The organism is Sulfitobacter sp. F26204 (assembly GCF_026410305.1).
Taxonomy (GTDB): Bacteria; Pseudomonadota; Alphaproteobacteria; order Rhodobacterales; family Rhodobacteraceae; genus Sulfitobacter.
Map to the genome: position 1 here is coordinate 503,696 of NZ_JAPMLQ010000002.1, position 57,671 is coordinate 561,366.

At 55.9% G+C, this 57,671-nt stretch carries 47 protein-coding genes (1 of these 47 cut by a window edge); 34 read left to right on the forward strand and 13 right to left on the reverse strand.

Annotated features, from left to right (window positions below):
- The 3 genes in view from nthA to OS190_RS06450 are tightly spaced (at most 31 nt apart) and all read left to right on the forward strand, a layout consistent with a single transcriptional unit that may run on beyond the window.
- Positions 1–244, forward strand: partial view of a nitrile hydratase subunit alpha gene (gene nthA, locus OS190_RS06440; protein ID WP_267157837.1) — the 3' end only. The gene continues 374 nt to the left of window position 1, outside the view; 244 of the gene's 618 nt are visible here — the last part of the coding sequence; the start codon falls outside the window, past its left edge; it ends in the stop codon at positions 242–244.
- 31 nt (positions 245–275) lie between these two features.
- On the forward strand, positions 276–953 hold the full coding sequence (gene nthB, locus OS190_RS06445; RefSeq protein ID WP_267157838.1) for a nitrile hydratase subunit beta: 678 nt from the start codon (positions 276–278) through the stop codon (positions 951–953).
- Positions 950–1,255: a nitrile hydratase accessory protein gene (locus tag OS190_RS06450; protein ID WP_267157839.1), complete on the forward strand. Its 306-nt coding sequence runs from the start codon at positions 950–952 to the stop codon at positions 1,253–1,255. Before nthB ends, OS190_RS06450 begins: the two co-directional genes overlap by 4 nt.
- 39 nt (positions 1,256–1,294) lie before the next feature.
- Here the strand turns inward: OS190_RS06450 and OS190_RS06455 are convergent, their stop codons facing one another.
- Together OS190_RS06455 and OS190_RS06460 are read right to left on the reverse strand one after the other, a co-directional pair.
- Positions 1,295–1,588, reverse strand: a complete 294-nt coding sequence (locus tag OS190_RS06455; protein ID WP_267157840.1) for a hypothetical protein — start codon at positions 1,586–1,588, stop codon at positions 1,295–1,297.
- 38 nt (positions 1,589–1,626) lie between these two features.
- A complete protein-coding gene (locus tag OS190_RS06460; protein ID WP_267157841.1) occupies positions 1,627–2,022 on the reverse strand; it encodes a DUF6524 family protein in 396 nt (131 codons plus the stop codon).
- A gap of 187 nt (positions 2,023–2,209) precedes the next feature.
- Between OS190_RS06460 and OS190_RS06465 the strand changes: the two genes are divergently transcribed.
- Positions 2,210–3,502, forward strand: coding sequence for an adenylosuccinate synthase (locus OS190_RS06465; RefSeq protein WP_267157842.1), 1,293 nt, complete (start codon positions 2,210–2,212; stop codon positions 3,500–3,502).
- Positions 3,503–3,514: 12 nt separating this feature from the next.
- Positions 3,515–3,754 (forward strand): DUF2842 domain-containing protein, encoded by a 240-nt coding sequence (locus OS190_RS06470; RefSeq protein ID WP_267157843.1) that lies wholly within the window; start codon positions 3,515–3,517, stop codon positions 3,752–3,754.
- A 57-nt stretch (positions 3,755–3,811) separates the two neighbouring features.
- Here OS190_RS06470 and OS190_RS06475 read toward each other — a convergent pair whose 3' ends face one another.
- A complete protein-coding gene (locus tag OS190_RS06475; RefSeq protein ID WP_416237376.1) occupies positions 3,812–6,250 on the reverse strand; it encodes a PspC-like choline-binding domain-containing protein in 2,439 nt (812 codons plus the stop codon).
- A 132-nt stretch (positions 6,251–6,382) separates the two neighbouring features.
- On the opposite strand from OS190_RS06475, the gene OS190_RS06480 reads away from it, so the two are divergent.
- Positions 6,383–7,081, forward strand: coding sequence for a thiamine diphosphokinase (locus OS190_RS06480; RefSeq protein WP_267157845.1), 699 nt, complete (start codon positions 6,383–6,385; stop codon positions 7,079–7,081).
- Here OS190_RS06480 and OS190_RS06485 read toward each other — a convergent pair.
- Entirely contained in the window at positions 7,014–7,940 is a 927-nt protein-coding gene (locus OS190_RS06485; RefSeq protein ID WP_267157846.1) for a DMT family transporter, read from the reverse strand. The two genes, OS190_RS06480 and OS190_RS06485, sit on opposite strands and share 68 nt — an antisense overlap.
- A gap of 368 nt (positions 7,941–8,308) precedes the next feature.
- Positions 8,309–9,712 (reverse strand): diguanylate cyclase, encoded by a 1,404-nt coding sequence (locus OS190_RS06490; RefSeq protein ID WP_267157847.1) that lies wholly within the window; start codon positions 9,710–9,712, stop codon positions 8,309–8,311.
- 105 nt (positions 9,713–9,817) lie between these two features.
- Between OS190_RS06490 and OS190_RS06495 the strand changes: the two genes are divergently transcribed.
- The 7 genes from OS190_RS06495 (at position 9,818) to OS190_RS06525 (ending at position 16,322) form a co-directional block, all read left to right on the forward strand.
- The gene (locus tag OS190_RS06495) at positions 9,818–10,102 is read left to right on the forward strand and encodes a DUF3572 domain-containing protein (RefSeq protein ID WP_267157848.1); all 285 of its coding nucleotides are present in this window, start codon (positions 9,818–9,820) and stop codon (positions 10,100–10,102) included.
- The gene (locus tag OS190_RS06500) at positions 10,099–10,815 is read left to right on the forward strand and encodes an HAD family hydrolase (protein WP_267157849.1); all 717 of its coding nucleotides are present in this window, start codon (positions 10,099–10,101) and stop codon (positions 10,813–10,815) included. The genes OS190_RS06495 and OS190_RS06500 overlap by 4 nt, the downstream gene beginning before the upstream one ends.
- Before the next feature lie 81 nt (positions 10,816–10,896).
- Positions 10,897–12,459 (forward strand): trimethylamine methyltransferase family protein, encoded by a 1,563-nt coding sequence (locus tag OS190_RS06505; RefSeq protein WP_267157850.1) that lies wholly within the window; start codon positions 10,897–10,899, stop codon positions 12,457–12,459.
- 124 nt (positions 12,460–12,583) lie between these two features.
- The gene (locus OS190_RS06510) at positions 12,584–13,177 is read left to right on the forward strand and encodes a heme NO-binding domain-containing protein (protein ID WP_267157851.1); all 594 of its coding nucleotides are present in this window, start codon (positions 12,584–12,586) and stop codon (positions 13,175–13,177) included.
- Positions 13,174–14,208 carry a GGDEF domain-containing protein gene (locus OS190_RS06515; protein WP_267157852.1) on the forward strand — a complete coding sequence of 345 codons (1,035 nt, stop codon included), beginning with the start codon at positions 13,174–13,176 and terminating at the stop codon, positions 14,206–14,208. The genes OS190_RS06510 and OS190_RS06515 overlap by 4 nt, the downstream gene beginning before the upstream one ends.
- Positions 14,209–14,337: 129 nt before the next feature.
- Entirely contained in the window at positions 14,338–15,381 is a 1,044-nt protein-coding gene (locus OS190_RS06520) for a glycosyltransferase family 2 protein (protein WP_267157853.1), read from the forward strand.
- Entirely contained in the window at positions 15,378–16,322 is a 945-nt protein-coding gene (locus OS190_RS06525) for a glycosyltransferase family 2 protein (protein ID WP_267157854.1), read from the forward strand. Before OS190_RS06520 ends, OS190_RS06525 begins: the two co-directional genes overlap by 4 nt.
- Before the next feature lie 6 nt (positions 16,323–16,328).
- Here OS190_RS06525 and OS190_RS06530 read toward each other — a convergent pair whose 3' ends face one another.
- Positions 16,329–17,075: a WecB/TagA/CpsF family glycosyltransferase gene (locus tag OS190_RS06530; protein WP_267157855.1), complete on the reverse strand. Its 747-nt coding sequence runs from the start codon at positions 17,073–17,075 to the stop codon at positions 16,329–16,331.
- A 194-nt stretch (positions 17,076–17,269) separates the two neighbouring features.
- Here OS190_RS06530 and OS190_RS06535 point away from each other — a divergent pair, with 194 nt between their 5' ends.
- From OS190_RS06535 to OS190_RS06570, 8 genes are all read left to right on the forward strand, one after another.
- Positions 17,270–18,727, forward strand: coding sequence for a hypothetical protein (locus OS190_RS06535; RefSeq protein ID WP_267157856.1), 1,458 nt, complete (start codon positions 17,270–17,272; stop codon positions 18,725–18,727).
- A 259-nt stretch (positions 18,728–18,986) separates the two neighbouring features.
- Positions 18,987–25,427 carry a type I polyketide synthase gene (locus OS190_RS06540; protein WP_267157857.1) on the forward strand — a complete coding sequence of 2,147 codons (6,441 nt, stop codon included), beginning with the start codon at positions 18,987–18,989 and terminating at the stop codon, positions 25,425–25,427.
- Entirely contained in the window at positions 25,424–26,431 is a 1,008-nt protein-coding gene (locus OS190_RS06545; RefSeq protein WP_267157858.1) for a glycosyltransferase family 2 protein, read from the forward strand. The genes OS190_RS06540 and OS190_RS06545 overlap by 4 nt, the downstream gene beginning before the upstream one ends.
- Entirely contained in the window at positions 26,428–30,990 is a 4,563-nt protein-coding gene (locus tag OS190_RS06550) for a MupA/Atu3671 family FMN-dependent luciferase-like monooxygenase (RefSeq protein WP_267157859.1), read from the forward strand. The genes OS190_RS06545 and OS190_RS06550 overlap by 4 nt, the downstream gene beginning before the upstream one ends.
- A complete protein-coding gene (locus tag OS190_RS06555) occupies positions 30,990–31,682 on the forward strand; it encodes a 4'-phosphopantetheinyl transferase family protein (RefSeq protein WP_267157860.1) in 693 nt (230 codons plus the stop codon). Before OS190_RS06550 ends, OS190_RS06555 begins: the two co-directional genes overlap by 1 nt.
- Positions 31,683–31,686: 4 nt before the next feature.
- Positions 31,687–32,631 (forward strand): hypothetical protein, encoded by a 945-nt coding sequence (locus tag OS190_RS06560; RefSeq protein WP_267157861.1) that lies wholly within the window; start codon positions 31,687–31,689, stop codon positions 32,629–32,631.
- Complete coding sequence (locus tag OS190_RS06565; protein WP_267157862.1) at positions 32,628–35,150, forward strand: hypothetical protein; 2,523 nt, start codon at positions 32,628–32,630, stop codon at positions 35,148–35,150. The genes OS190_RS06560 and OS190_RS06565 overlap by 4 nt, the downstream gene beginning before the upstream one ends.
- Positions 35,147–35,980 (forward strand): glycosyltransferase family 2 protein, encoded by an 834-nt coding sequence (locus OS190_RS06570; protein ID WP_267157863.1) that lies wholly within the window; start codon positions 35,147–35,149, stop codon positions 35,978–35,980. The genes OS190_RS06565 and OS190_RS06570 overlap by 4 nt, the downstream gene beginning before the upstream one ends.
- Here the strand turns inward: OS190_RS06570 and OS190_RS06575 are convergent.
- Positions 35,977–37,164 (reverse strand): glycosyltransferase, encoded by a 1,188-nt coding sequence (locus OS190_RS06575; protein WP_267157864.1) that lies wholly within the window; start codon positions 37,162–37,164, stop codon positions 35,977–35,979. The two genes, OS190_RS06570 and OS190_RS06575, sit on opposite strands and share 4 nt — an antisense overlap.
- Before the next feature lie 154 nt (positions 37,165–37,318).
- Here OS190_RS06575 and OS190_RS06580 point away from each other — a divergent pair, with 154 nt between their 5' ends.
- The gene (locus OS190_RS06580) at positions 37,319–38,629 is read left to right on the forward strand and encodes an oligosaccharide flippase family protein (protein WP_267158314.1); all 1,311 of its coding nucleotides are present in this window, start codon (positions 37,319–37,321) and stop codon (positions 38,627–38,629) included.
- Here the strand turns inward: OS190_RS06580 and OS190_RS06585 are convergent.
- The 3 genes from OS190_RS06585 to OS190_RS06595 form a co-directional block, all read right to left on the reverse strand.
- Entirely contained in the window at positions 38,626–39,948 is a 1,323-nt protein-coding gene (locus tag OS190_RS06585; RefSeq protein ID WP_267157865.1) for a GumC family protein, read from the reverse strand. The two genes, OS190_RS06580 and OS190_RS06585, sit on opposite strands and share 4 nt — an antisense overlap.
- A gap of 156 nt (positions 39,949–40,104) precedes the next feature.
- Positions 40,105–41,049, reverse strand: coding sequence for a CpsD/CapB family tyrosine-protein kinase (locus OS190_RS06590; RefSeq protein WP_267157866.1), 945 nt, complete (start codon positions 41,047–41,049; stop codon positions 40,105–40,107).
- A 74-nt stretch (positions 41,050–41,123) separates the two neighbouring features.
- Positions 41,124–41,870 carry a sugar transferase gene (locus OS190_RS06595; RefSeq protein ID WP_267157867.1) on the reverse strand — a complete coding sequence of 249 codons (747 nt, stop codon included), beginning with the start codon at positions 41,868–41,870 and terminating at the stop codon, positions 41,124–41,126.
- Positions 41,871–42,500: 630 nt separating this feature from the next.
- Between OS190_RS06595 and OS190_RS06600 the strand changes: the two genes are divergently transcribed.
- Positions 42,501–43,424, forward strand: a complete 924-nt coding sequence (locus OS190_RS06600; protein WP_267157868.1) for a carbohydrate kinase family protein — start codon at positions 42,501–42,503, stop codon at positions 43,422–43,424.
- 547 nt (positions 43,425–43,971) lie between these two features.
- Here OS190_RS06600 and OS190_RS06605 read toward each other — a convergent pair.
- On the reverse strand, positions 43,972–44,730 hold the full coding sequence (locus OS190_RS06605) for a Crp/Fnr family transcriptional regulator (protein WP_267157869.1): 759 nt from the start codon (positions 44,728–44,730) through the stop codon (positions 43,972–43,974).
- A gap of 2 nt (positions 44,731–44,732) precedes the next feature.
- Here OS190_RS06605 and OS190_RS06610 point away from each other — a divergent pair, with 2 nt between their 5' ends.
- The 5 genes from OS190_RS06610 to OS190_RS06630 all read left to right on the forward strand — a co-directional run bounded on the left by OS190_RS06610 (position 44,733) and on the right by OS190_RS06630 (position 51,503).
- Entirely contained in the window at positions 44,733–47,750 is a 3,018-nt protein-coding gene (locus OS190_RS06610; protein WP_267157870.1) for an ATP-binding protein, read from the forward strand.
- Positions 47,734–48,873 carry a YcaO-like family protein gene (locus OS190_RS06615; RefSeq protein ID WP_267157871.1) on the forward strand — a complete coding sequence of 380 codons (1,140 nt, stop codon included), beginning with the start codon at positions 47,734–47,736 and terminating at the stop codon, positions 48,871–48,873. The genes OS190_RS06610 and OS190_RS06615 overlap by 17 nt, the downstream gene beginning before the upstream one ends.
- Positions 48,870–49,586, forward strand: a complete 717-nt coding sequence (locus OS190_RS06620) for a TfuA-like protein (protein ID WP_267157872.1) — start codon at positions 48,870–48,872, stop codon at positions 49,584–49,586. Before OS190_RS06615 ends, OS190_RS06620 begins: the two co-directional genes overlap by 4 nt.
- A gap of 105 nt (positions 49,587–49,691) precedes the next feature.
- Positions 49,692–50,921, forward strand: coding sequence for a gluzincin family metallopeptidase (locus OS190_RS06625; protein ID WP_267157873.1), 1,230 nt, complete (start codon positions 49,692–49,694; stop codon positions 50,919–50,921).
- A 15-nt stretch (positions 50,922–50,936) separates the two neighbouring features.
- A complete protein-coding gene (locus OS190_RS06630; protein WP_267157874.1) occupies positions 50,937–51,503 on the forward strand; it encodes a hypothetical protein in 567 nt (188 codons plus the stop codon).
- 62 nt (positions 51,504–51,565) lie between these two features.
- On the opposite strand, the gene OS190_RS06635 is transcribed toward OS190_RS06630, so the two are convergent.
- A complete protein-coding gene (locus OS190_RS06635) occupies positions 51,566–52,174 on the reverse strand; it encodes a TetR/AcrR family transcriptional regulator (RefSeq protein ID WP_267157875.1) in 609 nt (202 codons plus the stop codon).
- 472 nt (positions 52,175–52,646) lie between these two features.
- Here OS190_RS06635 and OS190_RS06640 point away from each other — a divergent pair, with 472 nt between their 5' ends.
- The 3 genes from OS190_RS06640 (at position 52,647) to OS190_RS06650 (ending at position 54,754) form a co-directional block, all read left to right on the forward strand.
- Positions 52,647–53,324 (forward strand): PspA/IM30 family protein, encoded by a 678-nt coding sequence (locus tag OS190_RS06640; RefSeq protein ID WP_267157876.1) that lies wholly within the window; start codon positions 52,647–52,649, stop codon positions 53,322–53,324.
- A gap of 67 nt (positions 53,325–53,391) precedes the next feature.
- Positions 53,392–53,673: a YiaA/YiaB family inner membrane protein gene (locus OS190_RS06645; RefSeq protein ID WP_267157877.1), complete on the forward strand. Its 282-nt coding sequence runs from the start codon at positions 53,392–53,394 to the stop codon at positions 53,671–53,673.
- A gap of 73 nt (positions 53,674–53,746) precedes the next feature.
- Positions 53,747–54,754 carry an Lnb N-terminal periplasmic domain-containing protein gene (locus tag OS190_RS06650; RefSeq protein WP_267157878.1) on the forward strand — a complete coding sequence of 336 codons (1,008 nt, stop codon included), beginning with the start codon at positions 53,747–53,749 and terminating at the stop codon, positions 54,752–54,754.
- Positions 54,755–54,869: 115 nt separating this feature from the next.
- Here OS190_RS06650 and OS190_RS06655 read toward each other — a convergent pair whose 3' ends face one another.
- Positions 54,870–55,175 (reverse strand): GbsR/MarR family transcriptional regulator, encoded by a 306-nt coding sequence (locus OS190_RS06655; RefSeq protein ID WP_267157879.1) that lies wholly within the window; start codon positions 55,173–55,175, stop codon positions 54,870–54,872.
- A 355-nt stretch (positions 55,176–55,530) separates the two neighbouring features.
- Between OS190_RS06655 and hemP the strand changes: the two genes are divergently transcribed.
- From hemP to OS190_RS06670, 3 genes are all read left to right on the forward strand, one after another.
- Positions 55,531–55,695, forward strand: a complete 165-nt coding sequence (hemP, locus tag OS190_RS06660) for a hemin uptake protein HemP (RefSeq protein WP_267157880.1) — start codon at positions 55,531–55,533, stop codon at positions 55,693–55,695.
- A 230-nt stretch (positions 55,696–55,925) separates the two neighbouring features.
- Positions 55,926–56,171, forward strand: a complete 246-nt coding sequence (locus tag OS190_RS20495) for a hypothetical protein (protein WP_323370621.1) — start codon at positions 55,926–55,928, stop codon at positions 56,169–56,171.
- Between the two features lie 12 nt (positions 56,172–56,183).
- Complete coding sequence (locus OS190_RS06670) at positions 56,184–57,446, forward strand: imelysin family protein (protein WP_267157882.1); 1,263 nt, start codon at positions 56,184–56,186, stop codon at positions 57,444–57,446.
- Positions 57,447–57,671 lie beyond the last annotated feature (225 nt).

A 57,671-nucleotide genomic window follows, 5' to 3' on the forward strand; every position in this document is an offset into this window, starting at 1 on the left:
CGGGTGGTATAAATCCGATGCCTATCGTGCGCGCGCGGTGCGTGAACCGCGCAAGGTTCTTGCTGATTTCGGTGTCGTTCTGCCTGAAAATACGGCCGTTCGGGTATGGGACAGTACCGCAGAAATGCGCTATCTGGTGATACCGATGCGTCCCGCTGGCACAGAAGGCATGGGGGAGGATGCGCTTATGGAGTTGGTCAGCCGTGATTCCATGATCGGAACAGGATTGGCGGTTCAGCCATGAAGGTATCCTTCTTTTCATCAGGAACCGCAGCATGAGCCGTCTTCACGATATGGGGGGGCGATTTGGTGACGGGCCGGTCCAGCCCGAACCGGAAAACGTAAGATTTCACGCCGATTGGCATCCGCGCGCATTGGCGCTGACGCTGGCTGCAGGCAGTCTTGGTCAATGGAATTTGGACGCATCACGGCATGCGCGCGAACGTCTTGCCCCGACAGATTATGCAACGTTTTCATACTATGAAAAGTGGCTGGGCGGTCTGGTGACGCTTCTACTTGAAACCGGTGTCGTGACAGAGGCGGAGTTGGCCGGTACGGTCGATCCGGCACCCAGCCCCTTGGCCGGGCGCAAGTTGCAGGCGCAACAGGTGGCTGAAGTCCTGGCCAAAGGCGGGCCGGTGGACCGGCCGTCTGATGTAGCACCAATTTTTGCACTGGGTGATGTCGTGGTCGCACGTAAATTTGCCGAGAATGCCAGGGTCAGCGGCGGACACACGCGATTACCGGCCTATGCCGCTGGCGCAAGGGGACGGATCCTGCGGCTGCACGGCAGTCATATTCTGCCCGACAGCAATGCGCATGATTTGGGCGAGGCGGCGGAGCCGCTTTATGCGGTGGCTTTTCCCGCTTCTGAACTTTGGGCGCACCCGGAACATCCTGACGATGAAGTGGTTCTGGATATGTGGCAAAGCTATCTGGGTGTGGCGCAATGAAGCCGGAACCGGTTTTTGATGCCCCGTGGCATGCACAGGTCTTTGCCCTGACAGTGCATCTGAACGAGGCAGGCCATTTTGAGTGGGGCGCTTGGGCCGAACGTTTTGGCGCAACCTTGAAGCGGCATGGGCTGACCAAAGACCTGAATGGCGGCGAAGATTATTTCGCCGCCTGGCTGGAAACGCTGGAGGGGCTTCTGTCCGAGGTTGGCATGGCACGCCCCGATGAGGTGGCGCAGCTGCGGGATGCCTGGGAAATGGCCTTTCTCAACACGCCTCACGGTGCGCCGGTCCAGTTATAAGCTCTGGCCAGTTTCCGTGTGCTGCGCGCAATGGAATGATCACTTCATTTCTTTGATGATCTTCTTGTTAATGTCTTCCTGCGCTTTCATAAGCTGTTTCATCACTTTCATCATGTCAGCCACTTTTTTCTGGTCTTGCTGCACTTTCATCATGTCGAGGCTGAGTTTTTTCTGCTTGTCGAGCAGTTTGGTTAATTCATCCATTTGTTTGCCGATGTTCATAGAATTGCTCCCAATCAATGTTTGAAAAGACAAATTCCCCAGGCACCAGCGGTACAAATGTCGCATGAATAGCTGCGATTCCTGCTGATGAAGGGCAGTTTCATAGAACATTGAGAAATGCATTGCGTCAATACACGCAAAAAGTGTGCCTAGACGTCGACATCATCCATATCAGCCTGACCCGACAAGGAGCGACGCACGTGGCTCCAGCTGAGGCCGATGCCCAGAACAAAGCTGAGCGCAACCAGGCCAAGCCAAAGATTGAAGCTGGCATTGTCCAACCGCAGGACGCCAAGATCATAAAGTACCCATAGACCGGCACCCACAACGGCCAGCACGAGCAACATGCCGACAGCTCCGATGGAACGCAGCGTGGCCCGCAAGTAGATGATGTAACCGATGCCGAGGATCAGACCGGCCAGCACTGCGATTGAAAGGTTCGCACGGCCATAATCAACAACCCAGTTGATGTAGTTATATTCGGTCGGATTGAAAGTGGCTGCCAGCAGGAGAAAGGCGCAAAGCCAGCGCAGGATAAAGCCCATGTGAAGGTCCTTTTGCGGTTTTTTGAAAACCTATCGCGGGTCGCCTGGGAAAGTCTACTGTCTGCGCAAGGCGCGGACCAGGGATCGGTATATAAGGCCAAAAAGAGGGCGTGCGTGCGTTTTGGTGTTTCACGGGACGTCTGCGGCGGCTATGAGGGGCGCGGATGTCTGAAAAGGAAGAATTGCCATGGCCAATGTTGTTGTTGTCGGTGCCCAATGGGGCGACGAGGGAAAAGGCAAGATCGTCGATTGGCTGTCGGAGCGCGCAGATGTGATTGCGCGGTTTCAGGGAGGACATAATGCGGGCCATACCCTGGTGATTGATGGCGAAGTCTTCAAGCTGGCCGCATTGCCGTCGGGGATTGTGCGCGGAGGCAAACTGTCGGTGATTGGCAATGGGGTGGTTCTGGATCCCTGGCATTTGATGAAAGAGATCGCGCAGATTCGCACACAGGGCGTGGTGGTGTCCGCCGAAACGCTGATGATCGCCGAGAATACGCCTTTGATCCTGCCGATCCATGGAGAGTTGGACCGGGCGCGCGAGGCGCAGAATTCCGTGGCCAAGATCGGCACAACCGGGCGTGGCATCGGACCGGCCTATGAGGATAAGGTCGGCCGTCGATCGGTGCGTGTGGCGGACCTGGGGGACGAGAAGACTCTGGCTCTGCGTGTGGATCGCGCGCTGGTGCATCATGACGCGCTGCGCCGCGGGCTTGGGCTTGAACCGGTGGACAGAGATGCCCTGCTGAATTCGCTACGCGAGATTGCACCGGCGGTTCTGGAGTATGCGGCACCTGTCTGGAAGGTGTTGAATGAAAAGCGCAAGGCGGGCAAACGCATCCTGTTCGAAGGGGCGCAGGGCGCGCTTTTGGACATTGATTTCGGTACCTATCCCTATGTCACATCGTCGAATGTGATTGCGGGGCAGGCGGCAACAGGCACCGGTGTCGGGCCGGGTACCATTGATTTCGTTCTGGGGATCGTCAAGGCCTATACCACGCGGGTTGGCGAGGGGCCTTTTCCGGCCGAGCTGAACGATGCGGATGGTCAGCGTCTGGGTGAGCGAGGCCATGAGTTTGGCACCAATACCGGCCGTAAACGCCGTTGTGGCTGGTTTGATGCGGTCCTCGTGCGCCAGACCTGCGCGACCTCTGGAGTGAACGGCATTGCCTTTACCAAGCTGGATGTGCTGGACGGCTTCGAGACACTGAAGATCTGTACCGGCTATGAACTCGACGGTGAGCGGCTTGAATATCTGCCGACTGCAGCAGACCAGCAATCCCGCTGTACACCGATATATGAGGAAATGCCCGGGTGGTCGCAATCCACCGAAGGTGCGCGCAGTTGGGCGGACCTGCCTGCCGAAGCGATCAAATATGTGCGCCGTGTGGAAGAGTTGATTGAGTGTCCCGTGGCGCTGCTTTCTACGTCGCCCGAACGGGAAGACACCATTCTGGTGACAGACCCTTTTGCGGATTAAGGAGAAACGACCATGGCGTTGAGTTACAAGGCCCGTCGTAGATGGGCATTGGTCGTTTTATTGGTTGCTTTGCCACTTTATATTGTTGTCGCGATCAACCTGGTGGCACTTTTCGAGCGGCCATCTGTCCTGTTGGAACTGTTTATCTATCTGGTGCTTGGCGTCGTTTGGATCTTGCCGTTGAAACCGATTTTCATGGGCGTGGGGCAGGCCGACCCGGATGCCGAGCGCGACACCGACAGCGAAACATGAAAAAGGGCCACTCCAAGCGGAGCGGCCCTGATACTCGTTACCAAAAAGTGTTCTGGCTTAACTCGCTGCCCGTTCGTCCGGACGGAAGCCGATGTCATCAGAAACCGTAAAGCGGCCGCCTTTGATTTTTTCGATCTTGCCGGTGCGCAACAATTGGCCGAAGGAGCGCAGTCCCTCTTCGCGGCTGAACCTGTCGGGGCCACCGGCCTGACGTACCTTTGTCATCAATTGCGGGCGCGAAAATTGTTCGCGGCCTTCGACAAACGACATATAGGCGGCGGCGGCTTCCAGAAGCTCCGGCAATGTCACGGCCCCCATATCCGCGGCAAAATCCGAGAAACTTTCACCGTCGGCTGTGGTTTCCGTGTCTTCCGCAACGGCTGCAGAAATGCGGCGTGGACGCACTGGGCCTGTAGCAACGGCCGGCTTTGCAACATCGATACGTTGTTCGGCAACTAGTTTCAGAGGCGCGGGGCGCGTTTCGCCAGGACGTTCCGTGCGGGGGGAACCACCGACCGGGCGACGCGGGCGTACGACCTCGGCCAGATCCTCACGGTAGGCACCGTCGTTGTCTTCGGTGTTTGCGGAATCGCCCATCGCCAGATCAGCCTTTTTGGCAGCGACGGCAGCACGCAGATGTGCAAAGGCATCGCGGCGTGTTGCGCTTTCCGGCTCGTCCATCTGGTGATCGGTTTCTGCCAGTAGGCGGTTCACGTCAGTTTCATTACTTGCGTCAATGGACGACAACACATCGCGCGCGGAGGTGCCTTCGCGGCGCAGTGGCCGTTTTGGGGTGACATCCTTGACAGTATCGGCCGGGATGTCCTGTTCCAGTTCTGCCAGTTCGCGGGCCAGTTCGTCCTCTTCTTCGGGCGACAATGCTGTGCGCTTTTTGGTGCGGGACGGGGCCAGATCATCGAGTTTCGGGGTTTGTTCGGCGGATGCATCAGCGGTTGCTTCTTCGCCATCGGCCTTGGCCTCCGGCTTTGCATCGTATTCCTCAAGTTCACCTTGTTCGATCGCTGTTTCAAGGTCGGCGCGTTTGACCTTGATCACACGGGCGCGGGGGGGAGCCTTGGTCGCGTCGTTCTGAACCTCAAGTTCCTGCGCGGGTGCGACCCTTGGCGTTTTGCGCAGGGATACCTTGACCGGGGTCTGGGTTTCGTCCGCATCGCCGATCACGGTCTCATCTGCATCAAACAAGTTGCTGACCGTGTCTTCGACGCTGGGTTCATCACTTGAATCATCAATGTCAGCGAGGTTTACCTCATCATGCTGTGCGTCGGCCTTGGTCGCGGTGGGTTCCTGAGCCGATGTTTCGGGCTCATCGGATTGCAGACGACTGAGAATGGCGCTCACATCGTCCTTGTCCTTGACTGATTCTTCCTTGGCCACTGCTTCGGTCTTTTTCAGCGTGGTCTCTGCCTCGGTCGAAGTTGCTTCATCCAATTCCAGCGCTTCTTCGATGTCGGCGCGGGCGTCGGCGATCAGTTCTTCTGAAACATCTGCTTCGTCTTCGGTTGCAGGGTCTTCTGCCTGAAACTTGCCCGGCTGTTTGTCTTCTACATGTTGGTCTTCGAGGTAATCATCTTCCTCGTCGGCTTCTTCATGCTGGGCAACAACGGCGCGAATACGTTGTAGTTTTGCGGCGATGCTGTCTGGTGCGGGCGCTTCGGGTTTCGGGGCAACAGCTTCGACCTGTGGTGCATCCTCTTTCATGTCCTGGGCAGTGCGATCGTCCCGGGATGTATGGCTTTCGGCAAAAAAGGCCTCCACATCGGCATCGGCTTGCCCTGGGACGATGTCGTTTTCGATGTCGTCAAATGCGACATCGGTTGACGCCTGGGCAGCATCAATTTCCACGTCAGCTTTGGCCTCACCCTCTGCGACGGCATCACTTTCTGGCGTCACTTCAACAACCGGGGCGGCAATTGTTTCTGCGACGACAGGCTGTTCTGTGGTGTCGAGTTCGGTAACCTTTGCGGTGTCTTCGATTTCTTCGACCAGCGTTTCTTGGACGGAAACCAATTCGGGCGCATCCAGATCCGCGGCTTCTGTCGCGATCTCAACGCTTTCCTCACGCGCCATTTGAATGGTCTGGGCTTCTGACTTGTCGGCGGGTTCTGCAACTTTTGCGCTCGGCGCATCATTTGATCGTGCCTCATCCGAGGCTGCATCGACCAGAGCACTAAGGCCAACTGCGCCGGTTACGGCCGCATCGGAAGATTGGCCGCGCTGATCCTCAAGCGCACTGAGGACAATCTTGCCATCCTGCTCACGGGCCTGGACACGTCGAGAAACTTCTTTTTGGGCAATCCGCGCAAGCATTTCTGCATCGGGCTGCGGAGGCTCGGCACCAAAGTAGCGGTCATCTGCGGCCAGATCGCGGAAATACTCCGCAATCGCCTTCATCGTGCCGAAAGAATCTTCGAATCCTTCAAGCGTGCACGAAAAGGTGCCATAAGATACCGTAAGAATTTTGTTATTATTCATCATCGGATGCTCGTCCTCTGCGGTTTAGCAAGATACCGTTTACCACGATGTCCAAGACCAAAGCGGCCCGAATCTGTGCCCCGCACCGTATCATTTCATGGCGAGAATGTGACCTGTTTCCGAAAGTAGCGATAATTGCATCAGTTTAGCCCTATTGTTAACAGTTCCGATCCTATCACGCTGGTTGGTGGGGGTGAAGCTACGCCTCAAGACCTGCAAAAAGCATTAACGCTTGCGCCTGTTTGTGTGGCAGCGGATGGCGGTGCGCGGCTGGCCTTGCGCGCAGGTGTGACACCGACTGCCGTGATTGGCGATTTTGATTCGGTGCTGGAAGATGATTTGGCACGGATTCCGGCAGAACGGCGTCACCATATCTCGGAGCAGGACAGCACGGATTTTGAAAAAGCGCTGACCCGTATTCATGCGCCGGTGGTATTAGGTGTCGGTTTTTTGGGAAATCGAAGCGACCATCATCTTGCTGCGCTGCATGTGATTGCCGCTCACCCGGACAGGCCGTGTATCTTGATCGGGCGGGAGGAATTGATCTGCCTTGCCCCGCGCGAAATTTCGTTGCCTACCCGGAAGGGGGATGTCGTTTCGTTGTTTCCAATGGGACAAGTTGAGGGGCAGAGCACCGGTCTGGCATGGCCTATCAATGGCTTACAGTTTGATCCGATGAGCAAGATTGGCACATCCAATCATGCTTTGGGTCCTATGACTTTGCGCATGGAAAGCGCCGCGATGCTCTTGATCCTTCCACGCAGGCTCATGCCGCAGCTTGTATCGGCGCTTGGGCAGTCATCTGCCGTGCGGTGGCCCGCTCGCGCAGAATGATGTAAAGACCTGCAGCAACGGTTATCGCGATGCCGAGCCCGGCCAGAGGATTAGGTAGATCACCAAAGAACACCAATCCCAGGATCGTGGCGAAGGGGATTTCGAGATATTGCATGGGGGCCAGGGTCGCCGAGGGTGCAAACCGCAATGACCAGGTCATCAGTAAATGTGCCGCAGTTCCCAATGTGCCCAAACCAATCAAGAGCAACCATTGCACATTGTTGGGGGCGATTATTGAAAGTGCGGCCACATCCATGAAATGACCGACCACTGTGAATGGGACCAGAATTACCACGGCCATGACGCCGCTGACCGCTTGTAGTCCAATCGGGTCCGTTTTCTTGGCTATCTGACGGGTCAAAAGCATAAACAACGAAAAATTCGCAGCCACAAAGACAGGCAGCAAGGCAGGCCAACCGGCGGCGGCAAAGCTGGGCTGGATCACCAGTAACGTTCCGATAAACCCGACAAGGCAAGCCCCCATCCGACGTGGTCCGACAATTTCTTTGAGGACAAATCTGCCAAGAAGCAGCATGAAGAAAGGCATAATGAAAGCAATGGCAATAGCATCCGCCAAAGGCAGATATTTCAGGGCGGTAAACATGCCGCCAATGCCGATGATATGCAGTATGGTGCGCAGAAAGGTGAGCCACAGGACCTGGCCCTGCATGTGCCAATTGCGACCGGACCACCAGACAAGCGGGATCAACACCAATGCCTGAAGCGCAAAGCGGATGGTCACCACCTGACCAAGCGGGACACTGGACCCAAGAACCTTGGCAACAGCATCGCCCATGGGTGCAAGCAGGCAAAAGCCTACCATCAAAGCAATTCCTATCATGGGGCGGTCCTGGATCATGAGCAGAATCTAGTCGGTCTTGAAAGTCGCTGCAATCATTAGCGGAAGCGGAATTTGTAACAAGCCGTCCGATTTTGTGACGGCAAGGATCTGAAACGGGACAATAGTGGACAGGCACCGCAGAAACGCGCGACAAACCTGTGTTCAAGGGTGCACAGCCATCTGGCGGTTTGGTCAATCAGATCCTTTGGAATGCCTTGATCCAGAACCATCTCAATGTGGTACCTTTTGCCGAACGGCGTCCTTGCCCGTCCGAGGAGGACCGAACCACACCGAGAATATAAAGTTGCGCCGGGTCGTGACAGCGGTGATTGGTTGTGGCGCTACGGGTGTCGCATGGTGGTTCAAGCGACCTGCAGAAACAGATGTCAAGCTGCCGGGCGGCTGAGGTTGACCTGGTTTCGTCCTTGCCCCTTTGCGGCATAGAGTGCGCTGTCAGCCTGTTTGAGTAGGGCGAGACCATTCTGCTCTGCAGTTGCGCCGTCCCTTGATGCATTGCCGCCAAGTGCCATACCGATACTGATTGTAACATTGATCGGCACTGAACTACCCGGAACCACATAGGGAAGAGCGGAAATATCGCGACAAATCCGAAGGGCTGCCTTTTGGGCTTCGTCCAGATTGGTGCCCGGCAAGATCACAAGAAATTCCTCGCCGCCGATACGCGCGACCATGTCTGTGTTGCGCAATCCTGCACGTAGACGGTGACCCACCTCGACAAGGACGGCGTCACCAGAGGCGTGACCGTAAATGTCATTGATACGTTTGAAATGGTCCAGGTCAGCCACCAACACGGCAAAACTGCGGTCGGTTGTGCAGGCATGCTCATAGATGCGTTCGAGATGGGGCATGGCATAGCGGCGGTTGTACAATCCGGTCAGCGGGTCAAAAACCGCGGCCTGCAATCCGGTGCGGACAGTTGCGCGGAGTTGTTCACCCATCCGCTTGCGGCGCATCACGGCCCTGATCCGCAGGGCCAATTCGGTGGCGTCAAACCCATTCGCCATGAGGTCATCTGCACCGAGGTCAAGTGCATGGGCCCCAACCCCCGAATCCTTTTTGGTTTGCAATACGATGATGCCGGTGTGGCGGGCGCGTCCATGCGCGCGCAGCGTTGAGATGAAAGAGAGATCCGCCATCGCTGCGGTTGCATTTTCAGCCAGGATCAGGACAAAGACATCGGGCATTTTTTCGCCATTGATCTGCTGCATTAACGCAGTTGGCGAAGACAAGGCCAGTTGCGCCGAGAGCATGGGACGCAGGTGCATTGCAAATTTTTGCAAGAGGGGGGCATCATTGCCTGCCAGAACGCAATGTGTTTGTACTTGGAATTCCGTCGCGGGTTCAGCCATGCCAAGTGCGCGGCAGGTATCTTCGCGCATCCGCCATTCGGCAATCGAGATATGTGCCCGGATCAGGCTGCGCACACGGCCCAGCAAGAGTGTTTCATCAACAGGCTGGGGCAAAATATCGTGGACGCCGGTTTCGAGGATCGCCATCCGCGATGCCGAATCCCCCTGGCATCCGATTGCAAGAATGGGAATTTGTTCTGTCTGGGGGCATTTCGCAAGGATTCTGCAGAGTTCGGCAACGCCGCCATCCGGCAGCGTGGTTGCGGAAATCACAAGGTCAGGCAAATCCGAACGCACAACTTTGACCGCATCCTGCATCGTGGCGGCATATGTCACTTCATAATAAGCTTTTTTCAGCTTTACTTTAAGTACGATTCGGTTCGTCGCAATTGCATCTACGATGAGGATATTAGCTTGCACACCCCCCACCTTTCCATAAAAACAGTAAATCGCATTCCATGGCTCAGTTTTTACGCCTATTAGTTAATAAAGCGTTTCCAGAACTTTCAAAGCGGATCGGAACCCATGAGAAACCCCCAGGAAACGGCCGAAACATTAGCCCTGCAGGTCTTGGCGTGGTTGGTTGGAGATGAGGATTTAATGCCGGTTTTTCAAGGCAGTACCGGTGTTTCCGAGGCAGACATCCGAGAACGTGCCACCGATCCGCAGTTTCTGGGTGCGGTGCTGGATTTTTTAATGATGGACGATGCCTGGGTCATGCGGTTTTGCGACGCACACAACCTGCCATATGAGCGGATAATGCAAATGCGTGGAGCATTGCCAGGCGGAGAACAGGTGAACTGGACATGAGGGCGGTCACGGGCATTGTTTTTGACAAAGATGGCACCCTGTTTGATTTCGCAACCACCTGGGAGGCATGGGCCAGCGCATTCCTTTTGCGCCTCTGTACCGGAAACAGGACGCAAGCTGCTGAAATCGGCAAGGTTATCGGCTTTGATCTGGTGCGCCGGAAATTTGCCCCATCCAGTGTTGTGATCGCTGGAACGCCCGGTGAAGTGGGTGCGGCGCTGCATCCGTATTTTCCGCAGATGACGATGGGTGCGTTGCTGGAGATATTGAACCACGAGGCCGAGTCCGCGCCACAAGCCGCCGCTGTGCCGCTTGCCCCCTTATTGGGAGAATTACGCACGCAGGGTTTGCGCCTTGGGGTCGCGACCAATGACGCTGAAAAACCCGCGCGTGCCCATCTTGAGCAGGCAGGGATCACAGGTTTTTTCGACTTTATCGCTGGTTACGATTCCGGTTACGGCGGGAAACCGGCACCGGGGCAGTTGTTGGCCTTTGCCACACAGACCGGCCTTGATCCGTCGGAGGTGTTGATGGTGGGTGACAGTACCCATGATCTACGTGCAGGCCGGGCAGCGGGAATGATCCCTGTCGGCGTCTTGACAGGACTGGCAAGCCAAGAGGATCTGTCTTCCTTTGCCGAGGTGGTGCTGCCGAACATCGGCCATCTGCCCTCATGGTTGGCGACCCGGTCGCGATCTCAGGCAGACGATTAAAAACGACACATCCAGTCGCAAACAGAAAGGCTACGGTCCGGCTGTTATTGCCTTCTGAACTCACCTTCAGGAGGACAGGCTATGTCAGAGCTATCCGGCAAACGCAGAACGCGCAGTGGTGGGCGGGCAGGCGCCAAGGATCGGCGCGGCACGGCTGTGATCGAACAGATGCCCTGGAAACCACCGGTCAATATCGACCGCCCGACAGAGCCGCTGACCCCTGATGGCATCGCAGCAATCCATGATGGCGCGATGCGCATCCTGGAAGAAATCGGGATCGAATTTCTCAACCCCGAGGCATTGGATATTCTGCGCAAGGCGGGATGTACGGTCAAAGACGAAAACGTCCGCATGGGGCGTGATTTTGTTATGGAATGGATTGGTAAGGCACCATCCCAATTCACACTGACGCCACGAAATCCGGATCACCGGATCACAATCGGTGGCAAGAATATGGTTTTCGGCAATGTGTCCTCACCGCCCAATTATTGGGACATGGCGATCGGTAAGAAGGTGCCCGGCACGCGGGAGATGTGCAAGGACCTGCTGAAACTGACGCAATATTTCAACTGCATCCATTTTGCGGGCGGCTATCCGGTGGAACCCTGCGACATCCACGCCTCTGTGCGCCACCTTGACGTGCTCTATGACAAGCTGACACTGACGGACAAGGTCATGCATGCCTATTCGCTGGGCAAAGAACGTGTCGAGGATGTGATGGAAATGGTGCGCATCGCGGGCGGTCTGAGCCATGAGGAATTTGATGCAAGCCCGCGCATGTACACCAATATTAACTCCACCTCGCCGCTGAAACATGACCTGCCGATGATGGACGGCTGGATACGGATGGCACGGCGCGGGCAAGGGTTGGTCGTCACACCATTTACGCTTGCAGGTGCAATGGCCCCTGTCACGATGTCGGGGGCCGTGGCACAATCTCTGGCAGAAGCGCTTTGTGCGGTTGTGCTGGCTCAGATCATCAATCCGGGGTGTCCGGTAGCCATCGGCACGTTTACATCAAACGTCGATATGAAATCAGGTGCCCCGGCGTTTGGCACGCCAGAGTACATGCGCGCGACCCAGATGACCGGGCAAATGGCGCGATATTACGAGTTGCCGCTGCGCTCTTCTGGCGTTTGCGCGGCCAATGTTCCGGATGGGCAGGCGATGTGGGAAACCTCTAATTCGCTCTGGGCGGCGGTGCAATCGGGAACCAACATGGTCTATCATGCGGCGGGATGGCTTGAGGGCGGATTGATCGCTTCGCCCGAGAAATTCATTATGGATTGCGAGGTTCTGCAGCAGATCCAGCGTTACATGGAACCTGAAATCTGCGCCACCGGGCCCGACGAAATCGCGTTGGACGCCATCAAATCTGTTGGCAACCAGGGCCATTTCTTTGGTATTCAACACACTCAAGACCGTTATACGACGGCGTTTTATCAACCTTTCCTGTCTGATTGGCGCAATTATGAGGGATGGGAAGTCGCAGGCGGTATCTGGACCCAAGAGCGTGCACATCACATGTTCAAAGAGATCGTCAGCAGTTTTGATCCCCCGCCAATGGATGTGGCGATACGCGATGAATTACGCGATTTTGTGGCGCGTCGCAAATCCGAAGGCGGAGCGCCGACCGACTTCTAAGCCATAATCAGGCATTGCCCCCGACAGACACACCATGGGCAAAGTCCCTAAAAACGAGGATATTGGCTATTTCTTAATGCCTTTTGCGATAGGTCATGCTCCGGGTAGAAGGGAGTGATCGTTTATGCATGGCCTTGTAAATCGTGGAATCCAGCTGTTTGTTACGCACACCTATGGCAGATCGACCTGGCTGCAAGTGACGATCAAGGCTGGGCTCGACTTCACTGATTTTGAAGGCATGTTACGCTATTCACAGGTTTATACGCCTCAATTGCTTGAGGCATCTGCTGATGTTCTGAAACGCCCGCAAGACGAAATAATGGAAGATTTCGGTGCTTTTCTGGTCTGTCATCCGGGGTTCGAAGCGGTGCGCAGGCTGCTGCGGTTCAGCGGGGTGGATTTTGTCGATTTTCTTCATTCTCTTGATGATCTGCACGATCGTGTCCGGCTTGCGGTCTCCGACCTGATTTTGCCCAAGGTGGAACTGCGGGCGAATGCGGATGGTCATTACAATCTGGTTTGTGAAGCCGGTGTTCAGGGGTACGGCCATGTGATGATGGGTATTCTGCGTGCCATGGCAGATGATTACGGGGCGTTGGCCTTTCTTGAACATTCCTACAGCAACGACGGCACAGGAACCGAAATCGTATCAATTACATTGGTCGAAAACGATTTTGCCGAAGGGCGTGCCTTTAGCCTTGCGGTGGGTCTGGGATGAACAACCTTCCCGATTTTCCGGCACTTGATGTCTTGTGCCCGATGCATCTGATCCTGAATTCGGCAGGTCATATTGTGCATGCTGGACCGACCTTGAGAAAAATACTTGCGGGGCACGAGGTCGGCGAAAAATGTTTTCTTGAGCTGTTTGAAGTCAAACGCCCACGGGCCCTGTCGTCAATGAAGGATTTGCAGGGGAAGGGACCACAGAAACTTAGCCTGAAAATGCGGTCTGCGCCGCACACAGCATTGAAAGGCGTGATTGTGCCGGCTGTGGATAGTGGGGGCGGGATGATCGTCAATCTCAGCTTTGGTATCTCTATTCTGGATGGCGTGCGCGACTTTGACCTGACAAACGCCGATTTCGCAGCAACCGATCTGGCGATTGAGATGCTATATCTTGTCGAGGCTAAGACCGCTGCGATGGAGGCTTCTCATCACCTGAATTCAAGGTTGCAAGGGGCCAAGATCGCAGCAGAAGAGCAGGCTTATACCGACACGCTCACCGGGCTCAAGAATCGTCGTGCGTTGGACACGGTACTGACGCGTTTGCTGGACACCAGGAATTCCTTTGCGGTGATGCAAATTGATCTGGACTATTTCAAGACGGTCAATGACACGCTGGGGCATGCGGCGGGTGACTTTGTTTTGCAGCATGTGGCGCGGATCATGGTCGATGAAACCCGCAACGACGATCTGGTGGCGCGGGTCGGTGGCGATGAATTTACGGTTGTTCTGCCCGATGTTTGTGATGAGGGCATTCTGCGGCGTGTCGGTCGGCGGATCATTGACCGGCTTGAAGTGCCGATTCCCTTTGAAGGGTCCGAATGCAAGATTTCGGCGAGCATTGGCACCGTTTGGATTCAATCTGGTGACACGCCAACCATGGAGGACTTGTTGTCAGATGCGGATGTCGCGCTTTATGCTTCCAAAAATGCCGGCCGGGCCAAGCAGACGCTTTATTCCCCCGACCTGCGCCGTGCGTCCAATGCTGTTGCACCCTTGTCAGAACGCTCCACAAGACCTTCGTGACGGGGTCGCAACAAACTGACGCCAACAATCGCATTATCAATAGCGTGAAAATGTGAATTTTCCCGAGAAGTTGCAGTGCACCAATGTAGGGGAGTAGACCGCAAGGGCGCACTGTCTTATCACGCATGAATGAGAAGCCCTTTTCATATCTTGCGCCGTCTGTGGCAGCGTGGCGCGGAACGCCGCCGGCGGTCCCGCTTTGCGCATAGCCTGCGACATCTGCATGGCGCGCGAACGCCCGACATCGCGCGTGATCAGGTGCTCGCCATCGTATTGGTGCGCAATGGAAGCTATTATATCGACAGGTTCCTTGCCTATTACCGTGCCTTGGGGATTAAACATTTTGCCTTTATCGATAACGGTTCAACAGATGACACCATTGCGCGCCTCTGTGCGGAAAAGGACGTGATCATTGACCAATCTTCGCTGCCCCTGGCCGAATATGAGGATCTGTTGCGCCAATTTCCGGCCCAGACCTATGGGCAAGACCGCTGGTGCCTTTATATCGATATGGACGAAATTTTTGACTTTGAAGGCCGCACAAGGATTGGCCTGAAAGGACTGATTTCTTACCTTGAGGAGCAGGGGGCCACTGCCATGACGGCCCAGATGCTTGAGATGTTTCCCAAAGCCCCTCTGAATGCGGTTGCCGACTACAGCTATGCCACAGCTCTTGATGAGTTTAGCTATTTCGACATCAGTAGTTTGCGTCGGTACGACTACCACAGCGCGGAAATTCCCTTTGCGGCGTTGCTCCGCAACAACGAGGTATCAAACAACGATATTCAGTTCATGTTTGGCGGGGTACGCGGCAAGGTCTTTGGTGAAAATTGCTGCCTGACAAAGCACCCCCTGGTTTTCAATGGCGCGGGTGTGACCCCGGCCCCGCATCCACATTTATCCATGGGCGTGCGTTGTGCGGATATTTCCGGAGTGATCAAACATTACAAATTTGCCGGCAACACAGCCGCGCGCGATGCGGCGTCCCTTTCGGCCGGTGTTCTGGCCCATGGCGAAGACGCGGCCCGCGCAGCGGTCTTGTCGGAGGATCCCGATGTAACATTGTTTTCCCTTGACGCGCGGCGCTGGAACAGGGTTGAGTTGCTGATCCGGGCGGGGTTTCTGGTGGGGTCCGACCAATACAAGGACTATCTGACAAAGGCACAGGTATGAGTGTCGCTGCTGTCGTCATCGGTCGTAACGAAGGAGAGCGGCTTGTGGCATGTCTTGAAGCCTTGCAAGGGCAGGTGGGACAGATCGTCTATGTCGACAGTGGGTCAACGGACGGGTCGTTGACCGTCGCTCAGTCGCTTGGAGCCAAGGTCATTTCGTTGGATATGACCTTGCCGTTTACAGCGGCACGAGCGCGCAACGCCGGGGTGTCTGCGCTGGGTGACGAGGTTGGTTTTGTGCAACTGCTGGATGGCGATTGCGTGCTTCGTGCGGGCTGGATCGAGACCGCCACCGCGTTCTTGGATGCGACACCAGAGGCGGCTGTGGCTTGTGGGCGAAGACGCGAACGCCATCCCGAACATTCCATTTACAATGCGCTGATTGATGAGGAATGGGACACACCTGTCGGGATGACAAAAGCCTGTGGCGGGGACGCCTTGATGCGTTTAGCGGCGCTACGCGCTGTGGGCGGGTATCACGAAGGTCTGATTGCGGGCGAAGAACCAGAACTCTGCCTGCGATTGCGTCAGGCGGGTTGGCAGGTTTGGCGGTTGGATGCCGAAATGACCTGGCACGACGCGGCGCTCACACAGTTCGGCCAATGGTGGCGGCGGTGCAGGCGGGCGGGGCATGCCTTTGCCGAAGGCGCGTATTTGCATGGTGCATCCCCAGAAAAGCACTGGGTTGCGGAAACGCGGCGTGCCTTGTTGTGGGGTGCGGCGTTGCCGTTGTTTATTTTGGCTGCTTCGATCGGGGTGACCGGTTGGATGATGCTTGGACTGTTCGTCTATCCGTTACAGATTGCCCGGCTAGCACGGCGCAGGTCCCTGAAATGGGCGTTCTTTACAACGCTGGCGAAATTTCCCGAAGCGCATGGCGCACTCCAGTTCTATGTGACCTGTCTTCGCGGTGGCGAGGCCCGGATTATTGAATACAAATAGTTCTGTTCAGCGATGGCGCAGCGCCTGCATCACCAAACCCGGCAGGATGGCAAAACACCTGGCGTATCGTGGAAACATACGCTTTGGGCTTTGCAGGGCACGCCACATCCATTCGAGCGCGAGCATACGCATCACCTTGGGGGCACGGACCTGATGACCGGATAGGAAATCGAGGCCGGCACCGATCGAAACAAAGCCGAGGCCAGGACTTTGGCTGCGCCCGCGAGCCGCAAAAACCTCTTGTTTGGGAGCTCCAAGGGCAATGAAGCAGAGGGCGGCACCGCTGGCGGTCAGTGACGCGAAAATCCGATCAGCGTCCCGCCCGGCAGGATCAAACCCATAGGGTGGCGCATGAGAATAGCTGACAACCAGTCCCGGCACGCGCGCGCAGAGTGCCTTGGCAGCGCCTTCAAGTGCGGCGTCTGAACTGCCGACCAGAGCGATGGGCGCGGAGAGGGCCGCACAGATTTCGCAAAGTGGAACAATCATATCCGACCCCGGCATCAGATCAATCTTTGCCCCTGCGAGGCGTGCCAGCCAAACCACCGGTCGGCCGTCCGCCACGACTAGGTCATGGGCGCGATAGGCCGAGAGAAAAGCGGGATCAACAGGCAGCTTTGTCAGATGATCAAGGTTCAATGTCGCCAAGGCAAAACCGCTGCCATTGGTGATGCGTTCCTCAACAGTACGAAACAATGCGTCTCTGGTCGCGGTATTGACCTCGACTTGATAGGGTTCTTTGCCAAATTTCAAAACGCATACCGAATTTTGAGTGTTGCGGATTGGCTGCATTTAGCCTTTGGCGCTTTGCAATAAGTGTTATTTTTCAATTATTTGTAACCTTATTTTCATCTTTCCCCAGATCCTGATGGAGAACCTATCGGGATGACAGGGGGTGCGCCAAGTGTTAATTTTTGCGTCAACCTAAGGAGTCCGAGAATAGCGTCATGGGAAATGGGCTTGCATATTTGATGCTGGCGATCTGGCCAATCGTTTGCCTCGTGCTGTTTCGCACTCAAAAACTTGAACGGGCGTTGGTCTGGTCAATCCTCGGGGGCTACCTATTTCTGCCTCCCTTGACCGAATTCAATCTGCCGCTTGTGCCGGCGATGGACAAGGTATCGATCCCGAACCTGTCTGTTTTGTTGATAATGTTGTTCGCAATGACGCAAAAGGTGCGCTTGTGGCCCGAAAGCCGTCTGGCACAGTTGTTGGTGGCAGGTCTGATCCTTTCTGCTGTGCCGACGGTTCTGACCAACAGTGATCCTATCATTTTCGAAGTCTTGAAAGACGCCGATCCCATTGTCTTTATGGTTGATATGTTGCCAGGCCAGTCGGTGCGCGACCTCGGGTCCGTTTTGATTGCCCAGGTTTTGACATTGGTGCCCTTCCTGTTGGCGCGCCAGTTTCTTTCGACCGAGGAAGGGCTGCACGAAATGCTACTGGCATTGATGGTTGGCACCTTGGTTTATTCGGTTCCCTCGCTGATCGAGATCAGGCTGAGCCCGCAAATGAACGTCTGGATTTACGGGTTTTTCCAACATTCCTTTGAGCAAACCATGCGTGCAGGCGGTTTTCGCCCGATTGTTTTTCTGCCTCATGGTTTGTGGCTTGCACTATTTGTCTGCATGGGACTGATGGCGGCTGCGGCACTTGCACGCGCCGCCGCGCCCAATGACCGATGGCGGATGATGTTGCTGGTCGGATATATCGCCGTGCTGCTGGTGTTGTGCAAAAGCCTTGCTTCGCAGATGTACGGGTTGGTTCTGGTGCCGCTGATCCTGTTCGCACCGCAGCGCTGGCTAATCCGAATAGCCGCCCTGTTTGCTTTTGTTGCGGTGACCTACCCGATGTTGCGCAACTTTCAACTTGTGCCGCTGGATGCCATCCTGGCCCAAGCTGAAGCGATCAGCACAGAACGGGCACAATCGCTGGAGTATCGGTTCAACAATGAAGAACAACTGCTGGCCCGTGCCGCGCAAAAGCCTGCCTTCGGGTGGGGAGGATGGGGGCGTAGTTTGATACGTCATCCGGAGACAGGTCAGATCTTGTCGATCCCTGATGGCCGCTGGATCATCATCTTTGGCACCTTTGGGTGGTTGGGGTATCTTTGCGAATTTGGGCTGCTGGCACTGCCCCTGGTCCTGATGTGGCTTTATATCCGTAAGCGACGGGATGCGGAAATCTCGCCCTATGTGGCTCCTTTGTGTCTGATCCTTGGCATTACGATGATGGACATGCTGTTGAATGCGACGCTCACGCCGCTTACATGGCTGACTGCGGGGGCGATATTGGGGTATGCGGAAAAAAAGATGCCGCGTGCCCTTCGAGGGCCAAAATTCGCGCTGGGCACACCTATCATTCAAGGCAGCGATCCGCCCAGGGGCAACCGTACCGTTCTTTGAGTAAGGCGTGGCGAATGAAATCTGGAAGGATCAAGGGATTGTTCTTGCTGCGTCAATAATCCCTCTGTGGTGAGCGGATTGTTGTGATATTCCCCTCAAAGTCAGAGGCTCAACCTGCTTTGGTTGGCATAAAGCACAGGTACTCGCTCCAAATGGCATAAAAATGCCCAGATTGAGCTGTAAGTCGGGCAAGCATTGCTGAGATAACCCATGGGAGCCCAGTGCCGGAGGACACCGGTAAGGGGGTGATTTTTGAACGATGAACACCAAAGATAAAAGCGCCAAGGTCGGCGAAGATATTGCCATTGTTGGTCTTTCGGTCAACGTCCCCGGCGCGGCCGGAGTCGACGCCTATTGGGCCAATCTGCGGGATGGGGTGGAATCTATCCGTCGGTTGAGCGAAGAGGAATTGCTCGATCGGGGGGAAAACCCAGAGGCAATCGCACGCAAGAATTATGTGCCCGCCGCAGCGACACTTGAGGGATTCGATACCTTCGATGCGGACTTCTTTGGCTTTTCACCAAAAGACGCAGCTATTCTTGATCCACAGCATCGCAAGTTCCTTGAAGTGGCTTGGGAAGCAATGGAACAGGCCGGCCATCCGCCCGAGACCCTGACCGGGCCTGTTGGCGTCTATGCGGGCTGTGGCATGGGCAGCTATTTTTATTTCAACATCTGTTCCAATCCCGAACTGGTGGATGATGTCGGCATGTTCCTGTTGCGCCATACGGGCAATGACAAGGATTTCCTGTCTACGCGGGTAAGCCATGTATTCGACCTGAAGGGACCATCGATCAATCTGCAAACGGCTTGTTCGACCTCTCTGGTGGCGATTCACTATGCTTGTCAGGCGTTGCGGGCGGGCGAAGTGGACATGGCTTTGGCCGGTGGTGTCACCATCGAGTTACCCCATGGCCGTGGATATGAATTCAAGGAAAACGAAATTCTGTCGCCTGATGGTCATTGCCATGCCTTTGATCATCGCGCCCAGGGCACAGTTTTTGGATCCGGGGCGGGCGCGGTTGCCTTGCGCCGGCTGTCTGATGCCATCGCGGATGGCGATCACATCTGGGCCGTCATCAAAGGGTCTGCTGTCAATAATGATGGTGCGGCCAAAGCGGGATACCTCGCGCCATCCGTTGACGGCCAGACCGCTGCCATTGCTGCGGCATTGGATGCCGCAGGTGTCGCGGCGCAATCCATCGGCATGATTGAATGTCACGGCACCGGCACCTATCTGGGCGACCCGATCGAAGTTGCCGCCCTGACCGAAGCTTTTCGTGCCGAGACCGATGCCGTTGATTTCTGCCGTATCGGTTCGGTGAAAACAAATATCGGGCATCTGGATACTGCTGCCGGTGTTGCCGGCTTTGCGAAGGCCACGCTTGCACTGCATCACAAACAGATACCGCCTTCGTTAGGGTATGAAGCGCCGAACCCTTCAATTCCCTTTGAAGGATCGCCTTTTCGCGTCAACGACAGGTTGTCGGAATGGGTGTCTAACGACACGCCACGTCGTGCGGCCGTCAATGCACTGGGCGTGGGGGGCACCAATGCTCATACGATCTTGCAAGAAGCGCCTGAACGCCGGCCCAGCGACGAAAGTGACTGGCCGTTCCAGGCGCTGGTTGTTTCTGGTGCTTCCACCGCCGCGCTTGACGCAAACACAAAGGCACTTGCGGCGCATTTGAGGGCCCATCCTGAACAACCTCTGGCAGATGTTGCCTTTACGTTGAAAAACGGACGCCGCGCATTTGACAAGCGACGTGTTGTCGTTGCCGAGACCCACGAAGAAGCGGCCGATCTGCTGGAGGCGGCAGATACGCGTCGTGTTTTCACCCATGAATCCTTGGGCGAAAACCCTGAAGTTGTCTTTATGTTCCCCGGTGGCGGGGCCCAATATGCAGGCATGGCGCGGGACCTTTACGAGACCGAGCCTGAATTCGCCGAATGGATGGACCGTGGGTTGGACCATCTGTCGCCTCAGCTTGATTATGACATCCGGGCCCTGTGGTTGCCGGATGCAGAAATGGCAGAAGAGGCGATAAAAGCTCTGAAGAAACCTTCGGTGCAGCTGCCGCTCATTGCCATCGTTGAATACGCGCTGGCAAAGCTTTGGATGTCTTGGGGGGTGCAGCCTGCTGCACTTGTTGGGCATTCCATGGGCGAAAACGTCGCGGCCTGTCTTGCCGGTGTGATGACATTTGAAAATCTGATTGATCTGGTCCTCTTGCGTGGCCGACTGTTTGACGAAGTGCCCGCAGGCGGCATGCTGTCGATCTCCGCGCCGCTCGGCACCATCAAACCGTTACTGGGTGATGACCTCGACATCGCTTCGATCAACGCGCCGGAACTGATCGCGGTTTCCGGTCCGCAAGGCGCACTTGAAAAGATGCAGGAGCGTTTGGATACGGCCGAAATCGACTACCAGCGTATCGCCATCGACATTGCCGCGCACAGCCGGATGTTGGAGCCGATTCTTGCGCGTTATCGTGCCTTCCTCGGCACTCTTGATCTGCGTCCACCTCAACTGCCCTTTGTTTCAAACCGCAGCGGCGACATGATCACGGATGAGCAGGCGACCAGCCCCGACTACTGGGTTGGCCAATTGCGCAATACCGTCAATTTTGCCGACTGCATCTCTACTCTTTCGGCACCGCGAAAACGCGTCTATCTTGAAGTCGGCCCTGGCAAGGCTCTGTCCGCTCTTGCGCAGATGAGTGCAGAGGTGGCTCCTGCACAGGTTCTCTCTTCGCTACGCCACCCCGATCAAGCGATAGCCGATGATGCTTATTTCATTGCAGTTGTCGGTCGTCTTTGGGCCTGTGGTGTGAACGCCGATTGGTCACAAATCTGGGGTGAGGCACGGCGCAACCGCGTGGTGCTGCCAACCTATCGGTTCCAGAGGGCCAAATATTTTATCGAGCCCGGGCAGGCAGCCAAAGCGCCGGCTATACCGCGTCTCAAGCGATCCGAAGATATGACGGAATGGGGCAGCATTCCCGCCTGGCGGCCACGATTTGCCGATTGCGATCTGGATGTAAGCACAGATCTTGCCGATACACCGCTGACCTGGTTGATGTTTGCCGATAACATGGGCTGTGGTGCACCAGTTGTGCAGCGCCTGCAAGATGCCGGTCATACAGTCATAACCGTCCGGGCGGGGGATGCCTTCGGGCAGGTTGATGACACAACCTATACCCTCGCCGCCGAGCAGGGCCGCCAGGGCTATGAACAACTGGTAGCGCATTTGCAGAAACGTGACTGCATGCCCGATCGGATTGGTCATTTCTGGCTGGCTGACGACCATCTTCCGCCGCGTGCGGGGTCGTCCGCCTTTGACAGGCACATGGAACAAGGGTTCTGGAGCCTTACCTGGTTGGCGCAATCCCTCTCCGAAGCGGGGCTGGAAAAACCTGTCCATCTTAGCGTTTTCACCTCGGGATCCGCCTTGGTGCGGAACGAAAACGTGCCGCATCCCGAAAAAGCACTGATTGCCGGTCCCGTTGGGGTTTTCGCCCGAGAGATGCCCGGCGTTACCTGTGCGCAGATCGACCTTGAACCGCAGGAAACGCCGGTGGCACCGCGCAAGGGTCTGTTTGCAACACCCGCCTTGGCCGGCAAACTCAATGACGGGTTGGTGGATCAACTTCTCGAAGATCTGCTTGCGGCGCCTGCCAATATTGTAGCGGCCTATCGCGGGGAAAAACGGTTTGAACAGGGCTATCGCCCGATTTCGCTTGTCCCTAATGAGGTGCCGGTGTTCCGCGATAACGGCATCTATCTGATCACTGGTGGCTTTGGTGGAATCGGCCAAACACTGGCGGCGGACATCCTGCGTCATCACAAGGCGCATGTTGTGTTATTGTCGCGTGACGCCCTGCCGGATCGCAAGGCATGGGAGGGTTACCTAAAGACCCGTGGCACGACAGATCGCGTCGCGCGCCGAATGCATGCGGTTATGCGTCTGGAAGAAATGGCAAGGGATCAGGGCGGCACTGTGGAAGTGGCCAGCGCCGATGTGGCAAACCTTGCCCAGATGCGCCGCGTGATCGGTGGACTGGTTGAACGCCATGGTCCCTTGACTGGTGTGATACATGCCGCCGGAACGCTGGAGGATGCACCTCTACTGGCCAAGACAGATGCCCAGATCGAAGCGGTCCTGTCACCCAAGGTGCAGGGCTTGCGCGTGATTGATCAATTGCTGCCGGATGGCACGCTGGAACTGATGGTGCTGTTTTCCTCGACCTCGACAGCGACCCGATCTGCGGGACAGTCCGATTACGTTGCCGCCAACGCCTGGCTTAATGCCTTTGCCGTTTCGCGGACTGAGGGGAAGACCAAAGTGGTTGCCATCAATTGGGGGATCTGGGCCGATGTGGGCATGGCGGTCAAGGCCTTGAACGGTGCTGCCAGCGATGTGCTGCCGCCGCGTGCCCTTGACGCGGCACTTCTGCTTACAGCAGGCGCGGATGCGGTTGGAGATCCTGTTTTTACCGCAGAGTTGGACACTGACAACTGGTTGTTGGACCACCACCGCACAGCCCGTGGCCAGGCGATCTTGCCTGGTACCGGTTATATCGAATTGTTGGCCGAAGCAGCCGCAGCGCAGGGGCTGTCAGAATTTGAAATCCACGATTTGTATTTTCTGCGGGCGATGCCTGTCGAAGATGGCTCGCGGTGCGAGTTGCAAGTCACCCTGCATCCCGAAGAAGAAGGGTACGCCGCAGAGTTACGCAGTGATTGCCTGTTACAGGGTAAAGCCGGATGGCAGTTGCATGCACAGGCCAATGTGAAGCCTTTGACGACATCGCCTCCACAAGATGTTGACCTTGCAGAGGTTTCCGCCCGCTGCAACAAGGTGGAGCGCAGCACGCCGGATCGGCGTTTGCGTTCTCCACAAGAGGGGCACTTGAAATTCGGACCGCAGTGGCACGTTCTCTCGGAAACCCGCATGGGCGAAGGCGAAGGGTTGGCCAGGCTGTCCTTGCCAGATGCCTGCCGTGCCGAAAATACGACAGTTCTGCATCCTGGTGTCATGGATCTGGCGACCGGTTGGGCCATCGGTCTGGTTCCAGGGTATGGCGCAACCCATCTTTGGGTGCCGGTTTCTTATGGCGCGATCCGCGTTCATGCGCCGTTACCGGCAGAAGTCTGTTCCTGGGTACGACTACGTGAAGGGCGGGGCGATTTCGCCCGCTTTGACGTTACGATTTGCGACAAAAACGGTAAGGTTATTGTCGACCTGGGCGATTTTGCGATGAAGCGATTGGAAGATGGCCTTGCTGTCATGCCGCTTACTGCCGCCGAAGTGCGGTTTGACGACGAAAAATCGCCGCAGGAACGCAGCCCCGCGGAAGAACAACTCGCCTATCTGACTTCGCAGGGGATCCGTGCCAGTGAAGGCCCCGAAGCCCTACGGCGCGCGCTGGCCTTGGGCCGTGCGCAGGTTATGGTGTCTTCGCTGCCGTTACAGGGATTGATCGATCGTGCAAATGCACCGGTTGTGCAGCAGACCTCCGGGCAAAGTTTCGAACGTCCTGACCTCGACGGTAGCTATGTCGCGCCGCGCAACGGAATCGAAGAGCGTCTGGCTGAGATGTGGCAGAACCTGCTGGGGGTCAGCCCGGTTGGCGTTGAAGATAGTTTCTTTGATCTTGGCGGTCATTCTCTGATCGCGGTGCGCTTGTTTGCCAATGTGAAGCGCGAATTCAAGGTCGAATTTCCAATCTCTGTGCTGTTCGAAGCCCCGACAATTGCAAAATGCGCTGCATTGATTGCAGCGGAAACCGGTGATCCGGGTGCAACTGTGGGAGATGGCACAATAAGTGTAACACAAGAGAAATTCGAATTCCTTGTGCCATTGAACCAAAGCGATCAACATGACGCGCCACCATTGTTCATTGTTGCAGGCATGTTCGGTAACGTGCTGAACCTGCGCTACCTTGCTTTGCCTTTTTCTGCTGAACGCCGGGTGTTTGGTGTGCAGGCGCGGGGATTGATTGGAGATATGGAACCACATCGCGATGTGGCCAGCGCTGCGAAGGATTACCTTGCCGAGATCCAGCGGATTCAACCGCAGGGGCCCTATCTGATCGCTGGCTATTCCGGCGGCGGGATCATGGCCTACGAGATGGCGCAACAATTGCGCAACATGGATGCAGATGTCGGCGTTGTTGCGATGTTCGACACGCCGCTTCCCGTGCGCCCAGTCTTGAGCAAGCCGGACAAGGCCCTGATCAAGATTGCGGAATTGCGACGTAAAGGTGTCGGCTATCTGGGCGAATGGGCCCGCAACCGATGGGCATGGGAACTGCAAAAACATGCGGGCATGCCGCCTGAGCAAACAGCGGCAAGTGAATTCAACAATCTCAAGATTCAGAACGCCTTTCTCGACGCAGTGGGGAGCTATCAGACAAAACCCTGGGAAGGCCCGCTTACGCTGTTTCGTCCGCCACTTGATCTGCATTGGCAGGTGACAGGGGGCAAATGGGTCAGCCGTGAACGCGAATTTGTTTTCGAGGACAATGATTGGCGCCGGTTTGCGCCGCATATGGAGGTGATTGAAGTGCCAGGTGATCACGACAGCATGATGTTGGCACCGAACGTCACAACCCTTGCTCAGGAACTGCGCGAAGTCATTGCGCGGGCATTGGATGATCGGGGAGATGATTGGCAACGGGCGACGGCAGCAGAATGATGGCACAACCTGTCCCTTCAGTTCTGGTGGTTTTGTTGAACTACCGTACGGCAGAAATGACCTTGCGTGCAGCCGAAGCCGTCTTGGCCGATATGCCGGACGGGGCGGAACTGGTGATTGTCGACAATGCATCTGGTGATGGTTCAACGGGCATATTGACCAAGACGATCGCGCAGCGCGGCTGGGATGGCGGTGGCCGTGTGCGTTTGATTGCCTCGGCGGTAAACGGAGGTTTCGGGGCGGGCAACAACATCGGGTTTGCTGCGGGCATGTCAGACGGCTCTGAGCCAGATTATTTTTATGTCCTCAATTCGGATGCGTTTCCGGACGAGGGATGTTTGCCCAAACTGATCCATCATCTGCAAATCACGCCTAAAGCGGGCATGGTCGGCAGCCATGTGCGAGGCGAAGACAATGTTGTGCATACGACCGCCTTTCGCTTTCCTTCCATCGCTGGAGAATTTGAAGGGGCAGCACGTACGGGCCCGATCTCCCGACTGCTGAAAGGGTCAATCGTCGCGGCAGCTTTGCCACAAACGGCCAAACCAGTGGACTGGGTTGCGGGGGCAAGCGTATTGATACGGGCCGCGATGCTTAGGGAAATCGGTCAGTTTGATGAGACGTTTTTCCTATATTACGAAGAAACCGATCTGTGCAAACGGGCCGCGCTGGCGGGCTGGGAATGCTGGTATCTGCCTGATGCCCGGGTTATCCACATCGGCTCGGTCTCGACGGGAATGAAGGAATGGCGTCGTATTCCTGATTATTGGTTTGCATCGCGTAGACATTACTTCATCAAAAACCACGGCCGTCCCTATGCCGCCGCCGCCTGGCTGGCTCGGCTTGCGGGCGGCGCGATCCATATCCTGAGATGCAAGTTTTCCGGGCAAAACTCCCAAGATGCTCCGGGCTTTTATCGTGATCTGTTGCGCTACGGCCTTGGATTGCCCCTTGGCCCTGCCATAGCTACGACAGGTCGTTCCCCATCGGAGGAAAGTTCATGACTGCGACTTTTAATCCCCAAGGTTTCAGCGCCATACTGATGGGCGATGAATCCCTGACCATCGCCTGTGGAGACATGATGTTGGCGGGTGGGCATAGCCTTGTTGCTGTGATCACGCGGGATGCTTCGGTTCACGGTTGGGCCGAGGAAAAGGGGTTAATGGTCTTTGAACGCCCCACTGCGCTTTTGGGTGCGGGAATGTCGGCGGACTGGTTGTTGAGTATCGCCAACTTGCGCATGATCCCGACTGATGTACTTGCCATACCTCTTAAGGGCGCGATAAACTTTCACGATGGTCCGCTGCCGCGCTATGCGGGGCTGAACACGCCAGCCTGGGCGATCATGAATGGTGAGACCACCCATGGCGTAAGCTGGCATATGATCGAAGGTGGGGTGGACGAAGGAGACCTGCTGGCGCAGCAGGAGGTTGAGATCTCACCGGATGAGACAGCCTTCAGTCTGAACTCGAAATGCTATGCTGCAGGGATGGAAAGCTTTTCCAGGGTTTTGGGTAAACTCGAAACCGGTACTCTTGATCTGCGATCCCAGGACCTGAGCCAACGCAGTTATTATGCCAAGCACAAAAGGCCCGACCAGATGGGCGTGCTGAATTTCTCGCAAACCGCCGAACAACTGAGCACTCTGGTCAGAGGCCTGGATTTTGGTGAATACTGGAACCCCCTGACGGTCGCAAAAGTGGCTGTAGCCGGAGATTTCCTGTGCCTGGGCAGCCTTGAAATTGCGCCACAGAGCGAGGGCGCTTGCGGCGAGATTTTGCAGGTTTCGGGGGACAATGTCACCCTTGGTACAGCGAGCACTCCTGTCATTCTGCGCGGTTTGAGCGACCTTGCGGGCAAACCCGTGAACGTTCAATCGTATTTTACCGTGGGTGATGTGCTGTCTCAGGATACCCTTTCTGTTCTGGATACCAAGGACGAAGCAGATTGGCGGGCAGCCTTGTCTGCTGCGGCCAGCCTCGACTCGCCGCTTGTCGATGCCGGGTCCGGTTCTGAAGATTTCAAATCAATTCCTTTGGTTCTGCCTGCAACCCTGTCGACAGAGGAACAAATCAGCGCTGCGGCCATGGCCTTTCTGAACGGCTGCGCCGTTGGTTCGGGCGTTTTGGCCCTCAAGGCGAATAGCGTCCATCCTTTGGCTGCGTCCTGGCTGCCCTTGTTTGTTGCAGTGGCAAGTGACGATCAAGTCGATAGCCTGACAGATTCCATCGCGTCCCAGTTGGAACGTGCCGCGACCTCGGAAGGAATGGCAGCGGATCTCTTGCTGCGAGACCCGGTGATTGAAGGAAAGCAGACGCCGCAGATCGGCATCTCGCTGGATGCTGGCCGGGTTGCGGGTACTGTATTGACTGTCTGCATCATGGGGCAGTCGGCGCAACTCATCTATGATGTTGGTCGCGTCAGCGATGCTGTGGCCAGATTGCTTTGTGATCGCATCAGCGCAGTCGGCAATGGGTTTGAAAAGGCGCAAACCCTTCGCGATCTTGAGGTCATGCCCGATAGCGAGGCGGCGATGTTGCTTGGCTGGAATGCAACCGAGCGGAACTATTCGCCTAAAACCATCCATGCCGCGTTTGAAGCGCAGGCGGCCAAGACGCCTGACGCAGAGGCAATCGTTTTTGAAGGCGAAACTCTGAGCTATGAAGACCTGGACAAACGCGCCAATAAACTGGCCGCGGTATTGCGAGCAGAGGGTGCAGGACCAGGCACGCCGATCGGTCTTTATGCCAAACGCAGTCTGGATCTGGTGATCGGGGCGTTGGGTATTCTCAAGGCCGGTGGGGCCTACTTGCCGCTTGACCCCGCTTATCCATCTGAACGGATTGCACATTACATCAACGACAGTGCCGCACCCTTGATCGTGACCCAGGCGGCGCTGGCTGATCAATTGCCCGGACATCAGGCAGAGGTCATTGTGATGGATAGCGACCCGCGTATCGCGGAAGCTTCGGCGCAGAGATTGCCTGTATCGGCCAGTGCGGATGATCTGGCCTATCTGATCTATACATCCGGTTCCACCGGGACCCCCAAGGGCGTTATGGTCAGCCATGGCAATGTCGCCAATTTCTTTGCGGGCATGGATGACAGGATCGCCCATGAAGATGGGGCAGTCTGGCTTGCGGTCACTTCACTCAGCTTTGACATCTCGGTTTTGGAGCTCTTCTGGACCCTTGCGCGCGGTTTCAAGCTGGTGCTGGCAGGTGATGAATCGCGCACGATGGTTTCAAACGGCCCCATCGCTGTGTCTGACCGCAAGGTGGACTTCAATCTGATGTATTGGGGCAATGATGACGGTGTCGGGCCGAAGAAATACGAATTGTTGTTGGAAGGTGCGAAATTTGCCGATGCCCATGGCTTTAATGCGGTCTGGACGCCGGAACGGCACTTTCACGCTTTTGGCGGTCCGTACCCAAACCCGTCGGTGACAGGGGCTGCGGTGGCGGCGGTCACGCAAAACCTCTCGGTGCGGGCGGGGTCCTGCGTCGCACCTCTACATCATCCGGCACGGATCGCCGAGGAATGGGCGGTTATCGACAATCTGACCAACGGACGTGTGGGTCTTGCCATCGCCAGCGGCTGGCAACCTGATGATTTTGTGCTGCGTCCTGAAAACACGCCGCCCGCCAACAAACCGGCGATGTATGTGGCCATCGAGCAGTTGCGCAAGATGTGGCGCGGGGAGCCGGTGGAATTTCCCAAGCAGGACGGCAGCATGCACGCTGTTGTCACGCAACCGCGTCCGGTTTCCAGGGAGCTGCCGGTCTGGGTGACCACGGCGGGCAATCCACAAACCTGGAAGGAAGCAGGCGAGATTGGTGCAAATGTCTTGACGCATCTCTTGGGACAATCGATCGAAGAAGTGGGCGACAAGATCAAGATCTACCATCAGGCACTGCGCGATGCAGGCCTTGATCCGAAGGATTTTACCGTCACCCTGATGTTGCACAGCTATTTGGCCGATACAGGCGAACAGGCCGAAGTGGTTGCCCGTGGCCCGATGAAGGACTACCTGCGTTCAGCCGCGGCATTGATCAAACAATATGCTTGGGCGTTTCCGGCCTTCAAACGTCCGGAGGGCACGGCAAACGCTTTTGATCTGGACCTTGAAGGGGTGTCGGACGAAGAGCTGGATGCGATCCTTGAGTTCGCCTTTCAGCGTTATTTCAATGATAGCGGGTTGTTCGGCACGGTGGCCGATGCTGTTGCGCGGGTTGAGCAACTCAAGCAGATCGGCGTTGACGAAATTGCGTGTCTTATCGACTACGGCATTGACCCTGCTTTGGTCATGGAAGGTTTGAAACCGCTCGCCAAAGTGCTTGAACAATCCAACAAGGGTTCTGCCCTGGCCGAAGATGATTTTTCCTTGGCGGCACAGATCATTCGTCATGGCGTCACGCATTTGCAATGCACACCTTCAATGGCGCAGATGTTGGTGACAAATGATGAAGCACGCATGGCATTGAGCCGCGTGAAACATCTCATGATAGGGGGAGAAGCCCTGCCGGGGTCATTGGTGACAGCCCTGAAATCCGCAACCAGTGCCAGCCTTCAGAATATGTATGGCCCGACCGAAACAACAATCTGGTCAACGACTTCATTGATTGAGAACGGCACGGCGGCTACAGCCCCGATAGGCACACCGATAGCCAACACACAGGCCTTTATCCTTGATGATAGGATGCGCCAGCAACTTGTTGGTGTGGAAGGGGAATTGTGGATCGGCGGGGACGGGGTGACACAGGGCTATTGGCAACGCCCGGCGTTGAGCGCTGAAAGATTTCTACCTAACCCGTTTGGGGCAGGCAGGCTTTACCGGACTGGCGATTTGGCGACCTGGGATGCATCTGGGGTATTGCATTTTGCCGGGCGTGCCGATGCGCAGGTCAAGATACGCGGGCATCGCATCGAACTGGGAGAAATCGAAGCACGGCTGGCGGAACTGCCAGGAGTTACGCAAGCTGTGGTGACGATGGTCGAAGCATTCGGAAGTGAGCATCTGGTCGGCTATGTGACAGCGGCTTCACCGATTGACCCTGAAAAGGCCAGGGCGGCGCTGTCTCTTGTTCTTCCCGCGATCATGGTGCCGAGCTACTATGTAACACTGGATCGCATGCCTTTGACACCAAACAAGAAAATCGATCGAAAGGCATTGCCGCTGCCCCAAGGCCGCCAAACTTTTGCATGCAGCTCGACCGGTTCACCGGTTGCGTCTGACAGTTCGACACAGGGTGTAATTGCCGGGATCTGGACCGGCCTTCTGGGTGTGGCGGACATCCGTGCAGAGGATAACTTTTTCGGACTGGGCGGGCATTCCCTGCTGGCGGTGCAGGCACATCGCGACATCAAAGCGGCGCTTGGGCTGAACACCTTGTCGATCACCGATATTTTCCGCTTTCCGACGCTGGGGGGGCTGGCTGGTCATATCGACAAGGGGCAGGGCGTGGCGACATCCGTTGAACCATCCGCAACTGCACCATCTGCCTCGGCGGTCATTTCCAAACGTCGCGCAATGCGGGCCGGACGCAACAAAGCAGGCGCGTGATGCCTATGAACGAACAGGATCGACTGGCGCAGGTGGGGGCCGTCATATCGTCACTGTTTGACAGGGCTGTTTGCGTCGGCACTACAGATCCACGCAAGCCCCAGCCGGAGCCGCTGGGGGACGAGGCTGCGCATTTGGCGCATGCGCTTGAGGCGCGTAAACGGGAATTTGCAGCGGGTCGTGTAGCGGCGCGTCAGGCACTCGCACAACTGGGGATCGCACCCGTTCCGGTTTTTGCCGCAAAAGACCGCGCGCCGGTCTGGCCGCAAGGTGTATACGGCAGTATTTCGCATACCAAAACGCTTTGTGCTGCCGTTGTGGCGGATCGCGGGCACACTGTGGGGCTGGATCTTGAAGCTGACACCGATCTCAACGAGGGGCTGCTTTCCACAATCTGTTCGACTGCAGAACAGGCACGTATTGCGGGGCCAAATCTGTTGCATCTGGGAAAATTGATCTTTTGTGCGAAAGAGGCCGTTTATAAAGCCCAGTATCCGCTGACGGGTATGCTTCTCGGTTTTGATCACATCGATATTCTACTTGATCAAGCCGAAGAACGGTTCAGCGCAACATTCCTCAAGCCTGCTGGTTGCTTTGCAGCAGGCGACCGATTGCCGGGCCGCTACGCCACAGTGGCAGGCCACCTTGTCACTGCCGTCTGGAGCGATAAAGGTATGCGCAAAGGAGCCTGATTGCATGCCAAAGTTTACCCGCCGCGCCGCCCTTGGAGTGCTTACGGCCAGTCTGGGGGTTGGGGCCTATACCTATGCGCAGCGTCAGCGGGGTGTACGGGCAGCAGCCGCGCTTTACACCACGCCGCTTGAAAAGCCAGAAGGTGCACTGCGGGTGTTCCATCTGGGGCATTCTCTTGTCGGGCGCGACATGCCTGCAATGCTGGCGCAACTGGCTGGGCAAGACCATCGTTATGAAAGCCAACTTGGCTGGGGGACCTCTCTTAAAGAGCATTGGGAACCTGACCTGACGATCAACGGTTTTGAGACCGAGAACGCGCATCCGCGTTTTCGCGATGCAAAAGAGGCATTGAATTCAGGGGATTACACGGCAGTTGTTTTAACGGAAATGGTCGATATTGCTGATGCAATCCGGTATCATGACAGCGCCGATTATCTTGCGCTCTGGGCCGGGCTGGCCTGGGACGCAAACCCGAAGGCGCGGATTTACCTATATGAGACTTGGCCCCATACGGATGATAGCGCAGGGTGGCTGACCCGTATCGATCACGATCTGCGCAAATTCTGGCAGGGGCGTATGAAGTATCCTGCGCTTGCAAGCGGCAGGGCACCCATCCATCTGATCCCGGCAGGTCAGGTCAAAGCCGCCTTTGTCAGGGCGGTGCAGGGGCAAGAAGGGCCGGGAGGAATAAGCGGTGTAGAAGGGTTGATGGCCAAACAGGCCGACGGCACGCCTGACACGATCCACTTCAATGATCTGGGCGCATATCTGGTTGCATTGACGCATTATGCGGTTCTCTACCATCGTTCTCCCGTGGGATTGCCGTACAAACTGTTGCGCGCTGACGGCACGCAAGCGATTGCGCCAAACCCGGTCGTCGCTGCATTGATGCAGCGCATTGTATGGGAGGTGGTCACGCGCCATCCCGAAACGGGAGTAGCGGTATGAGCGGGCTGGCCACGTTATTTTCGATTTTGATGGTCGGGCACAGTCTGTTCGGCACCACCGGGCCAACGATGTTGGAACAAGCTTTGCTGGCTGGAACCGGTGAGGGCCATGTACAAGCACAGATCATCAATGGTGCCCCCCTGCGTTACAATTGGGAGAAATCCGACACGGCCGAAGGCGTGGATGCCCGTGCAGTATTGCCCGAGGGAGGTGTCACGCACTTGATCCTGACCGAGGCAATTCCACTGGAAAACCACACCCGGTGGTCCGAGACAGATGTCTACGCCCAAGCCTTTGCCGGTCTCGCCACATCCGCCAATCCGGATGTACACATCTTTGTGCAGGAAACCTGGCACAGCCTGAAAAGCGGCAGTGGCGAGGTGGTAGACTTCGACGACAAGGCGGATATTCCCTGGCGCATGCGTCTGGATCAGGATCTTCCCGTGTGGGAAAATATTGTCGCGCAGGTCGCTGCGGGCAACCGTTCGGATCGCGCAACGGTTGCCCTGATCCCCGCAGGGCAAGCCTTGGCGCGGCTACATGATGAAATAGCGGCGGGAACGCTACCGGAAATTGACGGAATTGCCGCATTCTTTGACGACGATATTCACCTCAATCACATGGGGCACTACTTTGTCGCGATGGTGCAATACGCGACCTTGACTGGTCAGTCTCCTCTAGGGCTGCCGTCAGATTTCAAGGACCGCTATGGCAAGGCCTTTGAGACACCGGACGAAGACATGGCCCGTATCCTGCAACGCATCGCATGGGAGGCTGTTCAGGCATATGGCGGTAATGCAGTGACGGCGGCTCCGGCCGCCGTGACAGTGCCCCGCGCAAGCAGTGCGCCCGCGACACCGAGCTATCTGCCGACAACGCCGTTGGCAGACCTCAGCCAACCGCCCGAATATGCGGTGGAAGGTACCAATGCGGTGGCCATCGGACTGGCGGCAGTTACAGACTGGAGCCCGCAAATCCCCTTTCTCGACCTGATGAAAACCTCACGTTTATGGATAGGACACAAGCCAGGCCAATGGGGAGGGATGGAATATGACGCATTGCGATCGGGCGGCTATCTGGATTCGGCAGGTTGGCCGCTGAAAATGCCTCGGGAACTCAGCAGCATCGGGACGCTTGTTCTGACCGACATGCCGGAAGCGGCGATCTCTTTGAGGGGGCGCTATCGTTTGAAATTTGACGGCAAGGGCGTGATCGAAGTGTCGGGCCGTGCCAAGAATGTGCGCTATGGCAAAGGCGAAGTCACCTTTGACTACAGCCCGGGACCGGGCAGCGTCGAAATCCGCATCCAACGGATCAACGTCACGGATCCTCCACGCAACATCACTGTGGTTCATACTGACAACATTTCCCGCTTCGCACGCGGCGACTTGTTCAATCCGGCTTGGACTGGTCGCATTGGCCAGTTCCGCGCACTGCGTTTCATGGATTGGGCAAAGACGAACGACAGTACCTTGTCCAGTTGGGCCGACCGACCCAGGGTCGAAGACGTGACCTATGCCTCCGGTGTGCCGGTCGAGTTAATGGTTGATCTGGCCAACGAACTGGAAAAGGATGTGTGGTTCAATGTTCCGCATCTGGCCGACGACGCATTTGTTCGTTCCTTTGCAGAATTGGTACGTGACCGACTGGATCCCAAACTGACCGCTTATGTCGAATTCTCGAATGAAGTTTGGAATTGGCAATTCGCTCAAGCGCGCTGGGCAGATGAGGCGGCACTGGCGCGTTGGGGACAAAAGGACAAATGGATGCAGTATTACGGATTGCGGGCCGCCGAAGTGGCGCGCATCTGGTCTGATGTCTTCGCCGGTGACGGACACGCGCATCTGGTCAATGTGATTTCGTCACAGACTGGTTGGCTCGGGCTCGAGGTTGAGGCACTGACCGCTCCTTTGGCCGTCGCCGACGGGGTGCCTGCGCCTGTTGATGCCTTTGATGCTTTTGCGATCACCGGATATTTTGGTGGCGTGCTGGGCCTGGAAGACCGTCAGCCGATGGTAAAAAGCTGGATTACCGAAAGTTTGGCCAAGGCACAGGCCAATACTCAAGGCCTGTCTGAAGCAGCCGCAACCGACTACGTCGCGGCGCATCAGTATGATTTCGCCTCGGAAATGGCCGGTCGGGAGTTGATGGACGGCGCGATCAGCGGCAAATCCGAGGATACCCTGAGCGATCTGATCGGCCGTGTCTGGCCTTATCACGCATCTGTTGCGCGCAATCATGATCTGGATCTGGTGATGTACGAGGGGGGCAGCCACGCCGTAGGCATCGGCCCGATGGTGGATGACGCAGCCTTGACCAGGTTTTTGCATCACTTCAACTATTCGGCGGAAATGGGCACGCTTTATGAAGTGTTGTTACAGGGGTGGAAAGCTGTAGGCGGTCAATTGTTTAACGCTTATTCCGATGTCTATGCCCCGACAAAATGGGGATCGTGGGGGGCATTGCGGCATTTGGACGACAGCAATCCGCGCTGGGATGCGCTATTGGCGTTTCAATGAGCACATCTATCTTGATACCGGCGCATAACGAAGCAGGCTATCTGCCGGCCTGCCTTGGGGCGTTGCTGGCTTCGGCACCGGTTGAAGGTCCTGTTCAGATTATTGTCATGGCAAATGGATGCACAGATAACACCGCTTCGATCGCGCGTGATTTCACGGCAAACTTCGCGGAAAAGGGCTGGACAATGAATGTGCTGGACCTTGCTGAGGGTGGTAAGTTGAATGCGTTGAATCAAGGTGAAGCGGCGGCAACGGGAGATGTTCTGATCTATCTTGATGCTGATGTCTGTGTATCACCTCTGGTCGTTGCAGAGATCGTCAAGTCGTTGAACATGGATGCCCCCGGTTATGCCAGCGGGCGACCCAATGTGACCATTTCAGGCAAGGATGCCTTGACGCGCCTTTATACGCGGTTCTGGCTGACGACGCCATTCATGGTGCATGGTGTGCAGGGGTTCGGGGTTTTTGCCATGAACCGCGCTGGGCGTGCGCGTTGGGGCGCATGGCCCGACATCATTTCGGATGATACCTTTGCCCGGCTGAATTTTACGCCCGCCGAACGACAAGGCGTGCCTGCTTCATATGACTGGCCGATGATTGAAGGGTTCACGCGGCTGGTACAGGTTCGGCGGCGCCAGGACATCGGCGTTGCAGAGATCGCGCACCGTTACCCTGAATTGTTGGCGAATGACGATGACCATGATCAGACCGTTCCCTTGTGGAAACGGGCGTTAACAGATCCCCTGGCCTTTGTTGCCTTTGCCGCAGTGCGCATCGCAATCCGATTGCCAATTCTGAAATCTGGCAACCGCTGGGCGCGGGGGCGTTAATCAGTAATATGATGCGCCAGCTTGGCCGCTTCGACGTGAATGTCGTGGCGTTGCAATACGCGCTGGCGGGCTTTGTCGCCCATTGTGGCCAACTTGTTCAAAGGGCTGCGTGCAAACCGCTCCATCGCATCGGCCATGGCATCAACATCGCCAGCAGGTACAAGCCAGCCATGGGTGTCATTTTGTACCAGTTCCGGTGTGCCCGCGACATAGGTGGCAATCACTGGACGCGCTGCGGCCATCGCTTCCATCACAACCATCGGCAGACCTTCGGCAAAACTGGGCATGACCAAACCCTGCGCAGCAGAAAGCTCCGCGTTGACTCGTGCTTCGTTCAGCCAGCCCGTCAGGGTCACGCGGTCCGACAAATTGTGTTCTGCGATCAGCGCTTCGATTTGATCGCGCATTTCGCCGTCGCCAATCAGTTTCACATGTAGATCGGCCTCGACTTGTGCCAAGGCTTCGATCAATGCCAGTTGGCCTTTTTGTTCGACCAACCGCCCAATTGCGACCAATGTGCGCCGCCCGGTCGGTAGAGAGACCGGGTTGGCAAATTTTTGTGGTTCTATCCCGCAATGGACCACCTTTATCTTTGCCCAATCCGCATGAGCAGCCCAGCGGCAAAGCTGCGAACGGCCAAACTGTGAGATGGCAACAGTGAAATCGGAATGGGCGATCTTGGTTGCCAGCGACAGGGCGCGGGGTGCATCGAATTCTTCGGGGCCATGAACGGTGAAACTGTATTTCGGGCCGCCGAGCAAAGAACCAAGCAGCGCCACTGCGGCAGGGTTGGTCCCAAAATGCGCATGGGCGTGACGGACGCCTTCGGCGCGACAGCGTTCGGCGACATAGGCGGCTTCGACGAGATAAATCAAATGGCGCAGGATGCCGACTTCGGAAGCACGACCCATTACAATCGCGACTTTGGCCGCTTCCCAGAACTGGGCCAGATCGCGCCTGGCCGTGCGCCATACCGCACCAAGCAGGTGACGTTTGCCTTCGGCGAGAACGTATTCTGTTTTTGTTGCCTCTGCCTGGTCCTGTTGATCAACCAACGGATCCTCCGATACCCGCATGGCAAGGCGCAGCACATCGTGGCCCTGTGCTTCGAGGGCGCTGATCTCGCGGCGGATAAAACTCTGAGAGGGTTGAGGGTAAGTGTTAAGAATGTAAGCGATTTTCACAGCATTGTTTCCGGCATTCAGACAGTCAGGTTTTTTCTAACAGCCAAACCCATAGACCAAGCTGTGCGCGTGTTCTATCAGGTTTAGACGGCAGAAGTGAGGCGCAAGCAAAGTGTTAACGGGTTTGTCCAACATTCTGGGCGGAAATGGGTTGATGGCACGGGTGGTGCGCTCTTCTTCGTTCATCATTATGGGGTATGGCGGATCCCAAGCGCTGCGGCTGGCATCCAACCTGATCCTGACAAGATTGTTATTCCCTGAAGCCTTTGGCCTGATGGCGTTGATCAGCGTTGTAACCGTGGGGTTGATGCTGTTTTCCGACGTCGGAATATCGCCGTCAATTGCGCAAAGTAAACGGGGCGATGATCCTGCCTTCCTCAATACTGCCTGGAGCATTCAAATCGTGCGCGGGGCGCTCTTGTGGGGCATTGCGACCCTGTTGGCGGGCCCGATTGCCGCGTTTTACGACCAACCCGAGCTTGCGCAATATTTGCCGATAGCGGCGCTTTCGTTAGTTGTGTCCGGTTTCAATCCCACGCGGATCGAAACAGCGCAGCGGCATTTGCTGATGGGGCGACTGACGGTGCTTGACCTGCTGTCACAGGTGATCGGCGTGGTGGTGATGATTGTGCTGGCAATGATGTGGCAATCGGTGCTGGCGCTGGTGGTGGGCGGCGTTGTGGGGGCGTTGGCCAAGCTGCTGCTGACACATTTCTTTTTGCCCGGCATTCGCAACCGGTTCCAGTTTGAGCGCAAGGCGGTGGGCGAGTTGGTGACCTTTGGCAAATGGATTTTCCTGTCCACATTGGCGTGGTTCTTTGCCAGTCAGGGGGACAAGGCGATCCTGGGCAAGTTCCTGACGCTTGAGGTTCTGGGCATTTACAACATCGGCTATTTTCTGGCGAGTTTTCCATTGCTGCTGGGGCAGGCAGTCGTGAGCAAGATCATGATACCTGTTTATCGCGAAAAGGCAGATGCCACACGTATCCAGCGCTTACGATATGGTCTGACTCTGGGTATATCGGCGCTCTTGATTGTGATGGCGTTGCTGGGGCCGTGGCTTGTCGGGGTGCTGTATGATGCACGCTATTTGAATTCAGGCGCAATTGTCGTTGTCCTTGCGGTTAGCGTGCTGCCTCAGGTTATCGGCATCACCTACGATCAGGCGGCGCTGGCGGCTGGCGATAGTCGAAGGTTTTTTATTTACAATGCGATCCGCGCAACACTTCAAGTATCGCTTTTACTTCTGGGTGCGATTTTTGCAGGGCTGATCGGGGCAATTGCAGGGCTTGGCCTTGCCATGGTGCTGGCGCATTTTGTGTTGATCTGGCTGGCCCGTGCCCATGAGGTTTGGGACGGTCGGCATGATCTGTTTCTGGCAGTCGTCGGTGGGATTGGCGGCGGCGCGGCGCTGTGGCTGCATTGGGACAAGATCACAGCAATGATTGCAGCAACCTCTGCCTAGGGATTACTGCCTTTGGGATTACGGGCGATGCGCGCTGCACGTCCCTGCAATCCGGCTTCGGCGCGATCTTGCCAGAATTTTCCGATGCCTTTGCGTTTCTTGAGCCTGGGAGAGGGCGTTTCAGGGATCGAAACAACCGGCAGTAACCCCGTTTCGCGTTGCATCTGACGGGACGTACGGATCACGGGGCGGCGGAGTTCCAACAGGAATGCAATGATCAACCCAAGACCGGTGGCCGCAACGATCCCCATGAACATGCGTTTCTTGCGACTCATGGTGGTTGGGAAATCCGGAACGCGGGCTTCTTCAAGTGTGATAAACCGCTCGCCGCGGGCTGCGTTTTCAAGGGTAAAGCCCACTTCGGCTTCGTTACGTCTGGTTGAAATCACATCAAGTTGGTTGCGCAGGCTGGTCATTCGGCGCTCGAATTCGGCCAGGGTACGTTCGACTTCCGGGCGGGTTTCGATACTGGCGCTCAGGGCAGCGCGCCGGTCAAGCAGCAGTTGACGCTGAGTGCCGAGACTGGCAAGCAATCGCCCCAGTTCTTCATCTTCGCGCTCTACAGTGGCGGCGCGGGTATTGCCGCTGCGATCGAGGTTTTCACGGGCCAATTGTGCTGTGATCAGCTCGCGGTCCAATTCGAGAATGGCGTCATTCAAACTACCGAGTTCGGAGCGGCGAAATTCGAGGGAACCTTCGACTGAAATATCGTTCTGGCTGCGAAAATCGGCGAGATCGGCCTCTTGTTGCGCGATTTCGGCTAATACTGCATCCTCTTGCTGCTGAAAAAATGCCAATGTTTCGCGGGTCTGTTCGCGACGCTGCGAAATTGCCAAGGCACGGGTTTCATCAGCAAGGGCATGGGCGACGGCACGTGCCTTTTCTGCGTCGTCCATTTCGGCAGTGATGGTCAGAACCGAAATTGCACCGTCGTCAGCAAAGCCCTCGCGCACCGCTGCGACACCCGTGATTGAAACAGCAAGGCGCAGCATATGCACCTTTTCTGACAGGCGCAGCGCAGGAAGGTTTTGATAAAGATCGAATTCTGCAATCATCTTTTCCAGATTGCTGCGTGCCATCACTTGCTGTTCAATCAGTTGCAAGCGCCGTGCGGCCGAGCTTTCGACAGTGGAACGGGCCATTTCGTCGGAAATCTGTGGCTGTTCAATCTGGATAACTTCGGTGGATTCATACATATGCGGCACCGAAAGTGCCCAAAAGACCGAGATAAAGCAGCCGGCAATGATGACAGCCGAAATGACACCGATGCGACGGCGCAACATGTCCAGAAAGTCAGCCAGCGAATAGATCGGTCCCATTTGCCCTATGGTATCCCACTTGAATTTGCCCGACGCAGCAATGCCGGCAACGGGTTTACATTGTTAAAATCAGAACAATCTGACCACAATAGGGCAAACGTTGTGAAATTGGGAGAGGCAGAATAATGCCAATCCATTGCGCAGACTATGATGTCGTCAGGAATATTGCGGGATCGAATTGGCGCGGGCGCGGTTCAGAACAACCCCCAACAACGGCACCTGATTTTCCAACATTCGCTCACATTCCAGAAGTTCGCGGCCGAGGGTGCGGGTTCCGTCTGACACCAGCAAGACGCCATCAAGATGCGGCAAAAACGCTGATACATCGTCATGAGCCAGCATTGCCGGCATGTCATAAATCACCAATTCTGGCTGCAAAGCGGCGCGCATGCGTTCCATGGTATGCGCGGTTTCCGCAGCCTGAAGTGTTTCGGCAGCGTCGTTGTCTACCGCATTGTTCAATCCCAAGGCCAGGGTTTCGCTGACTTTGACCATGTGGTCACCAATCGGGCTGTGACCCATCAGGAAGTCCCGCATCGCACCACGAGGCGTGATATCGAAAGCTTTGGCAATGCCGGGACGGCGCAGGTTGAAATCCATCAGAACTGTCCGCGAGCCAGAGATGCGGGAAAGGCTAAGTGCCAGATTGACGGCGGTGAAAGTGTTTCCGCAGCCTGAGGTCGGTGTGGTGATCGCAATATTGGTCCAGCCGTGTTCCTGTGTCGTTTGACGTAGACGGGTGCGCAACAGGTCGAACGCACGCACCGAGGTACTGTCGCGGGCGGCGTCGACAACTGGCAGGGCCGTGTCGTTTCTGCGGTCCTGACCTGCTTCTACCTGATCCAGTTCGTGCCAGCGGGGCAGGTTCGGATCAGGCTGATAGCCCGTAGCTGCAACAGCGGGCGCAACATCAGCCTGCATGTCGGGCAGGTCATTGCGGATGTCCGGCGTGGTTTTTGCCCGCGCAGGGACCGAGGTGCCCTTGTGCGCGACAAGTGCCCTGCGAGGCCGGATGCTGTGGCGCATGCCAGCCTTTGACACCATTACCGGTGCATCCATCAGTTCAGCCTGGAGGGGTTCTTCAGCATGGAGATCACGCATGATTTCCTCCTTGTGAGAATTGGCCATAAGACCTGTTTACACCTTTTTCAGCCATCATACCAAGGTTCCCCATCTCAGTGACCAGTCGGACGCAAGACCACGCCGATTGTCTTGAAAAGAATGGTGAGGTCCATTTTCAGTGTGAGAGAACGCTCATAGGCGCCGTCTACTTCATTGCGGTAGGTAAAGCGTGAGTTGTTGCGTGCCGACACCTGCCACAAGCCGGTGATACCAGGCTTGAGCGCGTAGTAGCGGCTGGGATCGCCATACATTTCCAATTGGTCGGGCATCATCGGGCGGGGGCCAACGATGCTCATGTCGCCCAGCAGGACGTTCAACAACTGTGGCAATTCATCCATCGATGTTTTTCGTAAAATGCGACCCATCGGGGTGATACGCGGATCATTGCGCAGCTTTTGCAATTCGTCCCATTCGCGACGCAGGTCTGGATCATTGGACAGATATTGCTGGAGCACCGCATCGGCGTCGCGCACCATTGTGCGCAGCTTTAGGATCGAAAACCTTTTTCCATCCTCACCCAGACGATCCTGAGTATAGAAAGGGTTACCACCTTCGATCCACAGGGCAATTGCACAAATGGCGATAATCGGCAGCGAAAAAGGCAGGGTCAAAAGCACAAACAGGATGTCCATGACACGTTTGCCCAGATGACGATACAAATATACCGGGCCGCTTTTGGCAGCTAAGGCGGCATCCCAAACATGGCTTTGACGTGCGACGAGTCCAGCTTCGCTGAAGGCGGGTTTGCCTGCAAAAGAGAAGATGCCAAAATCGGCGGAATTGGTTACATTGTCTTTCATTCTAACCCCCCAGGGCTAAACAGATACTCAAACACTTACACACATCCACGGGATGCCCGAACAATGGTCTGCTGCCAAACTTGTAGGGAGAGAGACTCACGGCATCAGCCAAGAACATGCTCTCCATACAGCGTTTGGTACCTGCTCCACAATATGCACTGCGAAACCTTAGTGTCGCAGCGACAGAGGGTGGATCAGAGGCCAACAGACGCTTTTAACTTGACCCAGTCATAACATTTTTTCGCCTTATTTGCTGAAAACCAGCGGAAACAAACTGTTTCTGCTCCTTTACAATAACATTGGGCGGCTGAAGGTGAGATTGTTGACGAAAACTCAAAAAACAGCCCCGATTTTTCGCGCCATACGGGAAAAGATCGGGATAAACAGGGGGCTAGGAGACTTCCAAAAGCAGGAAAATCGCAAAATATTCGGCGGAAAAGGGCCGAATAAAGGCGCAGCAGCCCCAAGAGAATCAGTTTGGCATGGAGATGAAAGAGGGAAATCAGGCGGAAGTCGGGCGTTTATCAGGCCAAAGTTGCCTAAGATCGTAAATACTCTATTCAGGAGCGGAACAGCCAGAAACCGCGCGGCATCCGCCGTGCATCCATGCCCAGAGCAAAGGAAAGCCTGATGATTTTGTGTTGCGGTGAAGCCCTGATTGACATGATACCAGTGCCTCAACCGGATGGAAGCACAGCCTTTGCACCGCATGCCGGAGGGGCGATATTCAACACTGCGATTGCATTGGGACGTCTTGGGGTTCCCGTGGGAATGATCAGCGGTATTTCGCGCGATGCATTTGGTCAGCGACTGGTGGCGTCACTGGCTGAAAACAATGTGTCCACAGATCATCTGGTTCGCTCTGACCTGCTGACGACTCTGGCAATCGTACATCTGAGAGATGGCCATGCGACTTATGCCTTTTATGATGAAGGGTCCGCAGGCCGGATGATCACGCCCGATGATATGCCACCCATTCCTGCAGGAACTTCGGCCCTGTATTTTGGCGGAATCAGTCTTGTCAGCCTGCCTGCCGCCGACAGCTATGCCGACTTGTGCCAAGTTGCATCGAAGCGGTTTCCGATCATGCTTGATCCAAATATTCGCCCTTCGTTTATCACCGACGCCCCTGCATATCGCGCCCGGCTGGATCGCATGTTGGCGAATTGTGATATTGTCAAAGTCTCTGATGAGGATCTGGCCTGGATGACGGGCGGCGCGGGTGGGCTTGAGGCGCAAGCAGCGGTACTGCAGGCCAAAGGCGCACGTTTTGTGATCATCACTCGCGGGGCAGAAGGGGCCATGGTGCTGGCTGATGGCAAGGTCGCCCATGCCGCTGCACAAAAAGCGGTGGTCGTGGATACAGTCGGAGCGGGGGATACCTTTAACGCGGGATTCCTGGCACATTTGCAGCGCAACGGCGCTTTGGACAAGGCCGCACTTGAAAAGATGTCCGCGGATGATCTGGCGGAGGCATTGGCATTCGGGGCGCGGGTTGCGGCTGTTACGGTGTCGCGTGCCGGGGCAAATCCGCCGTGGGCCAATGAACTATGATTGCTTGAAATGCGGTCTGGTCAGGTGGGAATGTTGTGAAAGAAACGGTCTATGCAGCGACCACAATGTGAAATTGCACATGATGGTCACTGCAACCGCCGTAAATGGGACAGGGAGTTGCCCTTTTTACGGATACAGCGAAAGCCTGACAAAAAGGCCCTCACCGAATGGCAGCGCATAATTTCGCACCTGATCACTGTGTCTCTCCACAAAATGGTGAAAAGAGAAACCTTCGCCGTGAAGGCCGGGATTCCGTCGGATCTGAAGACTGATAAGAGTCGATCCTTCCGAGATCGGACTTGCCAAGGCCCGACAGGTATTTCGTGTTACCGACAGGACGGTTATGATGGATGGACCAGCATAGCGCATTTTGGGCCACCCTGGCCAAAACCCATCGCTATCATTGGACCTGTGCCCGCACTGTCGCGGTTTTGTCTGGGCCTTTCTTGTTCAACGTCCGGTCGCTGACAACCGTGATACAGGAATGCCATACTTCGGGCCCAGCTTCTGCGAACGACTTCACACAAGAGAAAGAAAAGGGGAAAATTCAGAGAAAATCTGCTTTTTTGATGTTTTCGAGCGCTTCAACGTCACGGATCTCGATTTTGCCACGTGACAGCGCGACATACCCCTCGCGACGCCATTCGGACAGAACCTTGGACACCACCTCGCGGGTGACACCGACATAATCGGCGATCTGCGCTTGGGACATCACAATCCTGCCGTCGGCGCCTGAAAGATACAGAACCTTCGCCGCCAGGCGAGCGGCGGGGGGCAAGAACACCTGTTCCTCCATTTGCCGGCTCATCCAGCGCATCCGCTTGCCCGCCAGACCCAGCAACTCTGCCGCGAGATGGGGTTCGCGGGCGATTTCGGCAATCAGCGCAGTCTGACGGATATAGCGCAGTTTGCAATCCTCGACGGCTTCGATGCGGGCGGTGCGCGGGCCAGGGTCGAACATGGCAATCTCGCCAAAAACGCTTTCGGGGCGCAAAAGGTTCAGGGACAGTTTGCGTCCGGCAGCGGAATAGACGCTGACTTCGAGCAATCCTGCGTCAAGAACATAGAGCCGATCGTCAAACTGGTCCTGCTCAAACAAGGTTTCGCCCGCCTTGAGGTCTTGCGAGACAAAGGCCTTGTCAAAAAGACGCCGCAACTCTTGCGATGCTCCAAGAAAGAAACCTGCCTGATCTGCCACTGGTGCCACCTCTGGTTGATAAATGTCGCTGGCGACAGAACCGATTGCAATAACGGGTCTAATCGGTTTGTTTGTTTGCAGTAAATCCTCATCAATACTAGGCGGCATTTGTGTCTTTGTTCAAAAAACGCGCGGCAAAGCCAGTAAAAGCGCCGGAGGTTTCAGGCGAAAGACGCCATCTGACGATCCTGTTTTACGACATCGTCGGATCGACCTCGTTAGCTGAACGCCATGACCCCGAAACCCTGCGTGCGACACTTGACTTGATCCATGAAGCAGCGCGCGGTGCGGTCGAGGCACATGGTGGTTCGATTGAGCAGGTGATGGGGGACGGCGGCATGGCATATTTTGGCTATCCCGTCGCCAGCGAAGACGCTGCATTTTCCGCAGTGCATGCCGCGCTTGACTTGCTTGAGACACGTAGCAAGATGGCAAGTGCCCCGGACATCCGGATCGGTATCGCCTCAAGCGTTGTCGTTCTGCCCGATACGCCCGACGCTTTGGCCGGGGGGCGGTTGGGCGCGGTGGGTGTGGCACCGAACCTTGCAGCAAGACTTGAATCTGCAGCCCCAATCAACGGCATATTGGTGTCGCCTGCGACCTATGCGTTGACCCATCGCGCCGTTAAATTTCAGGCGGTAGACGGTGTAACCCTTAAAGGGTTTCCCGATGTTTCCCAGGTGTGGCGCCCTCTTGCGCTGCAACCTGTTGCATCGCGTTTCCAGCGGGACAGAGACAGCTCTGGCACATTTACCGGGCGCAAGGATGAAGTCGCCATGCTGAAAGCCGCATGGGCAGAGGCAAAGGTGGGCAGGGGCAGTGCTATCGTCATCCAAGGCGAACCTGGAATAGGCAAATCGCGCATGCTGTCGGAATTGTCCAAAACGGTGGCGGCAGAAGGTGCAGGCGCAAGGTCGGTGCTTTTGCAATGTCAGCCGCGTACCCAGGGCGAAGCGCTTTTCTCGATCGTGGCGTTTTACGAGCGTGCCTATGAAGAAGCCACTGACCAGCGGCTTTCCCATGCTGCCGCCTGTACAGCCGAGCGCCTAGGTGCGCTAGAGGCTGATGAAACCCTTAATTCCCAGAGCCGTCGGGAAGCGATTTTGAACGCAGTTGTTGAAGAGATTCTTGCTCTGGCTGCAGATCGCCCGCTGTTGGTGATGGGTGAGGATCTGCATTGGGCGGATGAGGTTACCTTTGCAGTGCTGGATCGGTTGGCAAAAAGCGTGTCAAAATATCCGCTGTTGATGATAGGCACGTCCAGACCGGTGGCAGGTTTGGACAATCAGAATACCAGTTTCACGCTGTTGCCCCTGTCGCCGATTGCCCGTGAGGATGCCTATGCCTTGATCGACGATGCGGCGCGAATGCCATTGGCCCAGAAAACCAAGAAATGGATTGTCGAGCGTGCCGATGGCAATCCTCTGTTCCTGACCGAACTCACCGCTTTTGCCGTTGAAGCGATGGCCGCAGGCAAGAAGCTATCCGATATCAACGGTGCGCAGGTGGCGAGCCTCAGCGATCTACTTGAAACACGGCTTGAAAGTTCAGGTGTCGCCAAGCGAACGGCGCAGATTGCCAGCGTCGTCGGACGTGAATCCTCCTACTACCTTTTGACAAAGCTCGCGACCGACTATGATAAGCAATCTCTGGATGCAGACCTGCAGCGTTTGGTTGATCATGGGCTGAATGACATTATCGACAACGGATATGCTTATGCCTTTCGTCATGTGCTGATACGCGATGTCGCTTATGACAGCCAGTTGCGGACGGTACGTCAGGAGCTACACGGCAAGATCGTGGATCTGGTTGATGCCGACGCGACCTTGAGCGAAAGCGTGCCGAATATTCTGTTGGCTGAACATTGCCTGGCGGCTGACCGCACGCAAAGAGGCGCGGAATTGCTGTTGCAGGTTGCTGAAGACGCCATCAGACGTTCCGCCTTGCAGGCCCCATACAGGATGCTTGAGCGGGTGCTCACTCTGGCGGGCACGCTTGCCCCCAGCATGGCACGCGATTTGATCCAGTTGCAGGCGATCACTTTGCTTGGACCGCTGGTGACCTTACTTGACGGGCCCCGCACCGCGGCCTCATTGTATGAACGCGGACAGGCACTGTATTTCAGCCTTCCTGAAACAGAGCGGGATGCATTTTTTCCGGTTCTTTGGGGCTGGTGGTTCACGGCCAGCAATCTGGTAGAACAGACCCGTCGCTCCGAGGTATTGATCCGTGACGTGACCCCGCGCGCCGATCCGGAATCACGGTTGCAAGCATTGCATTGCGGTTGGGCCACATTGTTTGACGGGGGGGCGCACGACCGATGTCTTGCGACGATTGCGGATGGGCTTGCGTTGTATGAACCTCAGGTGGGTCATCGCTCGCGCTATGTGTACGGCCATGATGCGCGAGTTTGTGGATTGGGTGAACGCGCCCTGAGTAGCTGGTTGACGGGCCAGGTGCATGCCAGTGCCGAGGCGATTGAGCAATGCGAAGCCTGGGCGGATGAAACCGCGCATCTGTCAAGCTGTTTGCACGGGCTTGATATTGCGTCCCAAGTTGCATTTTTCCGCCATGACCTGAATGAAATTGACCGTATCCTCAATAAAATGACTGAATTGGCTGATGTGGATGCGGTTCCCGCGATCGTTGCCAAACGCAAGATTTTTCGTGGCTGGATGGCAGCCAGCAGAGGGGACAGAGGCCAGATCGAGGCAGTGACCCAAGGCCTTGCCGCTTTGCGGGAATTCGGTGTTTTGGAAGATGTGCCTTTCTACGCTGACATTGCCGCCGAAGTTGCCGCGGCCAGCGGGTCGGCCGATGCAGCGCTTGGTCCCCTGTGCGAGGCGATTGAGGAATCCCGCAACACCGGCCTGACCTATTGGTTGCCGGAACTGTTGCGCCGCAAGGCCGTATTGAGTTCGAAAGACCTCGCGGAAGCGGCGCTGGACGAGGGGTTTGAGATCGCAGCAACGCAAAATGCCCGGATGCTGGCGATGCGCAACATCGCATCCCGCCTTGATTTGGGGATGGCCATACCTGCCGACCAGGCCGCACAGATGGCGACGAAAATTGCGCAGGTCGATGAATGTGCGCTACGCAAAAAGGTTGTGCATGCCTTGGGTTTGTAACCCGCCACCTATTGAGGTGCTGCAGGATGTTCTGGACGCGGATACGGCACATGAACTGACGCCCGAAGAGTTCTGGAGCAACTTGCGCCCTCGGCTCGATGAATTTGGCATTTCGCGGCTTGCGGATATTACCGGATTGGACAGAATTGGTTTTCCGGTTGTACAAGCGATACGTCCCCTGGCCAGATCAAATGCGGTGACCCAGGGCAAGGCCGCGACAATGAGCGGGGCAGCGGTGGGGGCGGTCCTCGAAAGTCTCGAGATGGCGGCAGGCGAAGACATGGCGCGCTTTGCCAGCGTACCAGGTGACGGGGCGCTATGGTCGCCACTCGCGCCGGGTCTGGAAGACGGCAGCATTTGGCCCGATGCAGCGACCAGTTATGTCGGGGCCTGGAATCTTGGTGAGAATGTCGCCTCGGCGTTGCCGCGTGATTTGATTTCAACGGACTTTACCCGCAATGCCCCAGCGGCAAAGGCCCCGATCTTGCGCCATTCGATCGGGCTTGGCGCGGGGACAAACCTTGCGTCGGCGGTGCTGCACGGCTTGCTGGAGTGTATCGAAGCGGATGCAAGATGTCACAGCGAAGCGACAGGACATCTGCACCCCGTCCGGATCGTTCAGGATGACCCGGTCTATGGGGCGATTGCGCGCCAGATCCAAGCGGCTGGACTGCGCATCAGGGTGCAAGCAATGCCGAACAACAGTGGTGTGATCGCAGTAAAAGCTTCAATCATGGAAGCGCCTGGCGCGACCGCCTTGCCTTTGCCTGCCACTGGCTTTGCTGCGCGCCAGACTGCCTCTGCGGCAATCGCTGCAGCATTGGCAGAGGCTGTGCAGGCTCGGCTTGCCGTGATAGCCGGCGCGCGTGAGGATATTACGCAACGGTTTTACAAACACGGGTTCACATTGGCCGAAATTGAAGCTGAATGGGCACGACACAAGGAAACGCCGCTGGTGGGCGACTGTCCTGACACCACCTGCATTTCCTTGCGCGAGATTGCATGTCGGGTCGGGCCCGTGTGCGCGCTGCCCCTCCACTGGGATGCCGATTTGCCTCTGGCGATCGTGCGCGTCGTCGCACCAGATCTGATTGCCGATCCTCTGCGTCTGGTCCCAACATGAGCAAAAATCGCTGTATTGTTTTCCTTGGCCCCAGTCTGCCCCGTTCAAAGGCAAAGGCGATTTTTGACGCTTCTTATCGTCCGCCGGCGGGGCAGGGTGACATAATGCGTGCCTGTGCCGAAGGTCCCTCCGCCATCGGTTTGATCGACGGTATCTTCAAAGACGCCCCGACAGTAAGGCATCGTGAAATTCTTTGGGCGATGGCGCATGGTATACCGGTGTTCGGGGCGGCCAGCATGGGGGCCCTGCGTGCCGCGGAACTGTCGCGTCAGGGTATGATCGGGGTCGGATTGATCTACCGCTGGTACCGGCGCTTTGCGTTGCTGCCCGATGACGCCGTTGCAGTGACCCATGGACCTGCTGCACTGGGTGCGCCTGCCTTGTCGGATGCCTTGGTGGACATTCGGCGTGCATTGTCTGCGGCAACCCGCCAAGGGCTGCTTTCGTGCGACGATGCCAAAGCACATTTGCGCCACATCAAGGCGCTGCCCTTTGCGGAACGGCACCTTCCCCAGGTTGCCGGCGCCGCCATGCCATCGCAAAAAGCTCATGATGGGGCTCAATTGCTGCACCGCATGGCAAATCACAGCGTGAATGACGACTGGCCTGCGACGACCTGTGGCATGCCTCCGATTGTTGATGCATGGCTGGATGATCTGAGCGACGGCGGGATCGAACTGGGCGGCAGCGGTTTTGGAAAACATGATGTCTAATGTTAACAACTTCACAGACTCCCGTTGAAACATATGGTAACAAAGGAAGATGTGTGAATGACGGGCCAGCAATAGGACCGCGCCGCAAACCGGGGGATGTTTAACTTGATGGGCACTGAAGCCTCTATCGGCACGCGGTTCCTGTTGTATCCGCAATCGCCGACAACGCCAGGCTATGAAAAGCCAGAGCTCGTCTGGATCTCGGCCCGTCAGGGTTCGATCCAGCCCGGACCACAGAATGACCGGATGTATGTGGTCAATCCAACGATGCCAAAGAAACACTATGATTATCCCTATTTGCCGCCGTTCAGAGGGGCGAAGGCAGCACCGGTCGAACCGTCCCCCGACGGGCATTTCGATCACATTGATCCGAACAGCCGCGATTTTCTCGGGGTACATGTCTTTGGATCTGTGGCGCGGATACTGGACATCTGGGAAGGGTTTATAGGTCATCGCATCAACTGGCATTTTGCGGAAACCTATGAACGGTTGGAGATCATTCCACTGATTGATTGGGACAATGCACAGTCTGGCTATGGCATGTTGGAATTCGGTTATCGTCCGACTGGCAGCGGCGGGCGCGATTTGTTCGCTCTGAATTTCGATGTAATTGCTCATGAGATCGGCCATTCGATTCTGTTTTCTGAGGTGGGGTTGCCACCCGTGGGTGTGTCACCAACACCGGATCTGTTTGCCTTTTACGAAGGTGTTTCGGACCTCATCTCGCTTATCGGCATGTTGCATTTCGACACGGCCATGGACCGACTGTTGCGCCGCGGATCAGGCAATCTGATGGCGTTGAATGAACTAAACCGCGTGGCCGAACTTGCCGATGAACGCCAGATCAGAATTGCGGGGAATTCCCGTAAGATGGGTGATGTCGGGTTTGAGGTGCATGACCGTTCCCGTCCGTTTACCGGGGCAATTTTTGATGCTTTAGTTCAGACCTACCATGACCTTGCGGTTGATCGCGGGCTTGTCGATCTACCGCCAGGCTCGATCGCGGATGCGCGGGATTTCGATGCTGATCTGGAACGGACCTATGCGCGTGCCTTTGAGGCGGATTACGACCTCAAGCATTTTCAACTCAAGGCGGCGCTGGGCGATGCCCGCGATATCATCGCGCAGGGGCTGGCAGATTCCTGGCAACGGCTGAACAGCGAGACTCTGACGTTTGCCGATGCGGGGCTGGCTGTTTGCGCAGCGCTGCAGGCTGCAGGACATGGCAGGGTTGCCGAAGGCCTGGTTGAGTGCCTTGAATGGCGTGACATTATTTCACCATACGATGTTCATCAACTTTGGCAGGGCCGTCCGCGCCCTGTCGTTTGGATTTAAGGGAAAGGACCCAAAATGGACCCCAATGAAATTATTCCACTCATTCCTGACGAATATTACGACCCCTCCGATGTTGTACTGATCGGGTCTCATATGGCACCTTCACCGATGGGGGACGTGTTGAAAGCGAATGCAACCGCCAAGCAACGCGAAGAATACACCGATAAACTTGCCGCAGGAGAGATGCACATCCGTTGCGACTTTGCTGATAAGCTGATCCTGACAGCGAAATCCAAGGACGGCGCAAATTCGGGGCCAGGTGCCGAAGATGAATGTCCGACGATCGCGTTGATCTATGCCTATGGTTATGAAGGCCATAACTACCGTCTGGATAAACCGCGTATCATGATCGTAGAAGGGCGCGGAAAACCATACAAGACCGATGGCAGCAATGACCCCTCTGCGTCCTTGACAGGTGTGTTGTACATGTGGCGCATGTCCAAGCACCATCATACGATTTCGATTGAGGTAGAAAGCGGTGAATTGGAAAAACTGGTGTTGGAGGCAAACCAGCCAGGCAATCGGGCAGTCAATTCCTATGGCGCCCACATGCAAATGTCGCATCGCGGCGGCAAACATTGAATCCCTCTACCTGATCCGTGAACTGCGGGTCGGGTTCTTTGGGGGAACACGCCAATACGGTTTTATTGTTTAACCAGGTGGATGCCACGGGTCATCGCATCTACCAGGGCCGCGACCTCGGATTTAAGCATCGACAGGGGCACACCGACAAAACGGCCATGGATCGCCAGTTGCACAACCCCATGCACCGAAGCAAACAAGGTTTGGGCACGCAGTCTGAGCGCATCCGGTGGCAAATCAGGGCGAAGCTGTTTTAACGGTGCGATGATTTCTGCAATCAACACCGGATATTCATCTTTGTGCCAATCGGGGATCTCTGCGCCCTCCGGCAGCCGGTGGTTAAATATTGCAGACCACAACGCCGTGTTTTGCAATGCGAACTCAACATAGGTTGCGGCCAATGCCTGCATTGTTTCTGTGGGTGTATCCTCGGCGGTGACTGCATTTTTCAAATCCGCACCAAGTCGCCCCAAAGTGCGCGAGTTCACCAACATCACAAGCTGATCAAGGTCTTGAACAGCATTATACAATCCTCCCAGGGCGCATCCCGCCCTTGCGGTTACATCCCGTGCTTTCAATCCGCGCAAGCCACCCTCACGGATCGCGACCTCGGCTGAATCGATCAGTCGTCTGCGCAGGTTTTCACGTTTCGTTTCTGCTTTACTGGTCATTATATCTCCGAATGGGTTCGGCACCTTGTCGAAATCTCAATGGATTGATCGTCTGTTGTTTCAGATCATATGCATGAACGGCGTTCAACCGGCAAAGTTAAAAGCTGCTCCGCGGCTGGATTTACTGAGACTTCTCGAAGACTGCGCGGATTTTTTGGTATTTTGTAACATATTTTTTCCGAAATCCAGAAAGGATCGGCAGACTGGTAACAGTCGCCGGGCGGTCCAAGCGACGGTCCCTGGCAGTAAGTCAACGTGATGCCGCAATAAAAACAAGTTCCAGTCATTTCATGATCGAAATCAATTCTTAGCAGATAGATTAACCAAGGGTGAATGAACGGCCCGAGCAGATGCACTTTGATAAGAGAATAGCTTTCAAGAAAAATGAACGATGTTCAATTTTATTCTTGAACGATGTTCAGAAATATGTAGATTGAACGCATGAACAGCGTTCAAGAATTTGGAGACAAATATGTTGAGACAACTTTTTACTTTGGTTCGTGGCCGTACTGCCGATGCCTCGCAAGCGTATCTTGATGCCAATGCGACGGCTTTGTTGCGTCAGCAACTGCGCGAAGCAGCAGTTGGCGTAGAAAAAAACCGCAAGGCAGTTGCTGTTGTTATGGCCTATGCCGAGCGCGAGAAGGCCTCACTGGTCCAGATCGAGGACAAGATCACAGACCTGGAAGCCCGCGCCTGCGACGCCCTGGACAAAGGAGCAGATGATATGGCCCTTGAGGCTGCCACTGCTATCGCCAACCTCGAAGCAGAACGTGACGCGACACAGCGCACGATCAAGATCTATTCCACCGAGATCGTTCAACTGCGCCAGACCCTTGGCCAGAACGAAGCATTGCTTAGCGAACTGAAAAGGGGCCAGCGCATCGCAGAGGCAACTTCCAAAACACAACGGCTGCGCGGTGACACACCTTCCTGGACGCAAAGCGATCTTTCGGATGCTTCTGAAACGCTCAAACGCCTACAGGAACGCCAACAGCATAACGAGGCGACAATGCAGGCGATGGCTGAATTGTCGTCTACAGCCTCTGCCGACGCCCTGAGCGACCGTATGGCCAGCCAAGGTTTCGGCGTGCCGAAAAAGACGGCAGCCGCGGATGTCCTTGCCCGCCTCAAGAATGGCAAAGAATGATCCAGATCCTGACAGGATTAATCCCAAACCTTTCCCCCAAAATGCACAACTCTAAGAGGTCAAACCAATGAATGCATATATCGACAAACCTTCCCACGCCTGGAACATGTTTACCTATGCCCAGTTCGCAATTGCGGCAACCATGATGGCGGGTGGTATCTTCTTTCTGGAAGCCAGTTTTGCCGCCAAAGGGTTTTATTCAATGGCTGCAATCATGCTTGTCAGTTCAACTGCTGGCATTACCAAGGCCTTGCGTGACAACGAAGAAAGTACGCGTTTACACAACAAACTTGAAGATGCCCGCACCGAGCGGCTCTTGGCTGAAGTAGGCAAGTCTGACGCGGCCTGAATGTGCCCTTGGTGGCGATCGGGTTGATCTTGATCGCCACCGCGCTTTTCCCCAGATACCGGAGCTTTCGGACATGACACGTCGCACAATCACAGTTGCCTCCGTTGGGCGCTTTGTTGGCCACCTGCTGTTTGCCCTTGTGGCAATTGCAGGGGTGGCCTGGGTCTGGGGTGCCATGTCGGTCCATTTGTCAGGGAACACGTTTCAAATAGGCTTTGCCGCTGTTGTTCTGGCTGCTGTATTCGCTTTTGGCATCCGGTTTTACAAGCGGCGCCTGGGATGGCTCAGCCTGGTCGCGATCGCGGGTGTGATCGGCGTTTGGTATCAGGGCATCACGCCCGCGCAGGACCGCGAATGGGCATTTGACGTCGCACACGGGGTAGGGGCCAAGGTTGAGGGCGACCTGGTGACGCTCTCGAATATCCGAAATTTCAACTGGCGGGACGCAGCCCAGGCAGATCAATCCTGGGAGACTCGCACAGTTGATTTGAACAAGTTGCAATCGGTCGACATGCTGACCTCTGTCTGGGACAATCCCGAAATTGCCCATTTGCTGGTCAGCTTTGGCTTTGTTGACGGACAAAGGGTGGTATTTTCGGTTGAGATCCGCAAAGAATCCCACGAAAGTTTCAATGTCAAAGGCGGGTTTTTCCGTCAATTTGAATTGGTTCTTGTTGCCGCGACCGAAGACGACATCATCAAGCTGCGGACCAATCACCGGCAAGAGGATGTTCGGCTTTATCCGGTCAACCTGAACGCGCAGCAACGCCGGGACTTGTTCATGTCTTATGTCGATCTGGCGCAGGACCTTGAGAAAAACCCCATGTTTTATAACACGATCACTGCAAATTGCACGACCACGGTCTATGGCTTGGCGCGGGTGATCAAGCCGGATATGACCCCTGATTGGCGCTTGGTCTTGTCCGGCCATCTTCCTGACTATGTCGATGGTTTGGGTGGGTTCGACGGCAGTATGCCGATAGAAGAGCGGGTCGAGATGGCCCAGATCACCCCAAAGGCACTCTCATATAGTGGTGCAGATTATTCCTCGGCGATCCGACAGGGTATCACTTCGAAATAGTGGGCGATAACCGATATATTCCTCCAATCCGGTTGGTCAGGCAAACCTTTTGGAACGGTGCACAACCTGGGGGAAGCCGGATCCGCGCCCATATTGCCGGATCCAGAACTGACCCTCACCAGCACTGTCTTGGGTCAACACGACAACGGCGGGCTGGCCGACACAGCGAGGGCCAATGGGAAGGGGCGCGGCGGATCAGTTTCCAGCTAATCAGCTCTTTCAAGAAGGTTAATGCATTCGACCGGGCGATGCCCAGTTCTTCGACAATTTGTTCTGCGTTCATCGGCTTCACGCTTAGAAACAGCAGCGCTTGTATTTGCGCAACCGAGCGATTCACGCTCCATTGGCTTCCCATGTCTCCCCAATAGAGAATGAATTGGGACTTCGCATCAGATAGAAGTTCGTCTTTTGTTTCTGTCATGTCAGAAATTTCAGTCAAAAATGATAGATAGTCAGATGACTGCGTGAGTAGCAGGGCACAAAGGTGCTCATATCCGACTAAAATTGTCAGATTGACATATCTTACCAAAACTATCAGATTTGCAGCGAGTCAAGCCACCCCGATTCCTGTATCGGGCAAGCCCGACAACCGCGACAACAGAGGGCTTTTAGATGCTGTTCACCACAAGGCAAAAGATTCCAGTACCTTATGATCGAAACAAACCTATTACAGAAACAATCGACCCCCATGAGGTGCTATACGCCGCTGCCGCAAGCGAAGGCATGCCAGTTGAATGGGCATATGAGCTTGCTCGGTTGTCGGGCAGGGCAATGGCATGAGTTTTCATTCACCGCCTGTAAAACAAACGCCCTCGGAAGTCCTGCCTGCCTATTCCGCGCGCGACCTTACCGAGGGAGGGGATCTTGCTCAGATCGTACTCGACGGGCAAATCTACACCCTGCGGATTACGCGGGCCGGAAAGTTGATCCTGACCAAATGACAATCAGGCAGGAAAAACGCGGTGGTGTGCCTGTCGGATATATTGCTGAACTGGATGGAATCGAGGCGGTCTCTGTACTGTATTTGCGTTTGTGGTCTGATGGGCCTCACTCGCAGGCGCGCGTGTGTAGGGATCTTGCTGCAGGGCTTGGTACTGTTTGTGGCAGCAAGGCCATCAGGTCGTTCACACAACTCTGTCGTCTTTGCGCAAATCATGGGCGAAGACCGCTGATGCGGCATTCGGTTGATTGTAAATGCCTTGGTGCCGATGAATCCTGTTTTGCCAATTTCATTGCCGCTGCGGCAGAGGGAGAGCACGAAGACGCCATGTTGTTCGCGACGTTGCTGGTACGCAGCGATGTTGCGTCGATGGTGGTTTCTTGTGCTGCAGAATTCGGCCTGGCCTTGAAACGCATGCCTCTCGGCGGCGCAAAAGAAATCACCCCGATGACCTTCCGACCCAAAACACTTCACTAAAAGGACGACAGAATGAAACCGACACAGCTCTTGACCACCGTGGCCATCCTTGCGCTGGCTACCCCTGCCTTTGCGATTGAAAAGTCAGAGGTGGTCAGCACCTATGCTGATATTGCTGGCGCGAAATACGAGGACAGCCTGCTCACCGCGCAGCATTTGCAATCTGCAGTCGCCCGGCTGGTTCAAACGCCATCAGCAGAGAACCTGACTGCCGCCCGTAGTGCATGGCTGGCCGCCCGTGTGCCCTATCAACAAACCGAGGTCTATCGCTTTGGCAATGCCATCGTGGATGACTGGGAAGGCAAAGTGAACGCCTGGCCGCTGGACGAAGGATTGATCGATTACGTTGATGCAAGCTATGGCGGGCCATCCGACGAGAACGCATTTGCAGCTTTGAACATTGTGGCGAACCCGGCTTTCACGTTGTCCGGCAAGAGTGTTGATGCTGCGGAAATTACGCCGACCTTGCTGGCCGACACATTGCACGAGGCGGATGGGGTCGAGGCAAACGTGGCCACAGGGTATCACGCCATCGAGTTTCTGTTGTGGGGGCAGGATCTGAACGGGCATGACCGTGGCGCGGGCGACCGCCCCTGGACCGACTATGCCAAAGGTGAAGACTGCACCAATTCCAATTGCGACCGCCGTGGCGCATATCTGCAGGCAGCGACAGACCTGTTGGTGAGTGACCTTGAGTGGATGGTTTCCCAGTGGACCGCTGATGGGGCAGCACGGGGGGAACTGATGTCTGACACCAATGCGGGACTTGCGACGATACTGACCGGCATGGGGTCGCTTTCATATGGTGAACAGGCAGGCGAACGGATGCGTCTGGGTCTGATGTTGAACGACCCCGAAGAAGAACACGATTGTTTCTCTGACAACACCCACAACAGTCATTATTATGATGGGTTGGGTGTGCAAAATGTCTATCTGGGTGAATATGTGCGTGTTGACGGCAGCCTGGTATCCGGTCCTTCCCTTTCCGACCTGGTTGCAACAGAGGATGCAAACCTTGATGCAGAGATGCGCGGCAAACTGGGTACGACAATGATGGCACTGGCACGGATCAAGACGGCTGCTGAGGCAGGATTTGCATACGACCAGATGCTTGAACGTGGCAATGCCGGCGGAGAAGCCCTGATCATGGGCGGCGTGAACGGGTTGATAGATCAAACCCGCACGATCGAGCGCGTCGTTACCACCCTGGGCCTTGATCAGATTGCCTTTGAAGGATCTGACAGTCTTGATGATCCAAACGCAGTTTTCCAATAAGCCCGAACAACCAGCCTGCCAACCGATGCAATACGCCGGAGAAGAGAGCAACTGTACCTTCGGTCTGATATTGATGCGGGGGTGAAAATCGATTGCCATGCGCCCGTTGTCTGATCTGTCGTTTTGTCGCGGTCGGCCGGGCCATGGTGTTTCCCATTGCCTGAAGGCTTATGTCCAGCGGCACAACCGACGGATCACGCTATTCGGCAGGCTATCGCTTCGGCA

What these genes read in the sequence shown, in the direction of transcription:
- nthB (WP_267157838.1), top strand. Translation starts at nt 276, where the DNA reads ATGAGCCGTCTTCACGATATGGGGGGGCGATTTGGTGACGGGCCGGTC.
- OS190_RS06450 (WP_267157839.1), top strand. Translation starts at nt 950, where the DNA reads ATGAAGCCGGAACCGGTTTTTGATGCCCCGTGGCATGCACAGGTCTTT.
- OS190_RS06455 (WP_267157840.1), bottom strand. Translation starts at nt 1,588, where the DNA reads ATGTTCTATGAAACTGCCCTTCATCAGCAGGAATCGCAGCTATTCATG.
- OS190_RS06460 (WP_267157841.1), bottom strand. Translation starts at nt 2,022, where the DNA reads ATGGGCTTTATCCTGCGCTGGCTTTGCGCCTTTCTCCTGCTGGCAGCC.
- OS190_RS06465 (WP_267157842.1), top strand. Translation starts at nt 2,210, where the DNA reads ATGGCCAATGTTGTTGTTGTCGGTGCCCAATGGGGCGACGAGGGAAAA.
- OS190_RS06470 (WP_267157843.1), top strand. Translation starts at nt 3,515, where the DNA reads ATGGCGTTGAGTTACAAGGCCCGTCGTAGATGGGCATTGGTCGTTTTA.
- OS190_RS06475 (WP_416237376.1), bottom strand. Translation starts at nt 6,250, where the DNA reads ATGATGAATAATAACAAAATTCTTACGGTATCTTATGGCACCTTTTCG.
- OS190_RS06485 (WP_267157846.1), bottom strand. Translation starts at nt 7,940, where the DNA reads ATGATCCAGGACCGCCCCATGATAGGAATTGCTTTGATGGTAGGCTTT.
- OS190_RS06495 (WP_267157848.1), top strand. Translation starts at nt 9,818, where the DNA reads ATGAGAAACCCCCAGGAAACGGCCGAAACATTAGCCCTGCAGGTCTTG.
- OS190_RS06500 (WP_267157849.1), top strand. Translation starts at nt 10,099, where the DNA reads ATGAGGGCGGTCACGGGCATTGTTTTTGACAAAGATGGCACCCTGTTT.
- OS190_RS06505 (WP_267157850.1), top strand. Translation starts at nt 10,897, where the DNA reads ATGTCAGAGCTATCCGGCAAACGCAGAACGCGCAGTGGTGGGCGGGCA.
- OS190_RS06510 (WP_267157851.1), top strand. Translation starts at nt 12,584, where the DNA reads ATGCATGGCCTTGTAAATCGTGGAATCCAGCTGTTTGTTACGCACACC.
- OS190_RS06515 (WP_267157852.1), top strand. Translation starts at nt 13,174, where the DNA reads ATGAACAACCTTCCCGATTTTCCGGCACTTGATGTCTTGTGCCCGATG.
- OS190_RS06520 (WP_267157853.1), top strand. Translation starts at nt 14,338, where the DNA reads ATGAGAAGCCCTTTTCATATCTTGCGCCGTCTGTGGCAGCGTGGCGCG.
- OS190_RS06525 (WP_267157854.1), top strand. Translation starts at nt 15,378, where the DNA reads ATGAGTGTCGCTGCTGTCGTCATCGGTCGTAACGAAGGAGAGCGGCTT.
- OS190_RS06535 (WP_267157856.1), top strand. Translation starts at nt 17,270, where the DNA reads ATGGGAAATGGGCTTGCATATTTGATGCTGGCGATCTGGCCAATCGTT.
- OS190_RS06540 (WP_267157857.1), top strand. Translation starts at nt 18,987, where the DNA reads ATGAACACCAAAGATAAAAGCGCCAAGGTCGGCGAAGATATTGCCATT.
- OS190_RS06545 (WP_267157858.1), top strand. Translation starts at nt 25,424, where the DNA reads ATGATGGCACAACCTGTCCCTTCAGTTCTGGTGGTTTTGTTGAACTAC.
- OS190_RS06550 (WP_267157859.1), top strand. Translation starts at nt 26,428, where the DNA reads ATGACTGCGACTTTTAATCCCCAAGGTTTCAGCGCCATACTGATGGGC.
- OS190_RS06555 (WP_267157860.1), top strand. Translation starts at nt 30,990, where the DNA reads ATGCCTATGAACGAACAGGATCGACTGGCGCAGGTGGGGGCCGTCATA.
- OS190_RS06560 (WP_267157861.1), top strand. Translation starts at nt 31,687, where the DNA reads ATGCCAAAGTTTACCCGCCGCGCCGCCCTTGGAGTGCTTACGGCCAGT.
- OS190_RS06565 (WP_267157862.1), top strand. Translation starts at nt 32,628, where the DNA reads ATGAGCGGGCTGGCCACGTTATTTTCGATTTTGATGGTCGGGCACAGT.
- OS190_RS06570 (WP_267157863.1), top strand. Translation starts at nt 35,147, where the DNA reads ATGAGCACATCTATCTTGATACCGGCGCATAACGAAGCAGGCTATCTG.
- OS190_RS06580 (WP_267158314.1), top strand. Translation starts at nt 37,319, where the DNA reads ATGGCACGGGTGGTGCGCTCTTCTTCGTTCATCATTATGGGGTATGGC.
- OS190_RS06585 (WP_267157865.1), bottom strand. Translation starts at nt 39,948, where the DNA reads ATGGGACCGATCTATTCGCTGGCTGACTTTCTGGACATGTTGCGCCGT.
- OS190_RS06590 (WP_267157866.1), bottom strand. Translation starts at nt 41,049, where the DNA reads ATGCGTGATCTCCATGCTGAAGAACCCCTCCAGGCTGAACTGATGGAT.
- OS190_RS06595 (WP_267157867.1), bottom strand. Translation starts at nt 41,870, where the DNA reads ATGAAAGACAATGTAACCAATTCCGCCGATTTTGGCATCTTCTCTTTT.
- OS190_RS06600 (WP_267157868.1), top strand. Translation starts at nt 42,501, where the DNA reads ATGATTTTGTGTTGCGGTGAAGCCCTGATTGACATGATACCAGTGCCT.
- OS190_RS06605 (WP_267157869.1), bottom strand. Translation starts at nt 44,730, where the DNA reads ATGCCGCCTAGTATTGATGAGGATTTACTGCAAACAAACAAACCGATT.
- OS190_RS06615 (WP_267157871.1), top strand. Translation starts at nt 47,734, where the DNA reads ATGCCTTGGGTTTGTAACCCGCCACCTATTGAGGTGCTGCAGGATGTT.
- OS190_RS06620 (WP_267157872.1), top strand. Translation starts at nt 48,870, where the DNA reads ATGAGCAAAAATCGCTGTATTGTTTTCCTTGGCCCCAGTCTGCCCCGT.
- OS190_RS06630 (WP_267157874.1), top strand. Translation starts at nt 50,937, where the DNA reads ATGGACCCCAATGAAATTATTCCACTCATTCCTGACGAATATTACGAC.
- OS190_RS06635 (WP_267157875.1), bottom strand. Translation starts at nt 52,174, where the DNA reads ATGACCAGTAAAGCAGAAACGAAACGTGAAAACCTGCGCAGACGACTG.
- OS190_RS06640 (WP_267157876.1), top strand. Translation starts at nt 52,647, where the DNA reads ATGTTGAGACAACTTTTTACTTTGGTTCGTGGCCGTACTGCCGATGCC.
- OS190_RS06645 (WP_267157877.1), top strand. Translation starts at nt 53,392, where the DNA reads ATGAATGCATATATCGACAAACCTTCCCACGCCTGGAACATGTTTACC.
- OS190_RS06650 (WP_267157878.1), top strand. Translation starts at nt 53,747, where the DNA reads ATGACACGTCGCACAATCACAGTTGCCTCCGTTGGGCGCTTTGTTGGC.
- OS190_RS06655 (WP_267157879.1), bottom strand. Translation starts at nt 55,175, where the DNA reads ATGACAGAAACAAAAGACGAACTTCTATCTGATGCGAAGTCCCAATTC.
- hemP (WP_267157880.1), top strand. Translation starts at nt 55,531, where the DNA reads ATGAGTTTTCATTCACCGCCTGTAAAACAAACGCCCTCGGAAGTCCTG.
- OS190_RS20495 (WP_323370621.1), top strand. Translation starts at nt 55,926, where the DNA reads ATGCGGCATTCGGTTGATTGTAAATGCCTTGGTGCCGATGAATCCTGT.
- OS190_RS06670 (WP_267157882.1), top strand. Translation starts at nt 56,184, where the DNA reads ATGAAACCGACACAGCTCTTGACCACCGTGGCCATCCTTGCGCTGGCT.